The sequence below is a fragment of the Embleya sp. NPDC025285 genome (assembly GCF_055558835.1).
Genome location: NZ_JBVHLU010000025.1, coordinates 56,384 through 114,054, shown reverse-complemented (window position 1 = coordinate 114,054; position 57,671 = coordinate 56,384). Strand labels below are relative to the sequence as shown.

Below are 57,671 nucleotides of genomic sequence, written 5' to 3'. Positions count from 1 at the left end.
TGGCGGGTGCCTCGCTGCTGGACGAGGCCACCGCCGCCGCCGAGGCGATGACCCTGGCCCGCCGGGCCGGGCGGGCCAAGAGCGACGTGTTCGTGGTGGACGCGGCCACGCTGCCGCAGACGATCGCGGTGGTGCGTACCCGCGCCGAAGCGCTGGGCATCGAGGTCGTGGTCGCCGACACCGCGCGGGGGCTGCCCGAGGGCGGCTGCTTCGGCGTGCTGCTGCAGTACCCCGGTGCCGACGGCCGGGTCCGCGACCTGACCCCGGTGATCGAGGCCGCGCACGCGCAGGGCGCGCTGGTGGCGGTCGCCGCCGACCTGCTCGCGCTCACCGTGCTGCGCGCGCCCGGCGCGATGGGCGCCGACATCGCGGTGGGCACCAGCCAGCGGTTCGGCGTGCCGATGGCCTTCGGCGGCCCGCACGCGGGCTACCTGGCGGTCCGCGAGAAGCTCACCCGCAGCATGCCGGGCCGGTTGGTCGGGGTGTCCGTGGACGCCGACGGCGCGCCCGCCTACCGACTCGCGCTGCAGACCCGCGAGCAGCACATCCGCCGGGAGAAGGCGACCAGCAACATCTGCACCGCGCAGGTCCTGCTGGCCGTGATGGCGGGCATGTACGCGGTCTACCACGGGCCGGACGGGCTCACCTCGATCGCGCGCCGCACGCACCGGTATGCGGCCGTGCTCGCGGCCGGACTGCGCGCGGGCGGCGTCGAGGTCGTACACGGCGACTTCTTCGACACGATCACCGCGCGGGTGCCGGGCCGGGCGGCGGACGTGCTCGCCGCGGCCCGCGCCGCCGGGATCAACCTGCGCCCGGTGGACGCCGACCACGTCGCGATCACCTGCGACGAGACCACGCTGCGGGCGCATGTCGAGGGGGTCTGGGGCGCGTTCGGGGTCACCGGTGACGTGGCCGCGCTGGACGCGGACACCGCCGACGCGCTGCCGACGGCGCTGCTGCGCGACACCGAGTTCCTGACCCACCCGGTCTTTCACACGCACCGCTCCGAGACCGACATGCTGCGCTACCTCAAGCGGCTCGCGGACAAGGACTACGCGCTGGACCGGGGGATGATCCCGCTCGGCTCGTGCACGATGAAGCTCAACGCCACGGTCGAGATGGAGCCGATCACCTGGCCCGAGTTCGCGAACCTGCACCCGTTCGCGCCGGTCGACCAGGTCGCGGGCTACCTGGAGCTGATCGACGGGCTCGCCGACTCGCTGGCCCGGATCACCGGCTACGCCAAGGTCTCGCTCCAGCCCAACGCCGGTTCGCAGGGCGAACTCGCGGGCCTGCTCGCGGTCCGCGCCTACCACCACGCCAACGGTGACACCGCCCGCGACGTGTGTCTGATCCCCTCCTCCGCGCACGGCACCAACGCGGCCAGCGCGGTGATGGCGGGCATGCGCGTCGTGGTGGTCAAGACCGGCGAGAACGGCGACGTGGACCTGGCCGACCTGCACGACAAGATCGAGCGGCACCGGGACACGCTCGCCGTGCTGATGGTGACCTACCCGTCCACGCACGGCGTGTTCGAGGAGGGCATCGAGCAGGTGTGCGCGGCGGTGCACGAGGCCGGCGGCCAGGTGTACGTGGACGGCGCGAACCTGAACGCGCTGGTCGGGCTGGCCCAGCCGGGCGGCGCGATCGGCGCGGACGTGTCGCACCTGAACCTGCACAAGACCTTCTGCATCCCGCACGGCGGCGGCGGTCCGGGCGTGGGGCCGGTCGCGGTGCGCGCGCACCTGGCGCCGTACCTGCCCAACCACCCGCTCCAGCCCACCGCGGGCCCGGAGACCGGCGTGGGGCCGATCTCCGCCGCCCCGTGGGGCTCGGCGGCGATCCTGCCGATCCCGTGGACCTACCTGCGCCTGATGGGCCCGGAGGGCCTCAAGGAGGCCACCCAGGTCGCGGTACTGGGCGCCAACTACATCGCCAAGCGGCTCGCACCGCACTTCCCGGTGCTCTACACCGGCCCGAACGGCCTGGTAGCGCACGAGTGCATCATCGACGTGCGGGGGATCACCAAGGCCACCGGCGTCAGCGTCGACGACGTGGCGAAGCGGCTGATCGACTACGGCTTCCACGCGCCGACGATGTCCTTCCCGGTGCCCGGCACGCTGATGATCGAGCCGACCGAGAGCGAGAACCTGCGGGAGATCGACCGGTTCTGCGACGCGATGATCGCGATCAAGGGCGAGATCGACCGGGTCGCGTCCGGTGCGCTGCCCGCCGACGACAACCCGCTCGGCAACGCGCCGCACACCGCCGCGCTGCTCGCGGGCGAGTGGACGCACGCCTACACCCGCGAGGAGGCGGTCTTCCCGGCCGGTGTGGTGCCGGCCGAGAAGTACTGGCCGCCGGTGCGCCGGATCGACGGCGCCCAGGGCGACCGCAACCTGGTCTGCTCGTGCCCGCCGATCGAGGCATACGGCAACAACTGACCTCGGCCGCGCGGCCCGTTCCCGATCGAACGCGTTTCGATCAGGGGCGGGCCGCGCCGTGCGTCAGCAGATGGGCAACCGACGCGGCGAAACCGGGCTTGGCGGCCAGGTCGCTGCCCAGCACGCCGAACATCAGCGCGCCGCTGAGCGACTCGAAGAGCAGATCGGCGTCCACGTCCGGGCGGGCCTGGCCGCGCGCGATCGCGTCCGCCACGAAGGCCCGGAAGATCGCCCGGACCGGGTCCATCCTGGCCACGAGCAGTTCCTTGAGCTCGGGCTGGTCGCGGTACTCGGCGAGCAGCCCCGGCACCGCGCCCGCCGTCTCCGGGCGGCGGAAGGACTCCAGCGCGGCCTCGGCGAAGCGCAGCACACCGGTCGCGAAGTCCTCGTGCGGCAGCGGCCGGAAGCTCATTTCCCGGGCCGGATAGACCGCCTCGTGCACCAAGTGCGCCTTCGACGGCCAGCGGCGGTACACGGTCGGCCGGGTGACCCCGGCCCGGCGCGCGACCGCGTCGATGCTGACCCGGTTGTACCCCTGCTCGGCGATCAGCTCGCGGGTCGCGGACAGGATCAGTTCGTCGGTACGCGGATCACGCGGGCGACCGGGCCGAGGGGTGCCGCCAGTGCCCATGGGGATGGAACTCCGAGTCGTCGCGCCAACATCGTTTCGCTGCGTGCTGCCGCTCGGACTGTACCGGGACGGCGGCCCGACCGACCCCGGGCAGGCGAGAGCCGGAGGTCGCTCCGAGGTGACCTCCGGCTCGTCAGGGCCGTGCGAACGGATCAGGCCGCCGAAACCAACCCCACAGGGGGTCGGTGCGGGGCGATGGTGCGTCCGTCCGGCAGCAGTTCGCCCGTGTCCTCGAACAGGACGACGCCGTTGCAGAGCAGGCTCCATCCCTGTTCGAAATGGGCGGCCACAACGGCGGCGGCCTCACGATCGGGACTGTCCGCCGGCGGGCAATGCGGTCGGTGCTGGCACATCCTCGTACCTTCTCGGTGTCTCTGCGCGGAGCGCGTCGGGCAGCCTTGCCCGGCAGCTCACAGTCTCCGCCTCGAAAGCGCCTCGCGCAGGACTTCTCGCCGTTCTCACCCGACTGCGTCCAAGATGTGACCACACGTGTGAACTCCGGGGTGTGATCAGCTGTCCGGAGCCCCCACGGCGGCCGGCCGGCGGGTGCGCGCGGCCAACACCTCGGCCAGTTCGGCCGCGGTGTATCCGCGCAGCGCCTGCACGCCGCACGGCGCCGGCGCGAGCGGGATGAGCAGGTCGACCCCGCCCGCCTCGTCCGCCAACCACAGCGCCACCATGTACATCCCCGGCACGTTCAGCAGCCGTGCCTCGTCCCGGCGGAGCAGGGTCTGCGGGAGCGCGCGGGCCGCCGCGGCGGCCGGTGCGGTGGCGACCGTGAACGGGCCCTCGACGAATCGGCCCACGCCGTGGCCGGACGGACCGGGGCGGACCTCGATGCCGCCGACGACCACGTCGCCGGACCACATGAGCCAGCGCCAGCCCACGGGGCGGGCGCTGCGCACGCCACGGTCGGCGACCAGGTCGAGCAGGTCGATCTCGAAGACGCGGTGCGGGAATCCGGCCGTGAGCGCGGCGTGATCGGCGCGGCAGTCGGCGGGAAGCGAAGCGCGGGATTCGAGCACGGCTCGGGCCGCTCGTCGGGCCGACTCGGGAGCCTCGGGCACACGCAGGACCATGAGACCGCCTCATTTCGATGCAGAGTCCAAAAACCCGGATAATCCGGGGAGGGGAAAGCGGCGCTGTGCTGTGGGGAACCGGGTATCCGACCGGGGGACGACCCGGCGGCGTACAGAGGGACCCGGCAGGGCCGGTCAGCGCATTGTACCGAAACGGCTCCGAAAAGTAACGGTGTAATGCGAACTGACACCCGTTTGAAGACCTTTTGGACAGTCTCGATCAGGGGAGCGGTCTTCGATCAAGGGGGCGGTATCGAGCCGGGGAACGGTCTCGGTCAGGGGAACAGCGAGGACATCACGTCGTCGAGGGTGACCAGCCCGAGTGGGACCGCGTCCGGTTCGCCGACCAGTGCCAGGTGGGTGCGCGAGCCTCGCATCCGAGCCAACAGGGCGGTCAGCGCGGTGTCCGGGCCGACGGTCACGAGCGGGTAGACCGGTACCGAACCGTCCGGTTCGGGCGTCAGCACGTCGAGCACGTGCACGTAGCCCACCGGCCGGTCGGCCGCGTCCAGGACCGGGAAGCGGGACAGGCCGGTGCGTACCGCGACCTCCTCCAGGGCCGCCGCCGGCACCGGTCGGGGCAGGGCCACCACGTCGGTCCACGGCCGCATGACCGACGCGGCGGCACTGGAGTGCAGGGCCAGCGCGCCGGCGAGCCGATCGTGCTCGCCCACGTCCAGCAGGTCGTGCTCGCGCGACTCGGCGAGCAGCGCCGGGAGTTCCTCGACGGTGTACACGCTGCGCACCTCGTCGACCGGCCGCACCCGGAAGGCGCGCAGGAACAGGTTGGCGACGTGGTTGAGCAGCCACAGGATCGGCGCGGTCAGCCGGGCGAACAGCAGCAGCGGCGGGGTCAGCCACAACGCGCACTCCTCCGGGCCGGCCAGCGCGATGTTCTTGGGCACCATCTCGCCGAGCACCATGTGGCAGAACACCACCACCGCCAGGGCAAGCACGAACGCGATCGGGTGCACCGCGCCCTCGGGCAGCCCGATCGCCTCGATCGGGACGGCGACCGCGTGTGCGAGCGCGGGTTCGGCGACCGCGCCCAGGCCCAGCGAGGCGACGGTGATGCCCAACTGGGCGGCGGCGAGCATGGTGGACAGCCGGCTCATCGCGGTGAGCACCATCGCGGCCCGGCGCGAGCCGGCCTCCGCCTGCGGGGCGATCCGGGTACGCCGGGCCGAGATCACCGAGAACTCCGCGCCGACGAAGAAGGCGTTGGCCGCGAGCAGGACCAGCGAGAGCAGCAGGTCGCCCATCAGGAGTCGGCCTCCATCCGCAGTTCGACCTCGTCGATGCGATGCCGGTCCATGGCGGTCACGGTGAGCCGCCGGCCGTCCACGTCCACGTGGTCGCCGATCCTGGGCAGTCGCCCCAGACGGGCCAGTACCAGTCCGGCCAGCGTGCTGTAGTCGCCGTCCGGCAGCCGCCAGCCGCTGGCCTCCTCGACCTCGTCCGCGCGCAGCAGGCCGGACAGTCGCAACACGCGGGAACTGGGCACCCGTTGCGGCGGTGCGTCCGGCTCGTCCGCCGGGTCGTGCTCGTCGGCGAGGTCGCCGACCAATTCCTCGGCGAGGTCCTCGGCGGTGAGTACGCCGGCCGTGCCGCCGTACTCGTCGACCACGATCGCCAACTGGGTCCGGCCCTCGCGCAGTCGTTCGACCGCGCGTTTGAGGTCCAGCGAGGTCGGGATCAGCACCGGTGCGCGGGCGATCCGGGTGAGCGGGGTGTGCGCGCGGTCGGCGGCCGGTACGCGCAACGCGTCGCGGAGCACCGCCACGCCGACGATCTCGTCCAGGTCCTGGCCGCGGACCGGGATGCGACTGTGGCCGCACTCGCGCGCGGTGTCCATCAGTTCGCTCACCGACGCGGTCGAGGGCAGGGTGACCAGCTCGGTGCGCGGGGTCATCGCCTCGGCGGCCTGCTTCTCGGCGAAGCGCAGCGCCCGGTGCAGCACCCGGGCGGTGCCGGCCGGCAGCACTCCGGCGCGGGCGGAATGCCGGACCAGTTGGGCCAGTTCGTCGGGCGAACGGGCCGAGCCCAATTCCTCCTGCGGCTCGATGCCGAGCTTGCGAACGAAGTAGTTGGCGGAACCGTTGAGGAAGACGATCAGCGGGCGGCACAGCCGGGAGAAGCCGACCTGGAACGGGCCGGCGACGCGTGCGACGCCCAGCGGGCGGGCGATGGCGGCGTTCTTGGGCACGAGTTCGCCGAGCACCATCTGCAGGCCGGAGGCCAGCACCAGGGCGGTGAACCTGGGCAGCCGGAACGCCGCCTCGGCGAGGTAGCCGGCGATCAGCGAGGTCACGGTGATGCCCAACTGGGCGCCGGACAACTGGAAGGACAACGTGCGTACCGCGTGCAGCACCCGGCGTGCGCCTCGGTCGCCGGCCTCGGCCCGGGCCGCCACGTCGCCGCGCTCGACGGTGACCAGGGAGAACTCGGCGGCGACGAACATGCCGTTGCCGGCGATCAGCAGCACGAGCAGCACGATGGCCAGGGTGGCGTCGATCGGGCGGCCTCCCCCGGGGGCGGTTGGTGCGGGCCTGGCACACATGCCCGGTGGGCGCGGGGGCTATTCACTCGGGTGTGGCGTGTGGGGGTTGCGCCGTCGGGCGGTGTCCTCGAACGCCGGACGGGCTGGAGTCGGCCGGGACGGGCCGGGATGGCCCGCGCGGGTCGGGATGGCCCGAACAGGCCGGGGCGGCCGGGCGGGCTGTCGGGTCGGCCCGTACGGGGCGAAGTGGGCCGGGGTCAGGGGGTGACGAAGGTGTAGCCGGCGGACTTCAGTTCGGGGATGAGGCGGTCGAGCATGGCGATGGTCTGGGTGCGTTCGCCGCCGCCGTCGTGGCAGAGGATCACTCCGTGCGGGCCGAGTTGGCTGTGCACGGTCTGGAGCATCTTGTCCACGCCCGGCTTCTGCCAGTCGTTGGTGTCCACGGTCCAGTGCAGCGAGCCCATGCCCAGCGACGCCGCGGTCTGGCGTACCTCGTCGGACCAGTTGCCGCCCGGCGCGCGGTACCAGCGCACGGGGGTGCCCGGGGACGCCTTGTGGATCCACTCCAGCGCCTCCTGCATCTGGGCGTGGATCTGCTCCGGCGTCTTCTTCTTCAGGTTGATGTCGTGCGTCATGGTGTGATTGCACAACGTGTGGCCGGCGGCGACCACCTTGCGGACCAGGTCCGGGTGATCCTTGGCCTGCTGGCCCACCATGCAGAAGGTGGCCTTGACCTCGTAGCGGGCGAGCAGCGAAAGGGCCTTGTCGGTCCACTCCGGCCACGGTCCGTCGTCCAGGGTCAGCGCGACCACCTTGCCCTCGCCCTTGACCCTGGACACCAGCGTGGGATCCACCGGGAGCGGCGGCGCGGCCGGCGGGGTGGCCGGCTGCTGCGCGTTGGGGTTTCCCGGCGGCGGCAGCGGGGCCTGTATCTCCTTGGGCGCGTCGGCGGCCCGGGGCGAGGCGGCGGCCTGCGACCATCGGCCGGCATTGCCGACATTCCAGATCAGCGCCCCGCAGACGAGTATCGAGATCACCGTGATCACGGCCTGGAAACGCAGTCCGTGTATGGGCATCGCCCGAACCGACCCTCGCACGACAACCCCCATAGATCTCGCCACGCCCGCCACGGCAAGAGGACACCCTAGGTGATCTCCGAGAAGCCTTGAAGATCGACCGCCGGATGCTTCCTCGATGTGATCAGTGACGTGGTTCCCAGCCCCTTGGTTCCCCTCTGTGATTCGTCACGGTCGATCGGTAATGTTCCCAATGTCGGCCCGATGCATCGGTTTGGGAGAACGTCGGCGGGAACGATCAGGTCGTCCCGATCCGACAGGTACCGGATTGCGACCACTCGACCGGCTCCGCGGGAGCCGGGTTCATGGGGGAGGGCATTCATGGGCGAAAAGGTGGAGGTCACCGAGTTCAGCCGATCCGATCGGCAGCGCTACCGGCACAAATTGCGTCGCTGTCTGGAAACGCTGCAGCGCATGCTGGACGAGGAGCGGTTCGAGAGCGCCCGCAAGCTCATGGGCGTCGAGATCGAGCTCAACCTGGCCGACGCGGCCGGTCGACCACGGATGAGCAATGCCGAAGTCCTGCGACGGATCGCCAGCCCCGATTTCCAGACCGAGCTGGGCCTGTTCAACATCGAGGTCAACATTCCGCCGCACCGGCTGACCGGGCCGGTGTTCTCGGAATTGGTCGAGGAACTGCGGACGAGCCTGGACTACGCGGACCGCAAGGCCGCCGAACTGGAGGCGCGGATCGTGATGATCGGCATTCTGCCGACCCTGACCGACGCGCACATGGCGTTCGAGACGATATCCGACAATGCCCGCTATACCCTTCTCAACGACCAGATCCTCAACGCCAGGGGCGAGGACATACGGTTGCATATCGAGGGGGTCGAGCGGCTGGACACGACCTCGACCACGATAGTCTCCGAGGCCGCGTGTACGTCCGTGCAGTTCCACCTCCAGGTCACTCCGAGGAATTTCGGCCCGCTGTGGAACGCGGCACAGTCGATCACCGGGGTGCAATGCGGGATCGGGGCCAATTCACCGTTCCTGTTCGGGCGGGAGTTGTGGCGCGAGACCCGGCCGATCCTGTTCGAGCAGGCGTGCGACACCCGCCCCGAGGAGCTGATCGCGCAGGGTGTGCGACCGCTGACCTGGTTCGGCGAGCGGTGGATCGACTCGGTGGTCGACCTGTTCGAGGAGAACCTCAAGTACTTCCCGTCGCTGCTGCCGATCTGCGACGACGAGGACCCGATCGAGGCATTGGACCGGGGCGACATCCCGCACCTGCGCGAACTCAAGCTGCACAACGGCACCATCTACCGGTGGAATCGGCCGGTGTACGACGTGGCCCGGGGCAAGCCGCACCTGCGGGTGGAGAACCGGGTGCTGCCGGCCGGGCCGACCGTGGTGGACATCATGGCGAACGCGGCCTTCTACTACGGCGTGGTGCGATCGCTGGTGGACGACGAGCACCCGGTGTGGGAGCGGATGCCGTTCGAGGTGGCCACCGAGAACTTCCACGCCGGCGCCCGGTACGGCATCGACGCGCGGCTGAACTGGCCGGGCCACGGCACCGTTCCGGTCACCGAACTGGTACTGGAGGACCTGCTGCCGCGGGCCTACGAGGGCCTGGACCGGTGGGGGATCGATCCGCGCGAGCGGGACGAGTACCTGGGCATCATCGAGCAGCGCTGCCTGCTGCGCGCCAACGGGGCGACCTGGCAGAGCGCGCAGTACCACCACTATCGGGACACCAAGGGCATGGACCGGTTGGAGGCGCTGCGCGCGATGACGCTGCGCTACGCCGAGCACATGCGTGGCGGGGACGCGGTGCACACCTGGCCCGTGGGCTGACGGCGACCTTATCCGCACTCGATACCGTGTGCGGGTGATCACCGAGCCCGAGCCCGTCCGGACACCCACCGAGCCCCGGCGCCGCGTGCTGCGCTCCGAAGTGGTGCTGGTGCTGGCCCTGTCCCTGGGCGCCTCCGGGGTCTCCTCGCTGATCTCCTTCCTCGGGTCGCTGACCGCGCCGGGCGGCCTGGGGCACAAGGCGGCGGTGCTGAACGGCTCGCGGGCAGCGGATCGGCCCTGGCTGGATCTGGCCTGGCAATTGTTCGGGATCGCCACCGCGCTGGTGCCGGTGTTCCTGGTGGCGCACCTGCTGATGCGCGAGGGCGGTTCGCTGCGTGTGCTCGGGGTCGACCGGGCCCGGCCGTGGTGGGACCTGGGTCGGGGGGTGGCGGTCGCGGCGGCGATCGGCGGGTCCGGCCTGGCGCTGTATCTGGGCGCGCACGCCGCGGGCGCGAATCTGACCGTGGTGCCCACCACGCTGCCGGACGTGTGGTGGCGCATCCCGGTCCTGGTGTTGTCCGCGATCCAGAACGCGGCCCTGGAGGAGGTGATCGTCCTCGGCTATCTGCTGTACCGGCTCGACCAGTTGCGGGTGCCGTGGGTCAAGGCGGTGGCGATCAGCTCGGTGGTGCGCGGCTCGTATCACCTCTACCAGGGCATCGGCGGCTTCTTCGGCAACGTCGTGATGGGCGTGGTGTTCTGCCTGCTGTACAAGCGCTGGGGGCGGGTGATGCCGCTGTTGGTGGCGCACGCGCTGATCGACATCGTCGCGTTCGTGGGCTACGTACTGCTCGCGGGCAAGGTGGATTGGGTCCCGACGCCGTAGCCGTCGATCGGGACGTCCCCGGCCCGGCGCCGTGCGTGGGCGCGGCGAACATCGGGCACGGTGGTCGATTTGTGGACTCGTTGGTACGTCTCGAGTACCTCGTTGGTGTCTGATGGTCATTGTGGGCAGACCACTTCCGAGTGGGTTCGCCACGCACAGGCGCATATCGGGCGACACGGGGACGCAGGGGGTCGTATGGACAACCGGAGGCGGGTGGAGTTCTTCTCCACGCCGACGCCCATCGGCGGGCCGCCGCGTGGGCGGTTCGGATTGAACGCGCTGAGTCGGCATCCGGTGCGGATCCTGATGGTGGTCGGCGGGCTGATCCTGTTGGTGATCGTCTTCTTCGTGGCGCTGCTCACGGTGGACGGCGGCGGCTCGGACGACAAGAAGCCCAAGACGGCGGGCACCGCTTCGGGCAAGAGTTCGTCGGCCTCGCCGAGTCCGGCCAAGTCCGGCACCGGAAAGCCGACTTCCGGTCAGACCCCGAACGCCGGGCCCAAGCCCGGGTCGATCGCGGCCACCGTGCACACCGGCGGCCGGCTGGTGATGTACAAGGGCACGTCGTACCAGTCGGACAAGGTCGTGCAGATCAAGACCGGCACCGAGGTGCGGGCGAACTGCCACGCGGAGGGCTCGGTCGCCTACTACGCGGGCTCCTCCAGTCGTACGTGGGCGCAGATCGACGTCGAGGGCAAGACCGGGTTCGTCCCCGCGATATTCCTGGAGACCGGCGGCGACGTGAGCAGGCAGATCCCCGCGTGCACGAGCTGACCGATCGACCCGGGCGGCCCCGGAAGTGACCCCATCGGGTCGGTTGGATCACTAGCGTACGGCGGGCAAGGGCGGATCGACTTCGTATCCGGGGGAGCCCATGACCACGATCCTGTTCGTGCACGGAACCGGTGTGCGCGAGATCGCCGACTCGTCGACGGTACGCGAGGTCACCGCGAACGTCGCCGAGCGACTGCCGGGTGTGCGGGTGGAAGCCGTGGACTGGGGGGCCGCGTTCGGGGTCGAGGTGTCGCCGACACTACGCGCGCTGATCGGCATCGCCGATCCGGGCGAAGGCGCCGAGGCCGCCGAGGTCGACCCGGAGGAGGCCGAACTGCGGTTGTGGGCGGTGCTCGAACAGCACCCCCGGCACGAATTGCGCGAGGTGGCCGCGGGCCGGGAGGGCGTGGGCGCCGGCCGGCGGAGCGAGGCGGCGGAGGACCTGGACTGGGCGGTGCGGCACGACGTGGTGGGCATCGACGTCGCGGCCGTGCTGCCGAAGGCGCCGACCGACTGGGCGCCGGTGTTCGCCGAGGCGGCACGCGCCGTCGCCGACTCGGCCGAGTTCGCGGGCGCGGTCGACACGTTGGCCGCGAGCGCCGACTACGACGTGATCGGGCGGGCCGTGGTGGCGTCCTTCGCACACGCGCTCGCCGCCCGTCCCGCCGGTGCGACGCCGTGGGCACAGGAATGGCGCGACGCCCTGGTGGCGGCCGTTCGGGACGCGTGCGGCGGCGCCGCGGCCGGTGGCGGGCGGCTCACCGGAGTGCTCAAGGGCAGCCTGATGTACGCGAGTTGGCCGTTGCAGAACGCGCTGCGCGGCGGCACGCTCGGCGGCAGCGTGCCGCAGATCGGCGACATCCTGTACTACCAGGCGCACGGCGCGATCCTGCGCGCCTACCTGGCCGAGCGGATCTCCCGGATCCCGGGGCCGGTGCTGCTGCTGGCCCATTCCCTGGGCGGCATCGCCTGCTACGAGACGTTGGCCGAGGCCCGCTCGCAGAGCGAGCCGGATCGGCCGCGCCACGCGCTGCCGCAGGTGCGCGCGTTGATCACGGTCGGCTCCCAGGTCGGCTATCTCGCCGCGGTCGGCGCGCTCGCCACGCATCCCGCACACGGGGTGCGGCCCACGCACCTGTCCATCCCGTGGAGCAACGTGTGGAACGCCCGCGACTGGCTGTCCTTCCGCGCCGAACCGGTCTTCCCGGGCGCCGTGCGCGACGTCGAGGTCCGGGTGCGTCGGCCCTTCCCGCAGGCGCACGGCGTCTACTGGACCTGCGGCGCGCTGTACGACGAGATCGCGCGCGTGGTGGAGGCCACTCGGTGACGGCGCATGCCCTGTTGGTCTGCGTCGAGCACTACCCCGAACACGAGGGAAGCCCGGAGCATCTGCCGGGCGCGCTGGCGCAGACCCTGGAACTGGTGGAGTGGTTGTCCCGGTGCTGCGGGGCACGGCGCGGCGACATCACCGTGCTCGCGTCGGTGAGCGCGACCTCGCGGGCGACCGCCGACCGGTTGCGCGGGTCGGTGAGCGAGCGCTCGATCCTGCTCGGACCGGGCGCCGAGCCCGGGGAGTTGCGGCCCGAGCAGATCGAGTCGGCGATCGCGGCGGCCGCGGACGCCTGGCGGGACGGGGACCGCTTCCTGCTGTATTGGTCCGGTCACGGCTACCTGACCGAGCGCGGACGGCGACTGGAACTGCCCGCGTGGCACCCGGTGGACGGCCCGCCCCGGCAGCGGGTGATCTCGGTCGAGGACATGCTGACCCACTTCGGCTCGATCCCGCGTCGCGTCGACCAGTTCGTCGTCTTCGAGACCTGCGCGAACCGGCGCCACGACCCCCGGGGCATCGTGCTGAACCTGACCGCGGAGGGAACGATCGCCAAGTCGGCCAAGGCCCGGGTGTCCGCGGCCTTCGCCGCGGACGACGGTCAGTTCGCGCGCCGCCCGGGCGATCGGGCGGTCTTCACCCGGGCCCTGCTCGAACACCTGGCGGTCTGGGGGTCGAACGCGCTGACCGAGCGCGGCTTCAAGGAGGTGTTCGACGCGATCGACGCCGAACTGGCCCGTGCCGCCCCGGGAGGCCGGCCGCTGTGGCAGTCGCCGCGCTACCGCGGCCCCGGCGAGACCCGGTGGCGGACCGGCGAACGCGATCCGGAGGACCCGTTCGGCATCGACGGACGCCGACTGATCGCGTTGTTGGCCGATCTGGAGATCGCCCCCGGCGAGCAGGCCGTGCTGCGGACCTATCTGTGCGAGCAGCACGTCCCCGAGTGGGTGGTCGCCGGCGACGACCTCGTCGCCTGGGGACGGGCACTGATGTCCCTGCCGGCCGCCCCCGGTCGGCATCCCGTCCGGCACCTGCTGGAGTGGCTGCACGCGTGTTGCCGACAGGTGCAGGTCGCGGAGTGGGCCGACCGGCTGCGCGAGGCCGGGCACATCGCGGACTTCGAACCGTCCCGGGTTCGGGTGCGCCAGCCGTTGACCCTGGTGTTGTTCGTCCGCGAGGACGACCATTCGCCCGAGGACCGCGCGCTGGTCCGCTACGACACCGAACCGCAGTTCTACGTCGGCTCCGAGCGGTTCGCGCCGCCCCCGGAACCGATCCCGGGAGCGAGCCTCCCGGCCGATCGCCTCGGCGGTTCCCTGGCCGCGTTCTATCTGGCCGTGCGGGCGCACTGGACGTCCCTGGACCGGGCCGGGATCCAGGTGGTGGTACCGACCGAACTGCTCAACGAACCCTTCGAGTCGACCGTGGTCGGCTCGGCCGAGGACCACATCGTGCTCGGCGAGCACCACGAGGTGGTGCTCCGGCCGCTCGTGCGACACGGCATCGCCAGACCGATGCACTACGACACCTGGGCCGGCTCGGCACACCTGCGGACCAACCCGGCGCTGTGGCACCTGGACCGGCATCGGTGCGGCCGGGGCGGTGGCGCATGCGACAAGGAGGTGGTCGGCTTCCTCCAGGACTACGGCTGGCGGCACCGGCCGGGGGAACCCGGCACGGTCGAGCGGGCCGTCGGCCGCGGCGACTGGGCGATGGTGTGGACGGACCGGACCACGTGCACCGACGCGTGCGCCGCAGTGAACGGCTCGAACGGCTCGAACCAGGCGTGTTCGGGCTCTCTCGTGGGTGAGGACCTGTATCGCATGCTCGATCGCGAGGATCGAAAGCTGGCTCAACTGCCTTCCACGGTGGCGCGGTTGCGGGGCACCCTGGGTCGCAAGGCCGCGTCCTCCGAGCGGGTCGTGCTGCTCTTCGACGATCCGGGCTGGTGCCCGTGGCAGGGGGCCGGATTGCTGAGAAGCACTCCGAGGGCACAAGGGACGCACCGTGGTTGAGTCGAGGGCGACACCGAGCCGGGATCGGCCCGACGGACACGTCGACGTTCCCTCGCCGTGGTGGATCTATCACGGCGACACCACGGTCGGGTCGGGCGAGGGCCGCGGTCCGGTCGCCGTTCCGCCGCCACCACCGTGGCGCAGCTTCGGCACCGACGAGGTCGACGCGGCGACCTTCGCCAAGCTTCCCCACGATCGATCCGACGAGCCCTACGCGGGCGAGTTCTACGGTGACAAGCGGGTGTACGACCTCGTCAACGCCGCGATCTACCTGCGCCGCCCGCTCCTGGTCACCGGCAAGCCGGGCACCGGCAAGACCACGCTGGCCACGAGCATCGCGGCCCGACTGCGGCTGGGACCGGTGCTGCGTTGGGGGATCACCAGCCGGTCCACGCTGCGCGAGGGGCTCTACGAGTACGAGGTGCTGGGCCGGCTGCACGACATGAACCTGCGGCTGAAGGGCGCCCAGGGGATCAGCCAACACGACATCGACGACATCGGCGCCTACATCAGGCTGGGCCCGCTGGGCGACGCGCTGCTGCGCCGACCGCATCCGCGGGTGCTGCTGATCGACGAGATCGACAAGAGCGACGTCGACCTGCCCAACGACCTGCTGCACGTGTTCGAGACCGGCACCTTCGAGATCCCCGAACTGCGCCGGGCCCGCGTGGAGTCGGCACAGGTGACCCCGTACGACGGCGATTTCGGGGATCGGGTCGAGGTTCGGGACGGCACCGTGCGCTGTGCGGCGTTCCCGATCGTCATCCTCACCAGCAACGGCGAACGGGCCTTCCCGCCGGCCTTCCGGCGACGCTGCGTGCCGCTGGAGCTGGGACCGCCGAGCAAGGAAGTGCTCAAGCGGATCGTGCGAAGCCGGCTCGCGGAGTACGTGGAACTCGACGAACCGTTGCTGGACGCGTACCTGGCCGCGGCGGAGCGGGTGGACGGGCCGCTGTTGTCGCCCGACCAGCTGCTGAACGCGCTCCAGTTGCGGGCCCGGATCCGGCAGTTGCCGGGTGGCGCGGATCGGCCGCCCGAGAACGACGTGCTGGCCGAGATCCTCTTCCACGACCTCAACGGCGGGTGAGCGATGGCGGAAGCGGACCCCATCGGGGTCACCGTCGACGCGGTCCTGGACTGGGCCTGGCTGAACGCGGCGATCACCGCGGCGGGCGACCGACGCACGCAGGCCCTGACCCCGACCGCCTCGGTCGAGGCGGGAGCGCACCCCGGCCCGGGGCACGCGGACGTATCGCAGCCGCCGTCGGGGCGAAGACGGGAAGAGGCACGGGACGAGTCGGGGCTGTGCGACTGGGGCGGACCGGACCCGGGGACCGCGCAGGCGTACACGGTGGTGCCCGAAGAGGTGGAGTCGGTCGAGCAGACCGGGTCCGGCGGCGCACGGACGACCGGCCTGCCGGTGCCCGCGTGGCTCGGCAGACCCCCGCCGCCGGCCGCGTCCGTGTTGCCCGATCGCCTGGAACTGGCCCGACTGCTGCGCCGGTTGCGGCACTTCGGCCCGGCGCCGGACTCGGTCGTGCTGGACGAGGACGCCACGGCGAAGCACGCGGCGTTCACCGACCTGATCGTGCCGGTCCTGAACCCGGCCCGAGAGCGCTGGTTCGAACTCGCGCTCGTCGTGGACGGTTCGGCCTCGATCGGCCCGTGGCGCCGATTGCTGGCCGAGTTCACCCGGCTGGTCGGCGGGCACGGAACCTTTCGTTCGGTGCGCACCTGGACGCTGGACACCGAGTCGGCGGGCGCCGCCGTGTTGCGCACCCCGTTCGGCACGGTGAGCCCGAACGCCGCGCCCGTGGGTCCCGCCGGCCGGCGGATCGTGATGGTGATCAGCGATGGCGTCGGCCCGGCCTGGTCGGACCCGCGTACCTCGGCGATGCTGGCGTCCTGGGCCGGGCAATGCCCGGTGGTCTTCCTGAACCTGCTGCCCAGGCGGTGGTGGGACCGCTCGCGAATCCCGGTCACGCCGGTGGTCTTCCGCGGTCACGGCGTGGGCCCGGGACGTCGGTCGAGCTTTCGACTCCGGCACACCACGCGCTGGCTGCGTCCGTCCGAACGGATCGCCATCCCGGTGATCGGCCTGCATCCCGACGGCCTGCGACCGGGCGACGCGGCGGACGCGGCGGCCGGTCGCTGGAGCGAGTTCTCCCGCTGGACCCGGATGATCACCGACGACCGCGGGCGCGAGTTCGCCAATCCGGCGTGGGTGCTCGATCCCCGGCCGTCGGTCCGAGGCGCCGAGCCGGTCGTCGTGCCCGCCGAGGACGAACGCACCCCCCGGGCACGGCTCGCCGAGTTCCGCGCCGGCGCCTCCCCGGCCGCCGTCGAACTGCTCGGCAAACTCGCCGCCGCGCCGATCAGCCTGGCCACCATGCGGGTCGTGCAGTCTACGGTGCTCGAGGCGGAGGATCCCGCGTTCGCGGCCGAGGTGTTCCTCAGCGGCCTGTTGGTCGAGTCGGCCGAACGCGACGAGCACGAGCGCGGCGAGCACGCCGAGTACGACCTGGACGAGAGCGTGCGGGAGACGCTGCTGACCGCGATGAGTCGGCGCTCCGCCCTGGAGGTGTACTTCCGGGTCGCGGAGTTCGTGCATGATCGGCTCGGGCACGCGGAGTTCGACTTCCAGGACCTGCTCACCGCGCGCGAGCCCGCCACCGTCGGGCTGATCGGGCCGCGCAGCCGCTCGCTGGCGCGAGTCGGCGCGACGCTGCTGTATCGACTCGGCCCCGACTACCAGCACCGCGCGAGCCGGTTGGAGGCCCGGGCCGGCGGCCCGCTGTTGCGCCGACGCGACCTCGTACACCGGTGGACCCTGCGGATGGGCGACTGGATCCGCGCCCGGCCGATCGTGCTGGACGACCTGATCCTGGTGCAGGACACGGCGGGCAACCTGGTCGGGCTGGATCCGCTGACCGGCCTGGCCCGATGGCCCACCGTGGCGGGCGGCTCCACGCGGTGCGCGCCGGTGCTCACCCCCGGGACGGTGTGGACGGGCACCGAGTCCGGCATGGTGTGTCGATACGACCTGGCCCGCGGACAGGCGATGTCGCCGCCGGTCGAGGTCGGGATCGGGGCCGTGGTCGCGCTGGCGCCGATCGGCGCGCGGGACGTACTCGCGACAACCCTGGACGGCGGTGTCGCGCTGGTCGGCGGCGCGGACGGGCGGGTGCGGGCGCGGCCCGCGGACGGCCCGGGCGCGCCGGTCGGCGTCTGCGCCCGGGAGGGGTGGGGCGCGGTGCTCGACCGCACCGGGCGAGCGCGCGCGTGGCACCTCGATCGGGACCCGGAAACGCCCTCCTGGGAGGTCGAGTTGTCCGGTGCCGCGCACGGCGCGCCGATGGCGGACGACGCGCTGGTGTACGTGCCGCTCGCCACCCGGGGCATCACCGCGCTGCGCTGGGACACCGGGGATATCGCATGGTCGACCGAGCTGGCCGGCGGGGTGGTGACCGCGCCCGAGCCGGCGGCCGGACGGGTGCTGGCCGCGACGTCGGACGGGTTCGTGTACGCGCTCGACGGCGCGAGTGGGGAGGTGGTCTGGCGCAGTGTGGACGTGCCCCAGCCGGAGTTGCGGGTGACGGCGGTCGGCGCGCTCGTGCATGTCGCGGGTGCCGGTGGCGGCATTCGCACCTACGACGCGGACACCGGCCGGCGGCTGGCCGAAATTCGTTCCGATTCGGGCGTGTTCGTGGCCGGCGGCTCGTACGGGCAACTGGTCCTCGCGGGCCTCGACGGCACGGTGACCGTGCTGGAAGGGCCGCTGGTGGTCGACTGACCGCCGGTGGGATCACCCGCGAGTGAGGGTCCGATCACAACCCGACGGAAACACCTCGACTCGGCCACGCGCGGGACTACGATCGGCCACTGCGGGTAAGTCCTCGTCACTGCGAGCAGGCCTGCCCGGCGGGAGCCACCGTCGCCCACGAGCGCGTGCCACCGGCCGGCGACTCCCGGGTCGGGCCTGCCGAATGGGACGAACGGGGGGATTCGTGCCAGGAGTTCAGCCACGGACGAGCAACTCGGGGCGGGCGGTCCGACGGGCCCGGGTGCGGTGAACGAGCAGGGCGGAGCGCGCGAGGTGGTGTGCCCCGTGTGCTGGGGCGTGATGCCCCACGCCGGGCCGTGCGCGCGTTGTGACTGGCCGCCGCCGGCGCCGGGACCCACCGCGTATGAGGACGCGGCGCGGGCGTTCGACCACGCGGCCGCGATCCGGGTGGCGCACGCGCGCGGGTACGACGGCGTTCCCGACGACCTCGCCAAGCTGGTCCGGCACGGCCCGGTGCGCTCCGATACCGCGTTCCCGGCCGCCGAACCGCTCGCGCCGTCCGGACGGGCCGCGGCGCTGACCCTGCTCACCGCGCTGACCGCCGGCGAGCTGGATCTGCTGTTGTTCCTGGAGATCGGCACACGCCACCTGTCCACCCAGTGGGTGACGATCGACGAATACGGCTTCGTCCGGGTACCGGCACGGAACTGGGCCCGGCTGGAATGGCGCGGCGCGGTGCCGTGGCTGCCCGAGGACGCCGCCGCCCGCGACCTGACCCTGGCCGGCGGAGTGGGCCGCAGCCCCGCGGTGGGCACCGCGCAGAGGCCCGAGCCGCTGGGTCCGCGAGCGCGGCGCGAACTGCGCGAGACCTGGGCCGGTTCGCTGGCCGAGTTGCGCGCGTCGGCCACCGGTCGCGCACGGCAGGCATGGGCGTTCGTACTGGTCGAGCGCCGACCGGACTGGACCTGGTGCGCGCTCGCAGCGGAGCTCGTGCACGAGATCCTGCCGCCGGCCGCGGTGCTGCGGGGTGGTCCGTTCGCCGCCGAGGAGGTCGAACTGCCCCGACTGGTGGAGCGGTTGGCCCTGGACGTGCCGGTCCGGCACGCCATGCACCTGGTCGGTGTGGATCCCGGCCCGGGGGTGCCGGGCCGAGAACGTCGGGAGGTGCTGCTCGAACGCGGCGCGATCCCCGGCGCGGCGGGCGCGCCGCTGGCCGAGGTCACCCTGGGGCTGCGCGGTGGCGCGGTGGACGGGCACGAGGTGGCGGTGGTCGTCGCGGACTCGGCGAATCCGCGGCAGTGGTCCGAACTGGAACGCGTCAAGGTGGTCGCGCCGCCGGGCGAGGTCCGGTTCACCGTGGGCATGCCCACCTCCGGGCGATTGCGGTTCACTCCCGTCTCCGGCGCCGCCTGGACGGTGGCCGAGGGGCCCGCCGAGATCCGCCCGGTGGCCCCGGTGTCGCGTGGCCCGGCGCCACCGCGGCCGCACTGGCATCGCGAGCGCACGCTCTGCGACCTGCTGGTCGCGGTCGAACTCGGCGGCGAGCCGAGTTCGACCCGGGCCCGACTCGACCTGGTCCGCGCGCTGCTGACGGCGGCGGGCCGCGCGGGAGACGACATGCCGTGGGGACGCGCGTGTGTCATCGGCTACGACGACCACCCGCAACCCTGGCGCTCCGGGCACGATCCGCTCCGGTGGGTCGACTTCACCGACCCGGATGCGGCTCGGGCCGCGATCGCACACTGGACCGGCTCGGCGATCGTGGACCCCCACGCCGCGCCCCTGGAGCACGTGTTCACGCTCCTGCGGGGGAACGCGCTGGACTGGTCGCCGCACCGGCCCACCCTCGTGGTGACCGTCGGTCGACGCGGCCCGCACCCCTACATCGCGGGCGCCGACCCCGCCCGCTCGAACAATCGGCACCGCTGGGACGAGGACCTGACGGCGATTCAGGCAGCTCGGCCGGTACGGCACGTGCTGGTGACCGACGACGCGGGGCACGCGCGCTCGCCGGCGTCCCCGGCCGCCGCGCGCACCCTGAAGGCGTGGCGCCTGCTGGGCGCGAGCGGATGCTTCACGCTGGGCGGCTGCGCCCCCGCGGACCTGCTGCGGTTCGGCCACGACGCGGCCACCGACGCGGGCGGCCCGCCGCTGCTGCTCGACCTGATCGCCCGGCCCGGCGGCATCGGGACCGAGGTCGGTACGAAGGAGGAGCGCCGATGACCGAACCGATCGTGCGCGCGGCCGATCCGTTGTGCGAGGACGCGGAGCGCGGTCCCGCCGACGGCGTCGTGCGGGAGAAGCGGATCGCGCTGTGGGGTGCGCGGCGCTCGGGCCGCAGCACGTTCCTCGCGATGGTCGAGGACGCCGCCGCGGAGACCCGCCGCCGCGTCGAGGAGGGCGCCGACGCGGGACACCACGTCCCCGGCTGGAACGTCTTCGGCGCGGACGGGGCCACCCTGGCCTTCGTGGAGAAGTCCCGGGCCGTGCTTCGGGCCGGCACGCTCCTGCCCGAGTCGATCACCTCCAGTGATCCGGGCGTCTCCAGCCACCCGGAACGTTGTCGATTCCTGTTCCGTCGCCGCCCGCGCACCCCGCTGCTGCGCCGGTTCGCCGACCGCACCCGATTCGTGGCCACCGTGCACGACCTGCCGAATCTGGCCGAGACCCGAGCCCACGCGGTGCAGCCCACACTGAACGAGTGCACGGGCCTGATCCTCCTGTTCGACCCGATCGGCGAGGCCGGCCACGGTCTGGCCGACCTGAAGCAGCTGCTCCGCGAGGCCTCCGCCGTGCAGCAGCCGCGGATGCGGTCCGTGGATCTGCTGCCCCTCGAACTCGCCGTATGCGTCACGAAGATCGACGACATGCGGTTGTTCAGGGCGGCCAGATGGGGAGCGTGGACGGAACTCGACCGCCACGGTCGGATCCGGATTCGCGACCCCAAGGCGTTCTTCCACTGGCTGTGCGACCCGGCGGGGCCGTTCGGCGCGTCGGCCGCGAACAAGCTGCCGCCGCTGCTGGACCGGCACTTCGACCGCATCCGCTACTACGCGACCAGCTCCGTGGGCTTCTTCAGCCCCGACGGCGTACCGATCGACCCGGAGAGCTGCCGCAACGTCACCTCGGACCGCACGCGCCTGGAAGGCCGGCCACGACCGCAGGGGATCGTCGAGCCGATCCTGGGGATGCGAGCCACGCGCATGGCCAAGGAGGGATGACCGATGTCCCGACCCCGACGGAGCCCCGACCACCGGGCGACCCGGCTCGTACCGCCCGGCGGGTTCGGTGCGTCGACGGCATTTCTCCCGCTCCTCCTGCTGGTCCTCCTGCTGGTTCTCCTGATCTGCGCGCCCACCGCGACCGGCGCCCGGCGAGCCGACGATCCCCGGCCCGCCGACCCGGAGGCGGCCACCTCGCGACTGCTCGACGAGTTGGCCGTGGACGCCCAGCCGGCCGACTTCTACATCGTCCTCGACGTGTCGACCTCGATGCTCGACGACGGCAACTACGACGCGGCGAAGGCCGCGCTGAAGGACTTCCTGCCGGCGGTTCCCGCCGGCGACCGGATCTCGCTGATCAGGTTCGGCGCGAGGACCACGACCCACCTGCCGTTGACCAAGGCGCCGCAGGGCGACCGGGCGATCGCGGCCTTCCTGGACTCGCTGCCCACACCGAACGACACCGAGAGCGACTTCGGCGCCGCGATGGTGTCGGTGTCCGAGATCATCGCCAGGGACGACCGGGCCGCGTTCGGGTATCGGCCGCCCACCGTGATCGTGGTGCTCACCGACGCCGAGTTGTACGCGCCGGACAATCCGGAGTTCGCGAACGCCAAGGCACCCGGCTGGGCGACGCTGAAGCAGGAGTACGCGAAGGCGGTCGAGCGGCGCGGCCCGATCGACGCCTACGCGCTGCCGCTCGGCGACAACGCGCGCGGTGTCAACCTGATCGCCGAGGTGCTGCCGCAGGCACAGACCCTCAGCGGTACCGTCAGCCAACAGGCCGCGCGGCTGCGCGCCCTGGAACACGAGGCACGCAAGCGCAAGGGCGCCGAGCTGGTGCGGGCGGACGGCGCCGCGACGGTCCGGGCCACGTTCGGCCCCGGACCCGCCTCCCGGCCCGGCGTACGGCCGTCCGACGCGGACTGCGCCGACTCCACGGCCCCGATCGGGCCGGTCGACCTGTCCACGCGCACCGTGCTGTGCCTGACCCTGACGTCGAGTTCGCGCCACATCTCGACGACCGTCACCGATCTGCGCACCGGCGACCCCGAGTTGGACCGAGGACTGCCGCGCACCCCGATCGTGGTGGAACCGGGGGTGCCGCGCCGGCTCCCGGTGGAGCTACGGGCCCGGGACCGGAGCCGATCGGACCTGTTCGGCACATCGCGCGACTACTCGGCCGCCACGACGCTGAGCGGGACGGTCACGGCCACCCGGGCCACCGAGTTCGCCGCCCTGCTGCGGGTCGACGGCCCGTACACGGCCCCCCGTCTGCTCGGTGGCGAGCTCGACTACACCGGCCGGGTGCGCGGATCGGTCTCCTGGTGGGTGTGGGAGGCGCTCGCGCTGACGCTGGTGCTCACGGCGGCGGCGACGACCGCGATCTGGCGGCTGTTCCCCAGGGACGTCTACATCGAACTGAGCCTGGAGGACCGGCGGCACACGTTTCCCGACAGTGCCCCGTTCCGGGTTCGGGGGTTGCGGCACCGGTGGGTGCACGAACACCCGTCGTCGGCCGGCGCCACCACGACATTCCTCGCCAGAGGGCGTCGGCCCCGAGCCGGTCGGGGTGTGACCGTGACCGCACGGCACGAACACGGCGGCGCCGTCGACACGGCCCGGCGACGGTTGCGCATCGGTGAGAGCACGATGCTGTACGGCATCCGCGTTCGGACGCTGCCCCGACCGGCCCCGGCGGCACCGGGCACGCCGGCGGCTCCGGTGCCGCCCCGACCGTCCATCGTTCCCGCGTCGCCCGGGCCCGATCCGCAGATCGAGGGGTCCGGGGGGATGATATCGACCGATCCCGGGGAACAACCGAAACCGGTGGACGCACCGGTCACCCAGCCGCCGAACCCCCGGCCGCCCCGCTGAACCCCCGGCGGGACGACCGGCCCCGACCGCGACCGGCATCCCGCGCACAGAAAGGTTCACGTGGACGCGACCGACCGACACGACCGCCCCCGCGAGACCGCGGGCACGTTGCGGGCGCATTGGGCCTGGTACCACGACGGTGCGGTGCCGGCGTGCAGCGCGGGGCCGGAGCGGCGGACGCACTTCGAGCGGCTGGTGCGGCCCACGCTGGACGAGTACGCGCCGCCCGGGTGGGTCGGACTGACCAGCACCGGGCGCGAGGACCCCTTCGTCGCGATGACCCTGCGCGATCCGGACGGCGTCCGCTATTTCACCGCGCCGTACGCCGAGATCGCCGCCGCCGGCGCCGGCTACACCGCGCTGTGGCTGGCCTTTCGCGGCATCGACCTGCCCACCGACCGGGAGCGACCCCTGCGGGTGCGGTTGCCCGGCCCGCCCGCCGAGGTCGCCGTACGGGCAGGCGACTTCGAATGGCTCGCCGGGGTCGCGGCGGCGGTCCTGGCCGGCCCGGTGGTGATCACCGGCGCGGACCGCCTGGACACCCGGGCCCGGCTGGAACTCCTGGACCGGGTGGCCGCGCTGCTGCCCTACGGCTGCCGCGCCGGACTGCGGTTCGCGACCTCGATGGGCTCCACCGGGCGGCTGCGGCCCCGGCTCGCCTTCGGCCGAGTGCCCGCGCCCGGCACGGTGCGGGTCGCCCTGGACGGTGTGCCGGCGGTGCCCGACCAACCCGCGGCCCGGGCCTACCTGGGCGAACTGACCACGCTGCGCCGCCGGATCGGGCTCGACCCGCTGGTCGTCGCGCTCGCGACGCTGCGCGACCCCGGGACACCCGCCGCCGGGGAGCACGTGCTGGGGTTGCTCGCCGAGGCGGGCGCACGGGCCGGAGCCGGATCTTTGGCGGGGACGGGGGTCGGGACGGGGGCGGGATCCGGCGCCGACGCGCGGCGCGCGGCCGCCGCGTTCGTGGGCGCCGCCGCGGCCGGCCCCGCGGCGCGGGCGCCGGCGACCGAGAGCCGCCCGCCGTCGGCGCTCGACCGGTTGTTGAGCGGGGAGACCACGCTGTCCGGTCCGATCGCCGAGCGCTGGCGGGCGGAGGACGGCGACGAGGTGACCCGGGACATGGCCGCCGCGCTGCGCGCCCGACCGGCGGGCCTGGCGGTCGGCTGGAACACCGCGGTGGCGGCCGGGCGCGGCGATCGGCTCGTACACGTCCTGCTCGGCCCGGTCCCGCCGCTGCTGGCCGACGCCACCCCGCCCGCCGGCACCGCCGCGCGGGCGCCGCGCGGCGCGGATCCCACCGCCAACGGCGCGGGCCGGGCGGACGGCGACACGATATCGCCCGAGGCGCTGGTCGCCGACCTGTGCCGGTTGCTCGGCCCGGCGCCGACCACCGACGTGCCCGCGCTCTACGACGCGCTGTGGAACCACCCGGTGGTGCTGCGCCGGCTCCTGGACACCTCGGGAGCCGACCTGCGCGCGTGGCTGGAGGTGATCCGGCCGTGGGACGACCGCGCTCCGGAATGGCTGGCGCCGTACGCGCTGTTGGCGGGCGAGCGGCTGCGACCCGCCGAGATCCCGCCCGCCGAGGCGGTGTTCACGCTGCGCGTGGCCGGGCACACCGACCAGGCCACGATCGCCGCCGTCCTGCACGACCTGTGGCCGACCCTGGTCCCGCTCACCGACCGCCGCGCGGATCCCGCCGCGCAGGGCCTGGCCGTTCTCCTGGGCGGACCGCTCGGGCCGCAGGCGCCGGTCGCCGCCCGGGTGCGGGCCGACGTGCTGCGGCTGGCGCTGGGTGGCGCGCCGATGGACGGGCCGTATGTGGCGGCGGACCTGCTGGCGCTGCGGCACGAGCCGGTCGCCGAGGGACGCTTCGCCGGGTGGATCGCCGCGCTGTTGCGGGCGGTGCCGGTGACCGCCGAACTGCTCGGCGAACTGGTTCGCGCCGGTGATCCGGCGGTCACCGCCGCGGTCGCCGACGCGGTGCTCGCCGACGCCCGACTCGCCGAGTTGCCCGGTCTGGACAACGCGTGGTGGGCGGCGGTGGCCCGGGCCCGCCCGGAGTTGGCCGCGCGCGCCGCGAGCGGCTGGTTTCGCGACGCGTTGCGCGGAGTGAATGCCGACGCGGCGGCCCGGGTGTGGGCGGGTGAGATCGTGGACGGCCCGGCCCGCTCCCGCCGCGACCTGTACGTGCGCGAGGTCGGCCGCTGGTGGCATGGCGCGCCCGATCGTGAGCGCGACCTGCTGCTGCCGTATCTGGAGCGGGAACTGACCGCCCGTGGACCGACCCCGGCGCAAGCCCGCGAGGAACTGCGGGCGATCCGGGTGTTGATCGCGGGGCACATCTGGGGGCCGGAGGCCGCTCTGCTGATCGTCGAACGTGAACAGGACGAATTCGATGCGTTCCGTCGCCATCTCAAACAGTTGCGGACCGCGCTCAAACACGGTGACGGGCTGCGCGCGCTGGCCCTCCCGGTGATCCTCGCGCTGCTCGCGCTGTCGACCGCGGTGCCTTCGGGCGAGGCCGCGGCGGCCCGGCGACCGGCGACGGTCGTCACCGCCGAGCCGGCCGATCCGTACGGCGCCGAGCGGCTGATCGCGAGCCTGGGCGCGGATCGGGAGAGCATGAACTACGTGATCCTGGTGGACACCTCGGCGTCGATGCACCGCACCGGGCGCTACGCCTCGGTCCGCTCGGCGGTGGCCACGTTCCTGAGCCGGCTCACCCCGCGTGACCGGGTCTCGTTGATCAGCTTCGACACGACCGCGACCGAGTACGGCAACGGCCTGGAACCGGTCACCGACCCGGCCGCGATGGCCGAGCGGCTGCCCGCCGTACGTGCCGCGGACCCGCCCGAGAACGGCCCGGCGGACAGCCCGCCGCCGATCCGGGCGGAGATGCCCAGCGAGGTGAACACGGCGCTCGACCGGGCGCTCACCGTGCTGCGCACCTCCGCGCCGAACTCGGTGAACGGGGTCCTGCTGCTCACCGACGCGGCCCGCGACACGGTCGGCCCGGACCTGCGCAAGGACTTCGACCGGCTCGGCGAGGAGGGCCGCGGCATCGCGGGCTTTGCGATCCCGCTGGCGAGCGACAGCAGCGCGGGGCCGGTGCTGCAGCGGGTGTTGCCGGACACGAAGGTGCTCCGGGACGACCCGGCCGACCCGGGCACCGGCCTGACCCAGGCCCGGACCGGCCTGCAGTTGCGCGCCGCCGCCCGGATCGTGGAGGCGGACAAGGACAAGGGTGTCCGGGCGACCTGGCTGATGCCTCCCGCCGAGCAGCCGGACGCGCTGGACTGCCGGACCTTCCAGCCGGTGCCGCCGAACACCCGACTCGACCTGTCCTCGGGCCGCGAACTGTGCCTGCGCCTGGTGGCGACCACGAGCCGGGTACCGCTCCAGGTCACCCGGCTGCGGGTGGACGGTGTCGGCATGGTCGGCCTCAAGGACGGCGCGCCGCTGCTCGCGCCCGGCCAACCGGTCTACTTCTCGGTCAATCTGGCCGCGCGCACACATCGCACCGACGGCATGTGGGCGGACGCCGGCCACTACGAGGCCAGGGCGCGGGTGGTCGGCGAGGTGCGCACCCCGCTGGCCGAGTCGTTCAAGGAGCACCTGCCGAACACCCGAATCACGCTCGGGCCGGAGGTGTCCGGCGACGATCTGCTCTATCGGGGCGACGAGCGGGTGAACCTGAGCTGGTGGCCGTGGCTGCTGGTGGGCCTGGGCACGCTCGCGTTCGTCGGCGTCGTGTGGTTCGGATGGTCGTGGATCCGCCCGCGTGTTCGACGTCGTTGGGTACGGTGACGGGCATGCGGATTTTCGTCGTGGACGCGTTCACCGACCAGCCGTTCCGGGGCAATCCGGCGGGAGTGTGCCTGCCCGACCCCGCGCATGCCGAGGACGTCGCCTGGATGCAGTCCGTCGCCGCCGAACTGCGGCACTCCGAAACCGCGTTCGCGGTGGCCCACCCGGGCGCCGACGCGGACTTCGGGCTGCGCTGGTTCACCCCGCAGACCGAGGTGGACCTGTGCGGGCACGCGACGCTGGCGACCGCGCACGTGCTCTTCGGGCAGGGCCTCGCGGACACGTCGCGGATCCGCTTCGCGACCCGCAGCGGGGTGCTCAGCGCGTCGCTGGACAGCGCCGGCGTGGTCCTGGACTTCCCCGCGTTGCCGCCGCGCGAGGTGCCGATCCCGTCCGATCTGGGCCTGGCCCTGGGCGTGGAGCCGATCCGGGTGGCCGCGGGCGGTGACGACCTGCTGGTCGAGGTGGCGTCCGAGGCGGTGGTACGCGCGGTGGACCCGGATCTCGGGATGATCGCCGCGCTGCCGTATCGGGCGGTGATCGTCACCGCGGTGGGCACCGGTCGGGCCGATTTCGTCTCGCGCGCGTTCGCGCCCTCGGTCGGCGTCGACGAGGACCCGGTCACCGGGTCCGCGCACTGCGCGCTCGGCCCGTACTGGGCCCCGCGGCTGGACCTTCGCCGGATGACCGGCGCGCAGTTGTCCGCACGCGGCGGCACGGTCGGCGTGGAACTGGTCGGCGACCGGGTGCGACTGTCGGGCAGCGCGATCACGGTGCTCGAGGGCGACCTGGTCGCGGACTGAGCGGGGCGGGAGGCTCGACGCGGCCGATCGACACGTCCCGTCGACAGGGTCGATCGAAACGTGGGCCGGTCGACTCCGGTCGGGACGCGGCAGTGGATCATTGCGCCCGCCGTTGCTAGCGTGCGCACACCAGCCGACCTGACGCATCGTCAGTAAACCCGGGAGCCGCGCCATGTCCGACGCCATCAGTTACAACGCGTCCCACCTGGGTCTGTGCGTCACCGACCTGGAGCGCGCGCTGCGGTTCTATCGCGACGGTCTCGGCTTCACCCCCGTGGTGCGCTACGACGTGGGCAACGAGGTGGCACACACCCTCGAGGTCGAGGGTGACGTGCGTCTGGTCTCGCAGATGATCGCCAAGGCGGGCATGGTCGTCGAACTGCTGCACTACGCGTCGCCGGACCCGCTCGGCGAGCCGTCGCGGCGGCGCAACCAGCTCGGGCTGACCCACCTGTCCTTCACCGTCGAGGACGTGGACGCCGCCGCGGCGCGGCTGGTGGAGTACGGCGGCACCCTCCTCGCCGACACGCGCGCGAGCCTGCCGAGCGAGACCGGCTCGACCGAACTAATCTTCCTGGCCGATCCGGACGGGACCCGCATCGAGTTGATGCGCCTCGACAACTGATCCCTCGGGCGCACGACCGGGCACGGCTGGGCACGACCGGGTGCGACCGGCGCGAATTCGGACTCACCCGCCGAGTGTCTCCAGCAGCACGTCGCGCACGCACTGCCGCAGCCACGCGTGCCCCAGGTCGGCGTCGTTGCGTGGATGCCAGGCCAACCCCATCGGCAGCGCCGGCAGTTCCAACGGCACCTCGAAGGTGCGCAACCCCATGCCCTCGACCATCGACGTGATCTGGCCCGCGACCAGGCCGACCAGATCGCTCGCCCCGAGGATGAACAGCGAGGACGGGAAGGTCGGCGCGGCGCCCACCACCCGCCGCTCCAGCCCGAGTTCGGCGAGCGCCGCATCGACCGGGCCGTGCATCCTGCCCCGACGCGAGACGATCAGGTGCTCGGCGGCGGCGAACCGCTCGGGCGTGCACCGACCGCGCAGCAGCGGGTGACCGGCCCGCACGCAGGCGACCATCCGGTCCTCGAAGAGGTGCTCGGTGAGTACCTCCGGCGAAGTGGTGTCGATCACGCCCACCTCCAGATCGGCGACCCCCTCGCGCAGCGCCGGGGTGTCGACGTGGCTCTCCGCGAGGAACTTCAGTCGTACGCCCGGTGCCTCACGCGCCGCGCGCGCGAACAACTGCGCGCCCCACGCGGCGGCGAACGCGTCGTGCGACCACACGGTGAACGTGCGCGACAGCGTGCCCAGGTTCACGTCGCCGGCGGCGGCGAACAGGGTCGTGGCACGTTCCACGATGGTGCGCACCTCGGCCCGGATGGCCAGTGCGTGCGGCGTCGGCACCATCGAGCGGCCGGCCCGGACCAGCACCGGGTCGCCCAGCGCCTTGCGGATCCGGCCCAGCGTCCGGCTCATCGCCGGCTCGGACAGGTGCATGCGCTGCGCCGCACCGGAGACACTGCACTCCTCCAGGAGCGCGTCCAACGCGGTCAGCAGGTTGAGGTCCATCCCGGATTGCGTCACACGCATCCTTTCCATGCAAAACATGCACTGGAGTCAATCGGTTGCTCAGCCTACGGTGAACGGGTCCGGACACGCAGTCCCCGCAACATCCCTTCCTCCTTCGTCGGTCAGCTCCTGGGGGACCCATGTCCACGCCCGTCCTGGGCACGTCGGCGCCACGCGCCGGCGGTGCCGAATCCGAAACCGAACCCGCCGGCGCGTCGCGCGCCGTGCTCCTCGCGATGTGTGCCTGCGTGCTGGTCGCGCAGAGCATGGTCGCCGCGATCAACCTGGCCATTCCGCAACTGGCCGCGTCCCGGCTGCATCCGTCCGCCGACAACATCCTGTGGATCGTCGACGCGTACGTGATCGTCTTCGCCGGCCTGCTCATCCCCGCCGGCGCGCTCGGCGACCGCTACGGCCGCAAGGGCGCGCTGCTCGCCGGGCTCGGCGTGTTCGCCGCCGGTGCCTGCGTCAGCGCGCTCGCCACGAACTCGGCCACGCTGATCGCCGGCCGGGGCGTCTCCGGCGCGGGCGCCGCGCTGATCATGCCCGCGACCATGTCGATCCTGATGCACGTCTTCCCGGCCGAACGCCGGCCCCAGGCGATGGCGTCCTGGACACTCGCGGTCGGCCTGGGCGGCCTGCTCGGCAACGTCGGCGGCGGTCTGGTCCAGGAATACCTGCCCTGGCAGGGCCTGTTCTGGATCATGGTCCCGCTGGCCGCGGTGCTCGCCGCGATCGTCCAGTGGGTGACCCCGCGAACCGCCACCCACCCGGCCGCGCTCGACCCGATGGGTTCCGCGCTGTTGATCACCGGCCTGGTCGCGGTGTTGTACGGGATCATCGAGGGCCCGGAGTTCGGTTGGGGCTCCACCCATGTGATCGGCGGCTTCGCGCTCGGCGGCCTGCTCCTGGGCGGCTTCGTGGTGCACGCGCTCCGTGCCGAACACCCGCTGCTGGACCCGCGCGTGTTCACGTCCGCCAAGCTGCGGGCCGGCGTGCTCGGGATCGGTGCGAGCTTCTTCGGACTGTTCTCGCTGTTCTTCATCAACGCCCAGTACCTGCAATACGTGAAGGGCTTCTCGGCGCTGCGCACCGGCTTCGCGATCATCCCGCTCACGGTCGGCATGGCCCTCGCGCCGAAGATCGCGGTCAAGGCGCAACAGCGGGTCGGTACCCGGCCGTTGGTGGTGTTCGGGCTGAGCCTGATCGGGATCGGGCTGCTGTGCATGGCGACGGTGGACGCACGTACCCCGTACGCGGTGTACGCCGGGTTCCTGCTGATCCTCTCGGCGGGCATGGGACTGTGCGCGCCCGCGCTCTCCTTCGGTGTGGTCTCCGAACTGCCCAAACACCAGGCGGGGTTGGGCTCCGGCCTGAACACCGCCGCGCGGGAGGTCGGGGCGGCGCTGGGGGTCGCGGTGTTCGGCACCATCCTGGCCGGCCGGTTCTCCGGTCAACCGGCCGTGGAACTCTCCAGGACCCGGGGCGCGGAACACGCCCGGGTCGTGGACTCGTTCACCGACGCGATGTCGGTAGGCTTCCTGGTCGTCGGCGGCCTGCTGCTGGTGGCCACCGCCGCGGTCGCGATGGGCTATCGCGACCGCGCGGGCGCCTCGGCCGACTCGGGCACTTCCGGGAGGACCGCGTGAACCGCGAGACGAGTCGGCGGCGAGGCCCGATGGGCCGGTTGCTCGACCGGGTGTTCCTGTCCGCCACGGTCGTCGAGACGGAGCCGATCGCGGCTCGGATGCGACGGATCCGGATGCACGACGACGCGCTGCGCGGACTGTCCTGCCGGCCCGGACAACAGGTCCGGGTGCATGTGAACGACGTGCTCTCGATGGCGGGTTGGCGCCAGGGGGCGGGCAACCTGCTGCGTACCTACTCGGTCTGGGGCAACGACCCGCGGGCCGGGACGCTGGACCTGTGCGTGCTGGACCACGACGGCGACACGGGGCCCGGAGCCGCGTGGGGTCGCGCGGCGCGGCCCGGCGACCGGGTCCGGTTCGGCCGGCCCGAGGGCGGCTTCGTGCTGCGTCCGGACGCGCCGTATCACGTGTTCGTCGGCGAGGAGACCGCGTCGGTCGCGCTGGGCGCGATGATCGCGGCGGTGGGCCCGGCGGTGAACGTGTACGGGGTGATCGAGACCGCGACCGCGGCCGACCGGCTGCCGATACCGCACGCCGAACGGCTCACCTGGCTCGAACGCGGCGACGCGTCCGCGGCCTCCTCGGCGACCCTGGCCGACGCGGTGGGCCGGCTGGCGCTGCCCGCCACGCCGGGCGTGGCCTACGTGGCGGGCGAGGCCAAGACGGTCAAGCTGGTCCGGGACCGACTGGTCGCCGACCACGGCTGGGACCGCAGGTCGGTGATCACCAAGCCCTTCTGGTCCCCGGGCCGAACCGGCATGGACTGACGTCCGCGACGCCCGCGCTCGCGCCCGGGCGCCGGCCGGGCCGTCGTCGGCCCGGCCGGCGCCCACCCGCCACCGTGTCGGGCGCGGCCCTACAACGTGAGCAGCGCGCGGATCGGGCGGGTCGGGTCGCTCAACGGGCGCAGCGCCAGCCGGATCAGCGCGAGCGGGTTGTCGTCGCCGGCGATCCGGTTCGCGCCGAGCGCCCCACAGGACTGGCACTGATGGATCAACTGCCACTCCCCGTCCGGCCGAACGGACATGCTCAGCACGCTCATCCGGCCCCGACAGTCGGCCGCCCGATCACCGGGGACACGGCGATCGAGGTGCAGGCTGGTGAGGCAGTGCGGACAGTGGTTGCGATGCGCCGTACCGGGCGCGAGCAACGGCACGTCGAGTCGACAACCCACGCAGCGGAACGCGTCGCCGCGTCCGGTCCGCCCGTGGGTGACGTCCTTGTACCGCTGCGGGCGGCGGTTGGCCGGTCTGCGGCGGGCCACCGTCACCACTCCCCGAACACTTCGAGCGGGAACGGCGGTTGCGCCAGTGGCCGGACGGCCATCCGGACCAGGATGAGCTGGTTGTCGTCCGGGGCGATCGCATTCGACGTCAGTTCGTCGCACCGGATGCACCGGTGCACGATCATCCAGTCGCCGCCGCGCAGCACCGCGATCGAGATCGGCGACATCCGCGCCGCGCACTCGGACGGGCCGCCCTCGACGCGGTCGAGGACGTGCCGGGAGTGCAGGCAGCTCGGGCAGTGGTTGCGCCGGCCGCCGGCCGGGTCGACGGTGGTCACGGTGAGGCCGCAGCGGACACAGGTGAAGGTGTCGGTGCGTGGTGGGACGGTGTGCTGCTTACCGGAATTGTTGTTGCCGTTGGACACTCGGAAATCTCCTTGCCGAAGGCGGAAGCGAAGGCAGCAAGGAAGCGCCGAGCGGTCTCGGAGGGGTCGTCGACGCGGTCCGCCGCGATGTGCGCGTGCGGACCGGTGGGCCCACCGGGGGATCAGCGAGCGTCGGGGAAGTCCCGGAGGCCGGATCCGACCGCGGTCATACGAGGCGCGCTCGGCGCGAGGACGGGCATCAACACCTGATTTCCGAAGGGGGTGAGTCCGCGGTGAGGCGGACCGGACCCGGCGAACGTAACAGCGCGCACGGCGCCGGAGCCAACGATTTTCGCCGGACGCGGCGGCAACCGAGGCCGTGGCGGGGCCGCGTCGGGAGCCCCGCGTCCGAGACCCCTCTCGCAGGCCGAATCGGCCCTGACAGACTGGGCCGATGATCGTCAGACCCGCGCATGCGGCGGACCGGGCCGGATTCCTCGCACTGGCCGCCGAGGTCGAGCACTGGTTCGGACCGATGGTGGACGAGCCCGGATTCCACGCGGCGCTGGACGAGCACATCCGAACCGGCCTGGCGCTCGTGGTGCCCGCCGACACCGGACCCGGCCTGCTGGGCGGGCTGCTGTTCGGCGCGGAACCGCCGGTGCATCACGTGCACTGGCTGGTGGTGGCCGAGGCCGCCCGGGGGCGAGGCGTGGGCCGGGCGCTGATGGCGGAGGCGACGAGCCGGTACGTACGCGGGCCGGGAACCGTCGAGTTGATCACCTTCGGGCTCGACCACCCGGGCGCGATCGAGGGCGGCTCGCGCGCGTTCTACGCGTCGCTCGGCTTCGTGCCGGCCGAGCCCGCGGAGCCGGGGCCCGAGGGTGGTTCGCGGCAGGTGTTCCGGCGCACGGTCGACTGAGCGCCGACCGGGCGCCGCCGCCCGACCGGGGGAGACCGGTCGGACGGCGGCGACGCGTGGGGTTCAGCCGTGGATCACACCACGCCGAAGGCGTTCATCGCGTCGGCGACGCGCAGGAAGCCGGCCACGTTGGCGCCCAGCACGTAGTCGCCCTCGTGACCGTGCTCGGCGGCGGTGCTCAGGCACGTGTCGTGGATGTCGCGCATGATCGCGCCGAGCCGGGCGTCGGTGTCGGCGAAGCTCCAGGACGTGCGGGCGGCGTTCTGCGCCATCTCCAGGGCCGAGGTGGCCACACCACCCGCGTTGGCCGCCTTGCCCGGCGCGAACGACACGCCCGCGGCGCGGAAGACGTGCACGGCGTCCGGCGTGCACGGCATGTTGGCGCCCTCCGCGACCGCCGTCAGGCCGTGTTTGACCAGGTGCGCGGCGGCCGGGCCGGTCAGCTCGTTCTGCGTCGCGCACGGCAGCGCGACATCGCACGGGACCTCCCAGACCGAGCCGTCCGGCACGTAGCGCGCGTGCGCGACCCGGTCGGCGTACTCCGCGATCCGGCCGCGCCGGTCCAGCTTGATCTCCTTGAGCAGGTCCAGGTCCAAGCCCTTGTCGTCGACGATGTAGCCGGTCGAGTCGGAGGCCGCCACGACGCGGGCGCCGAGCTCGCGGGCCTTCTCGATGGCGAAGATCGACACGTTGCCCGAACCGGAGACCACCGCGCGCCGACCCACCAGGTCGTCGCCGCGCGCCGCCAGCATCTCGGCCAGGAAGTACACGCAGCCGTACCCGGTCGCCTCGGTGCGCACCTGGGACCCGCCCCAGCCCAGCCCCTTGCCGGTGAGCACGCCGGACTCGTAGCGGTTGGTGATCCGTCGGTACTGACCGAACAGGTAGCCGATCTCGCGTCCACCGACCCCGATGTCACCGGCGGGAACGTCGGTATGTTCACCCAGGTGGCGGTACAGCTCGGTCATGAACGACTGGCAAAAGCGCATTACCTCGGCGTCCGAACGGCCCTTGGGGTCGAAGTCCGAACCGCCCTTGCCGCCGCCGATGCCGAGCCCGGTCAGGGCGTTCTTGAAGATCTGTTCGAAGCCGAGGAACTTGACCACGCTCAGGTTCACCGACGGGTGAAAGCGCAACCCGCCCTTGTACGGGCCGAGCGCGCCGTTGAACTCCACCCGAAAGCCCCGGTTGACATGGACCCGACCGGCGTCGTCGGTCCACGGCACCCGGAACAGCACCTGGCGTTCGGGCTCCACCAGCCGTTCCAGGAGTGCCGCGTCGGCGAGTTCGGGCCGCCTGGTCAGGGCCGAGGCGAGGCTTTCCAGCACCTCGTGCACCGCCTGGTGGAATTCGGGCTCTCCGGGATTGCGGCGCTGCACCTCGTCGAAGGTGGCCGCTGCCGGGCCGGTCAGCTCGGCGAATGCCTGGAGACTCATGGATGGTTGTCCTTCCGTCGACGGGGCGCGTCGCGGGCGATCGCGTGCGGTTACGCTATCCGGCTTCGGGGCCTCCTCGATCCACGGCGGACGTTCGGCACGAGAAGAGGGAACGCCCTCGTTTCCCGCGGCACCCCACCTGCGATGCTGCCTTCCGTGTGGCCCAACAGAGTTGATGCAGCGTCACGTCGAGTGGCGGCCCTGGCACTGGTATTTCTGGTGACCGCGTGCGGGAGTGGCGGGGCGGACGGCGCCGACGCGCGCTCCCCGTCCCGGTACGCCCCGGTGGAGGTCGGCGTACCCGATCCGGTGCTCGCGCCCCCGGTGCCGGCGCCGCCGTGCGACCCGAGTCGGAGCCTGACCCCGATCACCCCGCCCCGGCCGGGCGGCACGATGCCGGCCGGTTCGACGATGGCGTCGATCCAGGGGCGGGGCAAGCTGGTGGTCGGCGTCGACCAGAACACCCGGATGTTCTCCGCGCGCAGTGCGGGCACCGGGGAGTTGGAGGGCTTCGACATAGAGCTGGCCCGGGAGGTGGCGAAGGCGATCTTCGGCGACCCGGACCGGATCCAGTTCCGGACCATTCCGCCCGGTCGCCGGATCGACGTGTTGGTCGAGGGCCAGGCGGACATGGTCGTGGACGCGATGACGATCACCTGCGAGCGCCGACAGCAGGTGGAGTTCTCCGGCGTCTACCTCGACGACGCGCTGCGCTTCCTGGTGCCCCGCGGCACGAAGGTGGCCAGTCTGGCGGATCTGGCCGGGAAGTACGTGTGCGTGTCCGCGAACACCACGCCCGAACGCCGGGTGGCCGAGTCCAAGGCCCGGGTGTACGCGGTGGCGGACCGGACCGACTGCCTGGTCGCGCTCCAGGAGGGCCGGGTGGCGGCGGCGTACACCAACGCCTCGCTCCTGGAGAGCCTGCGCGAGCAGGACCCGTGGTTGGACGTGGTCGGCCCGACCACCGTGGAGGAGGTCAAGGGCATCGCGGTGCCCAAGGGGCAGACCGACTTCGTGCGCTTCCTCAACGGGGTGCTGGAGCAGCTCAAGAGCAGCGGCCGTTGGCAGCAGTTGTACGACGAATGGTTGGGCAAGGCGCTCGGGCCGGCCAAGCCGCCGGCCACGACCTACGGCGGATGACGGCTGTGGCAGCGGTTACTGACGATGCGTCAGGTCGCTGCTACGTTGCCGCCATGTTCCTTTCGCTCGGACTGCCCACGCACCTGGTCGAGGCCGGCGCCGACCTGATCAGCGCCGAGGCCGTGATGGAGATGTCCCGCGCGGCCGAGTCCGCCGGGTTCGACGCGGTCTTCACCACCGACCACCCGTTCCCCGGCGACCAGTGGCTCGCCCACGGCGGCCACCACACGCTGGATCCGATGGTCACGCTGTCCTTCGCGGCGGCGGCCACCACCCGGCTGCGGCTGCACACCAACCTGTTCGTCCCGGCGTACCGCAACCCGTATCTGTCCGCGAAGATGATCTCCTCGCTGGACGCGCTCTCCGGTGGTCGGGTGATCCTGGGCGTGGGCGCGGGCTACCTGGAGCCCGAGTTCGCCGCGCTGGGCGCCGACTACGCGAACCGCAACGACGTGTTGGACGACGCGCTGCGGGCGATGCGCGCGGCGTGGACCGGGGAGAGCGTGGCGGGCAACACCATGCGCCCGCGCCCGGCGCAGCCGCGGATCCCGATCTGGGTGGGCGGCAACAGCAAGCGGGCGATCCGCCGGGTGGTGGACCTGTGCGACGGCTGGCTGCCGATGCCGGCCCCGGCGGGCGCGTCCAAGTACCTCAAGACCCCGGGCCTGGAGACGCTGGCCGACCTGGCGGCGCGGCTGGACTACGCCCGCGAGTACGCGGCCTCGGTGGGCCGCACCGACCCGATCGACATCACCTTCATGCCGCGCGGGATGAGCATGTTCGACGGCGACGGCATCGACCACGAGGCGATCGTCGCGGACCTGACCGAGCAGGCCGAGGTCGGGGTGACCGGGGTGACGCTGACCCTGCCGGCCACGTCGCGGGAACAGTACCTGGAGCAGACCGCCGCGTTCGGCGAGCTGGTCGTGCCGCACGTCAAGAAGCTCGCCGTGCGCCCGCTCCTGGCCTGAAGAGCGCCGAGGGCCCGACGCCGGTCGGCGCCGGGCCCGCGGTCGGCGTCGGATCACTGCCCGTAGGACCCGATGAACTCGCCGATCCGGGTGATCGCGTCGGTCAGGTCGTCGACCTGGGGCAGCGTCACGACGCGGAAGTGGTCCGGCTGGTGCCAGTTGAATCCCGTGCCCTGCACGACCAGGATGCGCTGGCTCTGGAGCAGGTCGAAGACGAACTTCTCGTCGTCGACGATCTTGCACACGTCCGGGTCGATCCGGGGGAACGCGTACAGCGCGCCCTTGGGCTTGACGCAGGTCACCCCCGGGATCGAGATCAGCGCCTCGTACGCGGCGTCGCGCTGGGCGTGCAGCCGGCCGCCGGGCAGGATCAGGTCGTTGATGCTCTGGTAGCCGCCGAGCGCGGTGGCGATCGCGTGCTGCGAGGGCACGTTCGCGCACAGGCGCATGTTGGCCAGGATGTTCAGGCCCTCGATGTAGCTGGTCGCGTGCCGCTTGGGGCCGGACAGCAGCAACCACCCGGAGCGGAATCCGGCCACCCGGTAGGCCTTGGACAGGCCGTTGAAGGTCAGGCACAGCAGGTCCGGCGCGAGTGAGGCGAGCGGGACGTGCACGGCGTCGTCGTAGAGGATCTTGTCGTAGATCTCGTCGGCGAGGAGGAGGAGTCCGTGCCGGCGGGCGAGCTCGACGATGCCTTCGAGGATCCGCTGCGGGTAGACCGAACCGGTCGGGTTGTTCGGATTGATCACCACGATCGCCCGGGTGCGGTCGGTGATCTTGGCCGCGATGTCGTCGAGGTCGGGATACCACTCGGCGCTCTCGTCGCACAGGTAGTGCACCGGGGTGCCGCCGGACAGGCTGACCGCCGCCGTCCACAGCGGGTAGTCCGGCATCGGCACGAGCACCTCGTCGCCGTTGTTCAACAGCGCCTGCAGGGCCATCACGATCAGCTCGGAGACGCCGTTGCCCAGGTAGACGTCGTCGACGTCGACACCCTCGATACCGCGCGTCTGATAGTGCTGGACCACCGCCCGGCGGGCGGACAACACACCCTTGGAGTCCGAGTAGCCCTGCGCGGACGGCAGGTTGCGGATCATGTCGTGCAGGATCTCGTCGGGGGCCTCGAAGCCGAACGGCGCGGGGTTGCCGATGTTCAGCTTGAGGATCCGGTGTCCCTCGTCCTCCAGGCGTTTCGCCTCGTCGAGAACCGGACCCCGGATGTCGTAACAGACGTCCGCGAGCTTGCCCGACTGACGTACCTCGGGCAACGGACGATGTTGTGGTTGCGACAACTCTTCGACGCTCACCTGGATATCTCCTCCTCGCAGGGCAGTCGCCCGCGAGATCCTCGTGTGCACGGTGGAGGCGGGCGAGGTTGCGAGTCTTCCACGCCCGAGGTCCGGCACGCAGTGGGATATTTGACACGTGGATCGGCCGGTACCCGCCCGAGACCCGGCCTGCACCTGCTCGTGACGCCGCCTGCCGGCCCACAAGAGTTCATCCGAGCGTTGCCCGCGTGGCAGATCGGGGTCGCCCGACGGCGCCCTCGCGGTGCCACCCTGCGGCATATGGACGTGTCGTACTTCTACGGAACAGCGGGCGAAATCGACGCCGCGAGTCTGTACCGGCTGCTGTCGCTGCGCAGCCGGGTCTTCGTGGTCGCACGCCGGCAGCCCTGGCTCGATCCCGACGGCCGCGACATCGAGCCGGGAACCGCGCACCTGTGGGCGGAACAGGACGGCGAGGCGGTGTCCACGCTGCGGCTGACCGAGGAGGGGGACGGCCTACTGCGGATGGGCCGCGTCTGTACGTTGTTGTCGCATCGTCGACAGGGGCATGCCACCGTGCTGGTCCGGCACGCGCTGGTGCTGGCGGGTCCGCGCCCGGTGATCTCCGACGTGTACGCGCGCAGCGCCGACTGGTTCACCCGTCGAGGCTTCGAGCCGCGCGGCGGGCGCACCGTCGTGGACGGCGAACCGCACACCTCGATCCGGCACGTGCCCGCCGCCCGACGCGCGGCACCGGTGCCGTCCGGGGGAACGGGGTCGGGGCATCGGGGCGGCGGGTACGTACCGGCCTGGGCGTCGACCTGACCGCGATCGCGCGCGGGGCGGGCCCGGGACGCGTGCGGTAGCGCGGTCCGGCGGCGGTACGTCCGCTCGGCGACGTGTGCGTCGGAGCGAGCCCCACCGGGCCCGACGGGCGCGGCGGACCCGTGCCGCGCCCGAGCCCGGGCGGATCCGGCGCCCACCCGGCGCGCTCGCGGCGGTCGTGCCGTGGCGTCCGGCAGACCGGAAAACCGGTGGCCTCGCGGACCCCACGGCGGTGCCCTGACGTGTTTGGATGGGCTCTCGCGTCGGGGAGGGATCGGCCATGCGATTTGTAGTCCTGGGGGCCGGGGCAGTCGGCGGCGTCCTCGGCGCTCGCCTCGCGCAGTCGGGGCACGACGTACACCTGGTCGGCCGGCGCGCGCACGTCGACGCGATCGGCGCCCACGGACTGCGGGTCCTGACCCCCGACGGCGAGGACGTGGTGCGCCTCGCCGCGGTGACCGACATCGCGACGCTGGATTCCCTCGTGGACTGGGCCGAGGTGGACGCGGTGGTGCTGTGCGTCAAGTCCCACGACACCGCCGGCGCGCTGCGCGAGTTGGCCCGCTACGCCGACTCGCGGGTGCCGATCCTGTGCGCGCAGAACGGCGTGGCCAACGAGGACGCGGCGCTGCGCCTGTTCGCGAACGTGTACGGCGTCCTGGTCGCGTGCCCGTCCGCCTACCTCGAACCCGGCGTCGTGCGCGCGTACTCGTCGCCGGTGACCGGAGTTCTGGACATCGGCCGGTACCCGCACGGCCGGGACGCCTTCGCGGCCCAGGTGTCACGTGTCCTGTCGGGCGCCGGCTACGGCTCCGAGGTGTACCCGGACATCACCGCGTACAAGTACGGCAAGCTGGTGACCAACCTGGGCAACGCGGTCGAGGCACTGTGCGGCCCGAACGCGCGCGGCGGAAATCTGGACCGACTCGCGATGGACGAGGCGCGCACGGTGCTCTTCTCGGCCGGGATCCACGCCGAGTTCGCGCCGGTCAGCCCCCTCGTGCAGGTACGCCCGGTGGGTGGTGAACGGCGGCCCGGCGGCTCGTCCTGGCAGAGCCTGTACCGGCACACCGGCGGCATCGAGACCGACTACCTCAACGGCGAGATCGTCCGGATCGGCCGCCTGCACGGCGTGCCGACCCCGGTCAACGCCGAACTGCAACGCGCGGCGAACCGATTGGCCGCCATCGGCGGCGAGCCCGGCTCGGTATCCGAACTCGACCTGCTGCGCGCGGTGGTGGACGGACGCGGTTAGGCCCTGTCCGGGCGCCGCCTCCACGTGGCGCGGCCCGGCCAGGCCCCTGGGACAGGCCCGGGAGAGAGCGAAAAGCCGGTGACCGGTCCGGTGACGCCTCGCTAATGTGACGGTCCGTCGGTGAACCGCCGACGCGTCGATCCGCCGCTTCGGCGACATCGGCCCGGGATCCGTCCGCGAAGGGAGCGAGCCCATGGGAGAGTCGCCGACGCCCCCGAGCGACGCCCGCTTCGCGGATCCCGCGGAGCCATAGGGCCGGTCGCCGGATCCGCCGCAAGTCCCTCGGGGGGACCCCATGACCGACTCGGACACACTTCCCGTCCCACCGTCCCTCGAGGACTGTCTCGCCGTGCTCGGCGCGATGTCCGACCTCCCGCCGGACGCACCCGAGCGACGCCGGATCGAGCAGGTGCTCGCGTCCTTCATTCGCTCGGGGCGTCATCGCCGCCGGGCCGAGCAGCGCGCGCTGCGGCGCGCGGAGCGCACCGAGGTGACCGAGCGCACCGCGCTGGGCGCCGCCGACCGGGTCGAGGATCTCCCGCTGGAGGACACCGGGCTGCCCACGTGCGTCGGCGTGGTGGAGATGGGCCTGCGCTGCTACATCTGCAAGCGGCCGTATCGGCAGGTGGACGGCTTCTATCACCGGCTGTGCCCACCGTGCGCGGCGGAGAACCGGCAGCGGCGCCACGCCCGCGCCGACCTCACCGGCCGGCTGGCCCTGGTCACCGGCGGCCGGGTGAAGATCGGTTACGAGCTGGTGCTCAAACTCCTGCGCGACGGCGCGGAGGTGATCGTGACGTCGCGCTTCCCGCACGACACACACGAGCGGTTCGCCGCCGCGCCCGACCACGACGTGTGGGCGCATCGGCTGCACGTGCACGCGATCGACCTGCGCGACCTCGGTGGGCTGGTCGCGTGGTGCGATCGACTGGTCGCCGAGGGACGCCCGCTGGACATCCTGGTCAACAACGCGGCCCAGACCATCCGTCGACCCGCGTCGGCCTACGGACCGCTGCTCGCCGCCGAGCGGGCCGCGCTCGGGGCGGGTGCGTTCGAGTTCGCGCTCGACCGGTCGCCCGCCGACGAGTGGGACGCGACCTCGACGGCGCCCGGATCGGCGCCGGCCCGGCTCGCGCCGGACGCGGCGGGGCTGCTCCCGGACCGGGCGCCGGTCAACTCCTGGTCCAAGCGGGTCGACGAGGTGGATCCGGTGGAGCTGCTCGAGGTGCAGCTCGTCAACGTGACCGCGCCGTTCGTGCTGGTGAGCCGGTTGTTGCCGCTGCTGCGCCGGGCCGCGTGCGAGCGGCGCTACATCGTCAACGTGTCGGCGGTGGAGGGTCAGTTCGGGCGCGCGTACAAGGCGCCCGGGCATCCGCACACCAATATGGCCAAGGCCGCGTTGAACATGCTCACCCGGACCAGCGCCGAGGATCTGGCCGGTCACGGGGTGTACCTGACCAGCGTCGACACCGGCTGGATCACCGACGAGAAGCCGCATCCCGACAAGACGCGGGTGGCCGCGACCGGGTTCCGCACGCCGTTGGACATCGTCGACGGCGCGGCCCGGGTGTACGACCCCATAGTGCGCGGGGAGCGGGGGGAGCCGGTGTTCGGGTGCTTCCTCAAGGACTATCGGGTCGCGCCCTGGTGATCCGCGGGTGCGACCGGTGACGCGGGTGACCGCAGGGCGTCCCGGCAGTCGGGTTCGACTACCGGGACGCCCTGCGGGGGACCTGCCTGCGGGGCGGAACGGGCGCTCCGAGCCGCAAGCGGTGATCGGCGATCCGGGCGACCCACATCAGTCGGCTTCGGCCAGGATCAGGTAGAGCCGCTTGCGGGTGTCCGTGACGACCTCCAGGGCCTTGGCCCGCTGCGCCTCGGTGCCGTTCATCATGAGCTGGCGCAGTGCGTCGCCGATGCCGTGCATCGCCGAGCGCAGGTCGTGGACCGCCTCGAAGTCGACGCCCTGGCTGGCCTCGTCCCAGGGCTTGGTGCCCTCGGGAAGCGCGGCGGCTTCCTCGCGCCCGGCGTCGGTGAGGGTGAACAGCTTGCGGCCGCTGCCCTCGACGCCCTCGATCACGCCCTCGTCCTCCAGCAGTTGGAGGGTGGGGTAGACCGAACCGGGGCTGGGCTTCCACACGCCGCCGGTGCGCTCGCCGATTTCCTGGATCATCTCGTAGCCGTGCATGGGCCGTTCGGTGAGCAGGGCCAGGATCGAGGCCCGTACGTCACCGCGCCGGGCGCGACCGCGCCCACGGCCTCGGCCGCGCCCTTCCGGTCCGCCACGTCCACCGTGGCCGTGCCCGCGTCCCCACGGGCCGGGGCCGGGCGGGCCCCACGGTCCGAAGGCCGGGCGGTTCTGTCCTTCTGCGCCCCACTGGAGGCGTCCTTTGCTGCGGTGCATGGGTTTCTCCCTGTGATGAGGCGACTCGTCGAGCCGCCGTTCGATCTACTGTGTGTATCGCGATCGTTCGCGATGTTTCAACGATATATCGGTAGCGAGTCTTTCGCAAGCGTCCGGTGTGCGGTTGTCCCGACGGGGCAGGATCCGGCTCGCTCGAAAGGCGTGCCGAGGGCGGATTCGGGCGGGTCGAGGCGGGGAACTCGGCGCAGGCCCCGGACGTCCTTCCGGGGCATGGGGTTTCGTCGGGCGCTCGGCGGGTCGGTTTGCCGGCGTATCGGCCGATGCGGTCGGCGGGCCTTCGCAGGTTCTCCACGGAACCCGCACGAGGCGGACGCACCAGACGCGTTGGGTGAGCCTCGCTTACGGGTAGATTTCGGTTGATAGCTCTTGGTGATCGACTGGCGTGGGGAGAGGGCTGTGTGGACCTGGCTGGTGGTGGGGGTGGCCGCATACCTGGTGTTCCTCGCGTGCGTGATCGTGGTGCTTCGAGCCGCCAAGGCGCGGGCGCGCGTGGAGCGGAACGCCGACGCGTGGGCGGCCGGCCCGCCGGCGGGGGCGGCGATCGGGCCGGTACCGGTGGGTGATCGCCCGGTGCCGGAGCAGCCGGCCGACACCGATACGGCGCGTGCGCACCCGGTGCCCGACGAAGACCCGCAGCCGTCGCGAGCGTGCGACCCGGGGTCGTCCGAGCCGCCCGTTCCGCCCGCGTCGCGGATGCGCGGTTGAACCCGGCCGGCGTTTTCGGCCTCCGGCGCGGGGTAGGCGCGGCCCATGGTTGATCCGACTGTCACCACCACCCGCGAAGGGGACGATCAACGCCCGCTCGGCGAATTGGTCCCGGCCCCCGATCGCGTGATGCGCGTCGCCGAGATGATTCGCCACCTGTTGGAAGAGCTGCGCGACGCACCGCTCGACGAGCCCGGCCGAGGGCGGGTGCGCGCCGTCTACGAGCGCTCGCTGCCCGAGCTGCGCCGTTCGCTCGCGCCCGATCTGTACGAGGAGCTGGAGCGCCTCACCGGGCCGTTCGCCGGGGTGGGTGCGCCCAGCGGCGCGGAACTGCGGATAGTGCAGGCGCAGTTGATCGGCTGGCTGGAAGGGCTGTGGGGTGGCATCCGGTTGACCCTGATGCTGCGGCAGAACGCCGAGGTGGGTCCGCCGCACGTTCTTCTGGGCGGGGACGCGGAGGAGGACGGCTCGTACCTGTGAGGGTGCGCCGGTGACTTGGCCGGCCTCGGTGAGGTGGGGCGGCGGTCGGGATATGTGACTGTGCCAAGCTGTTTGCCCGTCAGTCGCTTCCCGTCAGCCGCCCCTGGAGTCGCCGCCATGACCGAACAGGCATCCGCCGAGACCGGGCCGTCCGGCGCCGCGCCCGACTACGAACTCGACCGGGACACCACGTGCGTCGCGCGCCCGGACGCGCCGGGCGTGTACGACACCACGCTCTCGCCGGACTGGGCGTTCGGGATGGGCCTCAACGGCGGATACCTGCTCGCCCTCGCCGGCCGCGCGCTCGGTGCGACACTGCCGCACCCCGATCCGTTCACGATCACCGCGCACTACCTGACCACGTCACACCCGGGGCCGGCCGAGGTGCGCACGGAGGTCCTGCGTACCGGGCGCACCCTGAGCACCGGCACCGCGCGGATCGTGCAGGACGGCGAGATTCGGGTGCACGTGGCCGCCTCCTACGGCGACCTGGCCGCGCTGGACCCGGAGGTGCGTACGAGTGCCCGGCCGCCGGCGCTGCCCTCGCCCGAGGAGTGCACGGCGAGCGCCGCCGGCGCGGCGCCCTTTCGGCGCACCACGTTCATGGACCGCAGCGAGCAACTGCTCGACCCGGCGACCGCCGGCTGGTCGACCGGGCGGCCGTCCGGGCGTGGGGAGATTCGGGCCTGGTGGCGGCTCGCGGACGGTCGTGCCCCGGATGCACTGGCGCTGCTGCTCGCGGTCGACTCGCTCGTGCCGACCGCGTTCGACCTCGGCGTGCGCGGGTGGGTGCCCACGGTGGAGTTGACCGTGCATGTCCGGGCCAGGCCGGCGCCGGGGTGGCTGCGGGTGGCGCTGGCCACCCGCAATCCGGCGGGCGGCTACCTCGAGGAGGACGGCGAGGTCTGGGACTCGACGGGCCGACTGGTCGCCCAGTCCCGGCAGTTGGCACGCCTACCGCGCAAACGGCAGCCGTAGGTCCGGCAGGCTCACGGACCCGTGGTGGGCGCGGGGGTCAGCGTGGCGGTCCGTACGGTCCGGGGGGACCGTAGGGGCCGGGCGGGGGAGGACCGTACGGACCCTGGGGGCCGGGCGGGCCGTACGGGCCCGGCTGTGGGGGCGGCGGGGCGCCGTGTGGGCCGCCGGGGCCGGCCCAGGTGTTGTTCTGGAAGCCGTCCCGACCCATGCCGAAGTGGCGGTTGTTCTCGGTCGCGGTCAGGTTCGCGGGCAGGATCTCGCTGGGCTGGACCACCACGTAGCCCTCTCCGATGAAGGCCATCGTCCAGCCCTCGCCGGTCTGTCGGCGGCGGCGCCAGATGCGCTGCGACGTGGTCTGCGCCTGCAGGCTGGTCTGGAGGCCGGCGGTCCAGGCGATCACCGCGTCGGCGTCCGCGAACACCTCGCGGTCGTTGGACGCGCGCAGTACCAGCGGCGCGCCGGACGTGGTGATGACGATCTTGCCGGTGCCGCCGATCTGCATCGAATAGGCGCCCATGCCGCCCACGTTGTAGCCGGCGTCGATCTGTACGACGCTCCAGTTCAGCGTGCCGTCCAGGGCCAGGACGTTCTCGTCCTCGACGATCAGCGCCTCGTTGTGCAGATTCAGGATGTGGATGCTCTGCGCCTGATTGGCGAGGTAGACCGTGCCGTGTCCGTGGCAGCGCATCAGGTCCAACATGTCGCCGGTCAGCGCGCCGGTGCGGATCTCGGCGGCGGTCTGGAACGCCCCCTCGAACTGCACGTTGCCCTGATAGGCCACCATCGCGCCCTTGCGGGCCAGTACCTCGGTGCCCACCTCGGGGCTCAGCAGCACCCGCAACATGTGCGCGTTCTGCAGGCTGTAACGCTCGGCGGACTGGCTCACCGTGTGGTTGAACAGTGGACTCTGCACGAGGTCTCCGACGGATCCGGCAACGGCGTGGGCGCGGTTGGCAAGTGGTTCGTGTGACCAGACCATGATTCCGCGTCGATGGTTCCCTCGGAACCAAGGGTGACCCATGTCGACCGGTATGGTGCGGGAGACAGCTTCTGTTACGGCGTTACAGAGAACTCGGGAGCGTGCCATGACCACACCGACACCGCCGGCGACACCCCAACCGACATCGGCCGCGGCGCGGTCCGTTCCCGACCTGGGCCGGATCGGGCTGTGGACCGCCGCGCTCGACTTCATGCCCGTGTCCCGGCTGCGGGAGACCGTGGCCGAACTCGACGAACTCGGCTACGGCGCGCTGTGGTGGGGCGAGACGGTGGGCCGTGAGGCGTTCACCCAGGCGATGCTCGTCCTGGGCGCCGCGCCGCGCATCGCCGCCGCGACCGGCATCGCCAACGTGTGGGCCCGGGACGCGATGGCCGCCAACGCGGCGGCGCGTACCGTGCACGAGGCGTACCCCGAGCGGTTCCTGACCGGCCTCGGGATCAGCCACAGCGGGCTGGTCGAGGGGCTGCGGCCGGGTGGGCACAGGTACGAGAAGCCGCTCGCGCACATGCGCGAGTACCTGGACGCGATGGACTCCTCCCTGTACCTCGCACCCGGCGGCGACGGCCCGCGCCCGGCCCGCGTGCTCGCGGCGCTCGGCCCGAGAATGCTGGACCTCGCGCGCGAGCGGTCCGAGGGAGCGCACACGTATCTGGTCACGCCCGAGCACACCGCCGAGGCACGCGCGGCACTGGGCCCGGATCGGCTGCTCGCGGTGGAGCAGGCGGTCGTGCCGACCACGGACCGGGAGACCGCGCTGCGCCGGGGCCGCGAGCATCTGCGGACGTACGCGACGCTGCCCAACTACCGCCGCAACTGGCTGCGACTGGGCCTGACCGAGGAGGACTTCGCCGACGGCGGCAGCGAGCGCATGGTGGATCGGCTCGTGGCGTCGGGCGACGAGTCGGCGATCCGCGCGGCGGTCGACGCGCACTTCGCCGCCGGCGCCGACCACGTCTGCGTGCAGGTCCTGGGCGAGACGTTCGACGCGGCCCCGGCGGCGGATTGGCGGTCGCTGGCGGCGGTGCTGCTGTAAAGGCGCGGGGGCCGGTCGGTTCGGTCGGGCACCGGGCGGTGTCCCGGTGCCCGCTGCCGCGTCCGCCCGTTGGTTGGGTGGGTCGGTGGCTCGGTGCCGTCGGTGACGGGCGGGTGGGTGCCGCCGGGGCGGCATCGGGTCGGTATCGGGTGGCTCAGGAGGTGAGCGCGGTGACGGCGGCGTCGACGTCGGCGTCGGTGTTGTACACGTGGAAGGCCAGTCGGGTGCGGCCGGCGCGGGCCGAGAACCGGATGTCGGCGGCCTCCAGGCGCTCCTTGGCGTCGGGGATGTCGATCGCGACGATCGCGCTGTCGCCGGGAGGCAGGCCCAGGCCGGCCAGGAAGCGGTTGGCGAGGGCCACGTCGTGGGCGTGGATGTGCTCGACGCCGATCCGCTCGACCAGGTCGAGCGCGGGGTCGGCGCCCACCTGGCAGAACCAGGCCGGCGAGGTGTCGAATCGGCGCGCGGTGTCGGTCAGGCGCAACGGCGGGCCGTAGTAGGGGTCGCCGTCGGCGGCGCCGGCGTACCAGTTCGCGGCGTGCGGGAGGGTACGCGCGGCCAACTCCGGTGCGACGTAGCCGTAGGCCGTGCCGCGCGGTGCCATCAGCCACTTGTAGGCGCTGACCACGAACAGGTCGTAGCGGGTCGCGTCCAACGGCAGCCAACCACAGGCCTGTGTGCCGTCCACGTACACGCTCGCGCCGTACGCGCGGGCCGCCGCGACGATGTCCGCCTCGGCGGCGATCGAGCCGTCGGCGGACTGGACCAGGCTGAACGCGACGGCCGTGGTGCGCTCGTCGATCGCGTCGACGAGTTTGGCCGGCGGCACCGTGACCACCTCGACGCCCCGGGCCTCCTGGACCAGCCACGGGAACAGGTTCGAGGTGAATTCGACCTCGGGCACCACGAGCCGCCCGCCGACCGGAAGCCCGGCGGCGAACGGGGCGAGCAGGCCGGAGGTGGTGTTGCCCGCCATGATCGTCTCGGCCGGCGCGCCGACGATCCGTGCGAACGTGGCCCGGGCCCGCTCGCCGGCCGCGTGGAACCCGTCCATGTCGGTGCGCCCGCGCCGCCAGGTCTCCTGGGCCCGGGTCAGCGCCTCGTAGGCGACGTTCGGCGGCAGGCCACTGCTCGCGGTGTTCAGCCAACCGGGGTCGGTGCTCCAGTTCGAGAGCGCGCGACCGGGGTCCGCGTCGGGATTCGGATTCGCCATGGGGTGGTCCGGTTTCGAGTCCATGGGCCGAGGCTAGGCAACCGGTGGATCCCGGGAATAGGGCCACCTGGTCGCCGGTGGCCTGCTTTCGGTGCGGACGGGTCGCGGTTCGGCGCCGTTGTGGCTCGCGCGCGTCTGCGGCCCGGCCCGGCGGGACGGCTTCGGCCCGGGCGCGGGCCGTGCCGTCCCCGGTCCGTGCCCGCCGGCCTCTGTGCCGTGCCCGCCGGGTCTTGTGGCGTGCCGGCCGGGCCGGCGTGTCGTGCCGGCCTCGGCCTCGGCCTCGTCGTCTCCGCCTACCGGCTCGTACCGTCCCCGACGTCGCTGTCGGTGCGTGCGGACAACCAATCCGGCCAGGGGACCGGCGGGTTGGGGAGCGGGGTGATGTCGCGCTCGGCACACAGGCGTTCGAAGCCCGCGCGGTCGGCGGGGACGGCCCGGGGGTCGCCGCACATGATCTCGTACAGGGTCGCGCCCTCGGGGCCGGCGATCAGGGGGCCGAACGCGGCGCCCTGTTCGAGGGTGATGTGAGTGCCGGTGGGGCACGGGCGGTCGCCGATCAGGACCTCGCCGGCCACGACGAAGACGTAGTGCTCGGACATGTGGCCGTGCCGTTCGACCACGACACCCGCGTCGTAGCGGGCGTAGATGACCAACCGCTCGGGGGACCACTCCAGGAACTTCTCCCAGACCGACGTGCGCCGGCCGCCGTGCGACTGGGCCTTGACCTCGTGCCACGGGGCCTCGGAGATGTGGGTGATGCGCAGTTCGGGTTCTCGATCCGCCACGGGGTTGCCCTCCCAAGAAGTGACGATGCGTCAGATCGATCTTGACACAGAATCGCAGCTTGGGATTTGCCCGATATTTGGCGTATTTCTGGCTCTTGCGCACCAAATACTTACAGGGAATTTACCCCCGGTGCTCCGCCCGGCGGTGATCACGTGTTCCGGGGGCGCATAAAGTCGGTTGATACACCCAACCAAAAACCCTGTCGCGGCCCACCGTGTGTCTCCGTCGGTGGCCCGTATATGTAAGGAACCAGTCTTGAAGAGCGCGCAGCAGGCGCCGTCCGCCACTGTCCCGCCCGCCGCACCCGGAACCCCGATCACGACCGCGCCCGCAGGCATGAGCCGGACCGGGTTCGTCCTGCTCGTCCTGATCATGGGTGCGCTGACCTACTCGTTGCTCCAGTCGATGCTGGCGCCGGCCCTCCCGCAGATCCAGACCGAGATCGGCGCGAGCGCCGACGCGACCTCGTGGCTGATGACCGGCTACCTGCTGTGCGCCTCGGTGACCACGCCCATCCTCGGGCGGCTGGGCGACATGTACGGCAAGAAGCGCCTGTTCGTGTTCACCATCGGCATGCTCGCGGTCGGTTCGCTGGTCTGCGCGCTGGCCGACTCGGTCGGCCTGATGATCATCGGCCGGGTGATCCAGGGCTTCGGCGGCGCGGTCTTCCCGCTCTCCTTCGGCATCGTGCGCGACGAGTTCCCGCCGGAGCGCCGGGCCGGTGCGATCGGCCTGATGTCCGCGATCATGGGCATCGGCGGCGGCATAGGCATCGTGGTCACCGGCCCGATCATGGACCACCTGTCCTACCACTGGCTGTTCTGGATCCCGATGGTGACCTGCCTGGTCACCGCGATCGCGTCGTGGTTCCTGATCCCCGAATCGCCGGTCCGGGTCAAGGCACGGATCCACTGGCTCGGCGGCGCGCTGATGTCGCTCGGCCTGGTCGGCGTACTGCTCGCGCTGAGCAAGGGCGAGTCCTGGGGCTGGGGCTCGGTGAACACCGTCGGCCTGTTCGCGGTCGGCATCGTCTTCCTCGGCCTTTGGGTGCTCGCCGAATCGCGCGCGGACGAACCGCTCGTGGACATGCGGGTGATGCGGCTGCGCGGGGTGTGGGCGACCAACCTCGGCGGCCTGCTCGTCGGTTTCTCGATGATGGCGGGCATGCTGCTCGTGCCGCGCTTCCTCCAGATGCCGGAGAGCACCGGCTACGGCTTCGGCACCACGGTGACCGTGTCCGGTCTGTACGTGCTCCCGCAGGCCTTCGCGATGTTGCTGATCGGCCCGATGGCGGGCGTGATCGACAAGCGCTTCGGCTCGAAGATGGCGATGGTCGCCGGCTGCGTGCTGATGGCCGCCGGGTTCGCGTTCCTGGCCGTCCTGCACACCAGCGGCCGGCACATCCTGCTCGCGATGTTCGTCTTCGGCATCGGCATCGGGCTCGCCATGTCGGCGATGGCCAACCTCATCGTCGGCGCGGTCCCGGTCGAGCAGACCGGCATCGCCACCGGCATCAACACGATCGCCCGCACCGTCGGCATGTCCTGTGCGAGCGCGATCTCCACGACGCTGCTCACCGCCAACCCCGGCCCCGGCGGACTGCCCGCCGAACGCGGCTTCGTGCTGACCTTCATCTGCGCCGCCGCGGCCGCGCTCGTCGCACTCGGGGTCACCTTCGTGGTGCCCAGCCGGGCCAAGCCGGGCGCCCGCCCCGTCGCCTGAGCATGTCGGTGGTGGGGCGGGCCGCACCACCCGCGTCCCGACCCCCCGCCCGGGGGTGGGGTTGTCCCCACCCCCGATCCGCGTGGTCGCACCCTCGTGCCGAAGGGGCGCCGATCCGTAGCGTCGAACCTGTTGGTTTCGACAGGCGTTACGGGTCACAGGAGGCACCATGTTCGGGCGAGGCGGCCGCGGTACACGACAGGCGAAGCGGGATGCCGCGAACTCGCCGCGGTACGTGGCGCCCGCGTCGGTCGACTGCGCGGTCCGGCTGGACGCGGTGACCAAGGCGTACGGCAAGGGCGAGTCGGCCGTGCACGCGCTGCGCGGCATCGACATGGCGATTCCCCGGGGTACCTTCACCGCCGTGATGGGCCCGTCCGGGTCCGGCAAGAGCACCTTCCTGCACTGCGCCGCCGGTCTGGACCGGCCGGACGGCGGCCGGGTGCTCCTGGGCACCGACGACCTGACCGCGATGAAGGAGAACGAGCTCACCCGGCTGCGCCGGACCCGACTCGGCTTCGTCTTCCAGGCGTTCAACCTGCTGCCCTCGCTCACGGTCGAGAAGAACGTGCTGCTGCCGCTGCGGTTGGCGGGCGTACGCGCCGACCGGCGGCGGGCCGCCGAGGTGCTCGCCATGGTCGGCCTCGACCGGCACTCCGGCCGTCGGCCGGCGCAACTGTCCGGCGGCCAACAGCAGCGCGTGGCGATCGCCCGGGCCCTGGTCACCCGACCCGACGTGCTTTTCGCGGACGAGCCCACCGGCGCGCTGGACACCACCACCGCCGCCGAGGTGCTCTCGCTGCTGCGCCGGGCCGTGGACGAGACCGGCGCCACCATCGTGATGGTCACCCACGACCCGGTCGCCGCCTCCTACGCGGACCGGGTGGTCTTCCTGGCCGAGGGCAACCTCGCGGGCGAGCTGTACCGGCCCACCCCGGAGGCGATCGCCGCCCGGATGGTCGACCTGTCCCAGGTGAACGCACGGCAGGGATGGGCCGCCTGATGTCGTTGTTTCGACCCAACGGTCTCGCACGCACCTCGGTGCGCTTTCGGCCCGCGTCCTTCGCGGGCTCGTTCGTGGCGCTGCTGTTCGCCGCGATGCTGGTCACGATGTGCGGCGTGTTCATGGAGAGCGGGATCCGCGCGCACGCCACCACCGAGCGCTATGCCGACACGCCGGTCCTGGTCAGCGGGCCCAACGACGTGAGCAAGCGGTTGGGCAAGGGGGAGGGTACATACACCGAGTCGGCCCCGCTGCCCGAGCGGACCCGGCTCGACGCCGGGCTCGCCGGGCGGATCGCGGCCGTGCCGGGGGTGGGCTCGGTGATCCCCGACCTGACCTTCCCGGCGCAGACCGAGCGGGCCGTGGTGGACGGGCACGGGTGGTCCTCGGCGCCGTTGGCCGGTACCCGCGAGGGCACCGCGCCGCGTGCCGGTGAGGTCGTGTTGACCACCGACGCCGCCGGTTCGGCCAAGGTCGGCGACAGCGTGCGGTTGACCACGCCCGGCGGTGAGGTCGCGCTGCGGGTGAGCGGCGTGCTGCCGGGTCGGGGTGCGCACCTGTACGTGCCCGACGCGGACGCGCAGCGGTTGGCCGGGCATCCCGGCACGGTCACCGCGATCGGCGTGCTTCCGGCGGCCGGCGCGGACACCGGCAAGGTCGCCCAGGACGTGCGGGCCGCACTGACGGGCACCGGTGCCAAGGTGTCCACCGGGGACGACCGCGGGGCGGCCGAGTACACCGACTTCGGGAACACCAAGGAGATGTTCACCGCGATCGGCGGCACCCTGGGCGGCATCGTGCTCATGGTGGCGATCTTCGTGGTCGCGGGCGCCACCGCGCTGTCGGTGGGGCAGCGCCGGCGCGACATCGCGCTGCTGCGCGCGGTGGGCGCCACGCCGTGGCAGATCCGCCGGATGATCGCCACCGAGACCGGTCTGGTGTCCCTGGTGGCGGGCGTCGTCGGGGTGCTGCCCGGCACGCTGCTGGCCCGCTGGTGGTTCTCCGCCATGGACGACCGGGGCCTGGTCGCGCACGGCGTCACGCTGTCGGTGGGCTGGATCCCGATGGTCGTGGCCGTCGGGGCGGGGACGCTGACCGCGCTGGGCGCGGGACTGCTCGCGGCGCGGCGCAGTGCGAAGATCAAGCCGACCGAGGCCCTGGGCGACGCCGCTGTCGAGCGGGTCTTCGTCGGCTGGATCCGACTGGTGCTCGGTCTCGGTGCGCTCGGCGGCGGAATCGCGGTGACCCGGATCGCGCTGAACGCGACCGGTGACGACGCGATCGCCGCGGCCGGCGGCGTGATCATGCTGTTCATGCTCGCGATCGGACTGCTCGGCCCGATCCTGGCGCACGTGTGCGTCTCGGTGTTCGGGTGGGTCGGGAGCCTGTTCGGCACCACCGGACAACTCGCGTTCGACAACGCCCGGGCCAACTCGCGGCGACTCGCGTCGGCGATCACCCCGATCGCGCTGGCGGTCGCCTTCGCGGCCACGCTGAGCTTCATGTTCGCGGCCGAGGATCACCACGCGAGTGTGCAGTCCCGGGACGCGATCACCGCCGATCGGGTGCTGGCCGGGCCGGGCTTCATTCCGCAGACCACCGCCAAGGTGGCCGGCACACCCGGTGTCGCTTCGGTGACGTCGGTGCTGAACACCGCGGTCGTGGTGGTCCGGGACGGCGGCCTGCAGAAGCAGAGCGCGCAGGGCATCGGGGGCACCGCGCAGGATCTGGCGAGCACGCTGGATCTGGGTGTGCGCGAGGGCAGCACCGACGCGCTGCGACCCGGTGCGCCGCAACCGGCGGGCGGAGCGGTCGCGTTGGACCGCGAGGTGGCATCGGCGCTGCACGGCAAGGTCGGCGAGCCGGTCTCGATGTGGCTCGGGGACGGTACCGCGATCGACCCGATCGTGGTGGCGATCTACGATCGCGGCCTGGGCACCGCCGGCGTGACGCTGCCGCGGGCCGCGGTCGAGACACACGTGGAGACGGCGCTGGACAGCCGGCTGCTGGTGCGGTTCGCCCCCGGCGCGGACACGCGGGCCGCGGACGCGGCGCTGACCGGTCTGACGCAGCGTCACCCGGGAGCGTCGGTACAGGACCGCGCCGCCTACGCGACCCAGGTCGACAAGGACCGCGAGACCAACAAGTGGCTGAACTACATCATGCTGGTCATCCTCGCGGGCTTCGCGACGATCGCCGCGATCAACACGATGGCGGTCACCACGGCGGCCCGGAACCGGGAGTTGGGCCTGATGCGGATGATCGGCAGCACCCACGGCCAGGTTCGGGCGGTGCTGCGGCGCGAGGCGATCATGGTCGGTGCGATCGGACTGGGGCTGGGCATGTCGGTGGCGATGGCCACCCTGGTGCCGTTCAACAAGGGCTCGTTCGACACCTCGACCCCGTACGTCCCGCTGCCGCTGTGCCTGGCGATCAGTGCGGCCGCCCTCCTACTGGCCCCGCTGACGGTGGCCCCGGTGGCCCGCCGGCTGCTGCGGTTGGCTCCGATCGACGCGGTCGGCGCCAAGGAATAGCGCGGTCCGTGCACCGACGCGAGCGGCGGACGGGCCGGCCCGCCCGGCGCTCGCGTCGGTGCGGCGTCGATGCCCGTGTCGGGTGCCGGGGTTGGGGTCGGCGACTCGCGTCGGCCGGTCACGGGGAGGTGCGGCCCGGGGTGACCAGGCCGGTCTCGTAGGCGAAGACCACCAGTTGGGCCCGGTCGCGCACGGACAGCTTGGTCATCGCGCGGCTGACGTGGGTCTTCGCGGTGAGCGGACTGAGCACCAGGTGCTCGGCGATCTCGTCGTTGGACAGGCCGCGACCGACCAGCCCGACGATCTCCCGCTCGCGCTCGGTGAGCAGCGCCAGTTCGGCGGCCGGCGCGGCGGTCGGGCGCGAGGCGCCGGCCGCGTACTCCTCGATCAACCGGCGAGTCACGTTCGGCGACAACAAAGCGTCGCCCGCCGCGACCACCCTTACCCCGCGCAGGAGTTCGGCCGGTTCGGTGTCCTTGACCAGGAAGCCGCTCGCGCCGTTGCGCAGCGCCTCGAAGACGTACTCGTCCAGGTCGAACGTGGTCAGGATGATCACCCGGACGTCGGTCAGCGCCGGATCCGCCGCGATCACCCGGGCCGCCTCCAGACCGTCCATGCCCGGCATCCGGATGTCCATCAGCACGACGTCGGGGCGCAGTTCGCCGGTGAGTCGGACCGCCTCGCCGCCCTCGCCCGCCTCGCCCACGACCTCCATGTCCGGCTGCGCGGCCAGCAGGGCCCGAAAGCCCGCGCGCACCAGCGCCTGGTCGTCGGCCAGCACCAACCTGATCATGCGTCCCCCTCGATGGACTGCGCCGGACCGCCCGCGTTCGCCGCCGATCCGGTCGGCGGATGTCCACCGCCATCATGCCCGTCGGCGCGATCACCGTAGGGGAGGTGCGCCTGAACGCGGAAGCCGCGCCCGGGAACCGGCACCGCGACACAACGGCCACCGAGCGCGGCGGCCCGCCGGCGCATGCCGTGCAGCCCGTTGCCGCCGGAGACCAGCGCATCGGCGGGAGCCGACCTCGACTCGGGCCGCACGCCTCGACCGTTGTCGCGGACCGACAGCTCCAACCCGCTCTCCCCATAGGTCACGCCCACCACGGCGTCGCTCGCCGCGGCGTGCCGCAGGGTGTTGGTCAACGCCTCCTGCACGATCCGATACGCCGCCAGGTCCACCGCCGAAGTCAACGGGCGCGCGGTGCCCGAGCGCTCGACCCGGACGGTCAGCCCGCCGGCGGACGTACGCGCGACCAGCTCGTCCAGCCGGTCCAGGCCCGCGGTGGGCGCGCGTGGGGCGCCGTCCGGACCCGAGCGGTCCACCGAGTCGCCCTTGAGGATGTCCAGCACCGAGCGCAGTTCGCCCAGCGCCTCGCGGCTCGCGTACTTGACCGCGGTCAGTGCCTCCCGGGCCTGCTCGGGCGACGAGTCCATCAACTCCAGGCCCACCGACGCCTGCACGTTCATCAGCGAGATGTGATGGGCGAGCACGTCGTGCAACTCGCGGGCGATCCGCAACCGTTCGTCGCCCGCCCGGCGCCGCTCGGCCTCGGCCAGGCCGAGCGACTGCACGCGGGCCCGCTGCGCCTCGGCGGCGTTGAAGGCGCGGCGCAGCCGAACCATCTCGCCGATGCCCGCGAGCACCAGCAGCCACGCGGCGATGCCCAGCGCGGGCGCGACGTCGGGCGTGGCCTCCGAGGTCAACAGCGGCGAGATCCACACGAAACCGGTGTAGCCCAGCACGAGGACCACATACGACAGGAGGCGTAGACCGGCGGCGAACGCGCTCCACAGCGCGATGATCATCGCCAGGAAGATCGGCCCGCGCGGATAGTCGAGCGACGTATAGAGCAGTGCCGAGCCGACCGCCACCAGGAGCACGCCCGCCGGGTGGCGGCGGCGCACGGCCAGGGCCAGCGGGCCGAGCGCGATCAGCAGCACGCCCCACACGTCAAGATCCCGCGGGGCGTCCGGCTGGCGGTGGGCCGCGAAGGCCGTCGCGGCCACTTGCACCACACACACCAGCAGCGCGAGCGCGACGTCGCGCACCACGCGGGGCACCGGACCGAGGAGGTGCTCGAGCCAGCGCGCGCCGGGGCGGGAAACCCGCGACCACGGTGATCCGGGCCGCGAGCCCGGGCGCCGGGTCGGGGGATTCGAGGGGCTCGTCATGTGATCAACGGTAGGGGGAGTGGGCGGCGTCGCGCGTCGGCTGCGCGTGGGCTTGTCGGCTGCTCCCGGGGGAGCAGACGAAGCGCTGTCGGCTGCTCCCCCGGGAGCAGGAAGACGCTGGTCGACCGGCCCTTCGACCTGCCCGGGCAGCAGGCCCGGTGCATCCCCGGGCCGGACGCCGGCCGGGGCGCGAATCGCGAGAGTTGACCTTGTCGACGAGGCCCCGGAACGAACCCGGTTTCCGCACCTCGCCGCCGCGGCCCGGGCCCTTCGCCCGACCCCGCGTCCGCGTCCCGCACCACTTCCAGGAGGTCACTGTGAACGCGTCCCCGACGACCGGGAACCGGCGCTTCCCGAGGTCCGTCCGCAGGGCGGTCAACTCCGGGCACGTCGTGTTCGCGGTCGGTCTCCTGGGTGTCGAGTGGGTCATGCTGCTGATCGGCATCGTGGCCCGGTCGACCGACGACCCGGCCCTGCGCCACGGCGTGTATCAACTCATGCGGATCTTCGCTTTGGCGGGCGGCATCCCGTTCGCCGTGTTGTCCCTGATCACCGGTGTGCTGCTGTGCCTGTACACGCCGTGGGGGCTGTGGCAACACCTGTGGATCAAGGTCAAGATCGTGCTGCTGATCGCGGTGATCGTGACCGGCGCCGCCGTGGTGAGCCAGTTCGCGCACCGGCTGATCGCCGCCTCCGCGTCCGATGGGAACGCGGACGCGCTGCCGCCGCTGCAGACCTGGCACCTGGTCGTGGTGATCTTCCAGCTGGTCGCGCTGATCGTCTCGACGGCGCTGTCCGTGTTCAAGCCCTCGGGCGACCGCGGCCGAGGCCGGCCCCGGGCGCGCCGCCGCGCCGAGAACGCCCCGAGGGACCGCTCGACCGCGTCCGACCCGACCGGGGAGGTGGCCGGCGCTCGCGAATCCGTCGGCGTGGGCCGATCCACGCCTGGGCTCCGGTCCTCGGCGCCGGTTCGCAATCCGGTCGCATAGCACCGATCCGTAC

Annotated in this window: 47 protein-coding genes (1 of these 47 cut by a window edge); 30 read left to right on the top strand and 17 right to left on the bottom strand. The window is 72.4% G+C overall.

Translation table 11 applies throughout. The features are described from left to right. Positions 1-2,447 carry the 3' portion of an aminomethyl-transferring glycine dehydrogenase gene (gcvP, locus tag ACZ4FV_RS19205; protein WP_395872216.1) on the top strand. It extends 472 nt beyond the left edge of the window, so the window shows 2,447 of its 2,919 coding nt (coding positions 473-2,919); its start codon lies off the left edge, out of view; it ends in the stop codon at positions 2,445-2,447. Positions 2,448-2,487: 40 nt separating this feature from the next. Here the strand turns inward: gcvP and ACZ4FV_RS19200 are convergent, their stop codons facing one another. The 6 genes from ACZ4FV_RS19200 to ACZ4FV_RS19175 all read right to left on the bottom strand — a co-directional run bounded on the left by ACZ4FV_RS19200 (position 2,488) and on the right by ACZ4FV_RS19175 (position 7,733). After that, positions 2,488-3,078, bottom strand: a complete 591-nt coding sequence (locus ACZ4FV_RS19200; RefSeq protein ID WP_395872218.1) for a TetR/AcrR family transcriptional regulator — start codon at positions 3,076-3,078, stop codon at positions 2,488-2,490. Between the two features lie 152 nt (positions 3,079-3,230). Beyond that, positions 3,231-3,431, bottom strand: coding sequence for a DUF5999 family protein (locus ACZ4FV_RS19195; RefSeq protein WP_026217855.1), 201 nt, complete (start codon positions 3,429-3,431; stop codon positions 3,231-3,233). Between the two features lie 156 nt (positions 3,432-3,587). Further along, positions 3,588-4,157, bottom strand: coding sequence for a hypothetical protein (locus ACZ4FV_RS19190; RefSeq protein WP_395872220.1), 570 nt, complete (start codon positions 4,155-4,157; stop codon positions 3,588-3,590). A 275-nt stretch (positions 4,158-4,432) separates the two neighbouring features. Beyond that, positions 4,433-5,419 carry a hemolysin family protein gene (locus ACZ4FV_RS19185; RefSeq protein WP_395872222.1) on the bottom strand — a complete coding sequence of 329 codons (987 nt, stop codon included), beginning with the start codon at positions 5,417-5,419 and terminating at the stop codon, positions 4,433-4,435. Next, a complete protein-coding gene (locus ACZ4FV_RS19180) occupies positions 5,419-6,651 on the bottom strand; it encodes a hemolysin family protein (protein WP_395872224.1) in 1,233 nt (410 codons plus the stop codon). The genes ACZ4FV_RS19185 and ACZ4FV_RS19180 overlap by 1 nt, the downstream gene beginning before the upstream one ends. Positions 6,652-6,914: 263 nt before the next feature. Further along, positions 6,915-7,733 (bottom strand): polysaccharide deacetylase family protein, encoded by an 819-nt coding sequence (locus ACZ4FV_RS19175; protein ID WP_395872226.1) that lies wholly within the window; start codon positions 7,731-7,733, stop codon positions 6,915-6,917. 321 nt (positions 7,734-8,054) lie between these two features. Here ACZ4FV_RS19175 and ACZ4FV_RS19170 point away from each other — a divergent pair, with 321 nt between their 5' ends. From ACZ4FV_RS19170 to ACZ4FV_RS19110, 13 genes are all read left to right on the top strand, one after another. Continuing rightward, entirely contained in the window at positions 8,055-9,533 is a 1,479-nt protein-coding gene (locus ACZ4FV_RS19170) for a glutamate-cysteine ligase family protein (RefSeq protein ID WP_395872228.1), read from the top strand. A 28-nt stretch (positions 9,534-9,561) separates the two neighbouring features. Then, complete coding sequence (locus ACZ4FV_RS19165; RefSeq protein WP_402229908.1) at positions 9,562-10,359, top strand: CPBP family intramembrane glutamic endopeptidase; 798 nt, start codon at positions 9,562-9,564, stop codon at positions 10,357-10,359. Positions 10,360-10,554: 195 nt separating this feature from the next. Continuing rightward, positions 10,555-11,133, top strand: coding sequence for a hypothetical protein (locus ACZ4FV_RS19160; RefSeq protein WP_395872232.1), 579 nt, complete (start codon positions 10,555-10,557; stop codon positions 11,131-11,133). 100 nt (positions 11,134-11,233) lie between these two features. Beyond that, complete coding sequence (locus ACZ4FV_RS19155) at positions 11,234-12,460, top strand: hypothetical protein (RefSeq protein ID WP_465322950.1); 1,227 nt, start codon at positions 11,234-11,236, stop codon at positions 12,458-12,460. After that, positions 12,457-14,478: a caspase family protein gene (locus ACZ4FV_RS19150; protein WP_465322949.1), complete on the top strand. Its 2,022-nt coding sequence runs from the start codon at positions 12,457-12,459 to the stop codon at positions 14,476-14,478. Before ACZ4FV_RS19155 ends, ACZ4FV_RS19150 begins: the two co-directional genes overlap by 4 nt. Beyond that, on the top strand, positions 14,471-15,565 hold the full coding sequence (locus tag ACZ4FV_RS19145; RefSeq protein ID WP_395872237.1) for an AAA family ATPase: 1,095 nt from the start codon (positions 14,471-14,473) through the stop codon (positions 15,563-15,565). The genes ACZ4FV_RS19150 and ACZ4FV_RS19145 overlap by 8 nt, the downstream gene beginning before the upstream one ends. Before the next feature lie 3 nt (positions 15,566-15,568). Continuing rightward, on the top strand, positions 15,569-18,271 hold the full coding sequence (locus ACZ4FV_RS19140; RefSeq protein ID WP_395872239.1) for an SAV_2336 N-terminal domain-related protein: 2,703 nt from the start codon (positions 15,569-15,571) through the stop codon (positions 18,269-18,271). Positions 18,272-18,547: 276 nt separating this feature from the next. After that, on the top strand, positions 18,548-20,485 hold the full coding sequence (locus ACZ4FV_RS19135; RefSeq protein ID WP_465322948.1) for a hypothetical protein: 1,938 nt from the start codon (positions 18,548-18,550) through the stop codon (positions 20,483-20,485). Then, positions 20,482-21,483 (top strand): hypothetical protein, encoded by a 1,002-nt coding sequence (locus tag ACZ4FV_RS19130; RefSeq protein WP_465322947.1) that lies wholly within the window; start codon positions 20,482-20,484, stop codon positions 21,481-21,483. The genes ACZ4FV_RS19135 and ACZ4FV_RS19130 overlap by 4 nt, the downstream gene beginning before the upstream one ends. A 3-nt stretch (positions 21,484-21,486) precedes the next feature. Next, positions 21,487-23,361 carry a VWA domain-containing protein gene (locus ACZ4FV_RS19125; RefSeq protein WP_465322946.1) on the top strand — a complete coding sequence of 625 codons (1,875 nt, stop codon included), beginning with the start codon at positions 21,487-21,489 and terminating at the stop codon, positions 23,359-23,361. A 60-nt stretch (positions 23,362-23,421) separates the two neighbouring features. Beyond that, positions 23,422-27,174: a VWA domain-containing protein gene (locus ACZ4FV_RS19120; RefSeq protein ID WP_465322945.1), complete on the top strand. Its 3,753-nt coding sequence runs from the start codon at positions 23,422-23,424 to the stop codon at positions 27,172-27,174. A gap of 5 nt (positions 27,175-27,179) precedes the next feature. Then, positions 27,180-27,977, top strand: coding sequence for a PhzF family phenazine biosynthesis protein (locus ACZ4FV_RS19115; protein ID WP_402229929.1), 798 nt, complete (start codon positions 27,180-27,182; stop codon positions 27,975-27,977). Positions 27,978-28,149: 172 nt separating this feature from the next. Beyond that, a complete protein-coding gene (locus ACZ4FV_RS19110) occupies positions 28,150-28,602 on the top strand; it encodes a VOC family protein (RefSeq protein ID WP_402229931.1) in 453 nt (150 codons plus the stop codon). A gap of 63 nt (positions 28,603-28,665) precedes the next feature. Here ACZ4FV_RS19110 and ACZ4FV_RS19105 read toward each other — a convergent pair whose 3' ends face one another. Beyond that, positions 28,666-29,580 carry a LysR family transcriptional regulator gene (locus ACZ4FV_RS19105; RefSeq protein WP_465322944.1) on the bottom strand — a complete coding sequence of 305 codons (915 nt, stop codon included), beginning with the start codon at positions 29,578-29,580 and terminating at the stop codon, positions 28,666-28,668. Positions 29,581-29,699: 119 nt separating this feature from the next. On the opposite strand from ACZ4FV_RS19105, the gene ACZ4FV_RS19100 reads away from it, so the two are divergent. Both ACZ4FV_RS19100 and ACZ4FV_RS19095 read left to right on the top strand, forming a co-directional pair. Beyond that, on the top strand, positions 29,700-31,208 hold the full coding sequence (locus ACZ4FV_RS19100; protein ID WP_465322943.1) for an MFS transporter: 1,509 nt from the start codon (positions 29,700-29,702) through the stop codon (positions 31,206-31,208). After that, the gene (locus ACZ4FV_RS19095; protein WP_395872256.1) at positions 31,205-31,975 is read left to right on the top strand and encodes a siderophore-interacting protein; all 771 of its coding nucleotides are present in this window, start codon (positions 31,205-31,207) and stop codon (positions 31,973-31,975) included. The genes ACZ4FV_RS19100 and ACZ4FV_RS19095 overlap by 4 nt, the downstream gene beginning before the upstream one ends. An 89-nt stretch (positions 31,976-32,064) precedes the next feature. Here the strand turns inward: ACZ4FV_RS19095 and ACZ4FV_RS19090 are convergent, their stop codons facing one another. After that, the gene (locus ACZ4FV_RS19090) at positions 32,065-32,481 is read right to left on the bottom strand and encodes an RNHCP domain-containing protein (protein ID WP_395872258.1); all 417 of its coding nucleotides are present in this window, start codon (positions 32,479-32,481) and stop codon (positions 32,065-32,067) included. Beyond that, positions 32,475-32,858 (bottom strand): RNHCP domain-containing protein, encoded by a 384-nt coding sequence (locus ACZ4FV_RS19085; protein WP_395872261.1) that lies wholly within the window; start codon positions 32,856-32,858, stop codon positions 32,475-32,477. The genes ACZ4FV_RS19090 and ACZ4FV_RS19085 overlap by 7 nt, the downstream gene beginning before the upstream one ends. 394 nt (positions 32,859-33,252) lie before the next feature. Here ACZ4FV_RS19085 and ACZ4FV_RS19080 point away from each other — a divergent pair, with 394 nt between their 5' ends. Continuing rightward, on the top strand, positions 33,253-33,720 hold the full coding sequence (locus ACZ4FV_RS19080; RefSeq protein ID WP_395872263.1) for a GNAT family N-acetyltransferase: 468 nt from the start codon (positions 33,253-33,255) through the stop codon (positions 33,718-33,720). Between the two features lie 74 nt (positions 33,721-33,794). On the opposite strand, the gene gdhA is transcribed toward ACZ4FV_RS19080, so the two are convergent. Next, positions 33,795-35,156: an NADP-specific glutamate dehydrogenase gene (gene gdhA / locus ACZ4FV_RS19075; RefSeq protein WP_395872264.1), complete on the bottom strand. Its 1,362-nt coding sequence runs from the start codon at positions 35,154-35,156 to the stop codon at positions 33,795-33,797. A 192-nt stretch (positions 35,157-35,348) separates the two neighbouring features. On the opposite strand from gdhA, the gene ACZ4FV_RS19070 reads away from it, so the two are divergent. Then, positions 35,349-36,296, top strand: a complete 948-nt coding sequence (locus ACZ4FV_RS19070; protein WP_395872266.1) for a glutamate ABC transporter substrate-binding protein — start codon at positions 35,349-35,351, stop codon at positions 36,294-36,296. Between the two features lie 53 nt (positions 36,297-36,349). Further along, positions 36,350-37,267, top strand: coding sequence for an LLM class F420-dependent oxidoreductase (locus tag ACZ4FV_RS19065; protein ID WP_465322942.1), 918 nt, complete (start codon positions 36,350-36,352; stop codon positions 37,265-37,267). 53 nt (positions 37,268-37,320) lie between these two features. On the opposite strand, the gene ACZ4FV_RS19060 is transcribed toward ACZ4FV_RS19065, so the two are convergent. Beyond that, positions 37,321-38,535, bottom strand: coding sequence for a pyridoxal phosphate-dependent aminotransferase (locus ACZ4FV_RS19060; RefSeq protein ID WP_395872311.1), 1,215 nt, complete (start codon positions 38,533-38,535; stop codon positions 37,321-37,323). 300 nt (positions 38,536-38,835) lie between these two features. Here ACZ4FV_RS19060 and ACZ4FV_RS19055 point away from each other — a divergent pair, with 300 nt between their 5' ends. The 3 genes from ACZ4FV_RS19055 to ACZ4FV_RS19045 all read left to right on the top strand — a co-directional run bounded on the left by ACZ4FV_RS19055 (position 38,836) and on the right by ACZ4FV_RS19045 (position 42,266). After that, on the top strand, positions 38,836-39,360 hold the full coding sequence (locus tag ACZ4FV_RS19055) for a GNAT family N-acetyltransferase (RefSeq protein ID WP_395872269.1): 525 nt from the start codon (positions 38,836-38,838) through the stop codon (positions 39,358-39,360). A gap of 280 nt (positions 39,361-39,640) precedes the next feature. After that, positions 39,641-40,615, top strand: a complete 975-nt coding sequence (locus ACZ4FV_RS19050) for a ketopantoate reductase family protein (protein WP_402229942.1) — start codon at positions 39,641-39,643, stop codon at positions 40,613-40,615. A gap of 295 nt (positions 40,616-40,910) precedes the next feature. Then, positions 40,911-42,266: an SDR family NAD(P)-dependent oxidoreductase gene (locus ACZ4FV_RS19045; RefSeq protein ID WP_402229944.1), complete on the top strand. Its 1,356-nt coding sequence runs from the start codon at positions 40,911-40,913 to the stop codon at positions 42,264-42,266. Positions 42,267-42,413: 147 nt separating this feature from the next. Here the strand turns inward: ACZ4FV_RS19045 and ACZ4FV_RS19040 are convergent, their stop codons facing one another. Further along, positions 42,414-43,019 carry a PadR family transcriptional regulator gene (locus tag ACZ4FV_RS19040; RefSeq protein WP_395872274.1) on the bottom strand — a complete coding sequence of 202 codons (606 nt, stop codon included), beginning with the start codon at positions 43,017-43,019 and terminating at the stop codon, positions 42,414-42,416. A gap of 417 nt (positions 43,020-43,436) precedes the next feature. Between ACZ4FV_RS19040 and ACZ4FV_RS19035 the strand changes: the two genes are divergently transcribed. The 3 genes from ACZ4FV_RS19035 to ACZ4FV_RS19025 all read left to right on the top strand — a co-directional run bounded on the left by ACZ4FV_RS19035 (position 43,437) and on the right by ACZ4FV_RS19025 (position 45,203). Next, positions 43,437-43,745 carry a hypothetical protein gene (locus ACZ4FV_RS19035; protein ID WP_402229946.1) on the top strand — a complete coding sequence of 103 codons (309 nt, stop codon included), beginning with the start codon at positions 43,437-43,439 and terminating at the stop codon, positions 43,743-43,745. 45 nt (positions 43,746-43,790) lie between these two features. Next, positions 43,791-44,225 (top strand): proteasome activator, encoded by a 435-nt coding sequence (locus tag ACZ4FV_RS19030; protein ID WP_395872278.1) that lies wholly within the window; start codon positions 43,791-43,793, stop codon positions 44,223-44,225. A 117-nt stretch (positions 44,226-44,342) separates the two neighbouring features. Further along, a complete protein-coding gene (locus tag ACZ4FV_RS19025; protein ID WP_465322941.1) occupies positions 44,343-45,203 on the top strand; it encodes a thioesterase family protein in 861 nt (286 codons plus the stop codon). A gap of 37 nt (positions 45,204-45,240) precedes the next feature. Here the strand turns inward: ACZ4FV_RS19025 and ACZ4FV_RS19020 are convergent, their stop codons facing one another. Continuing rightward, positions 45,241-46,116 (bottom strand): AIM24 family protein, encoded by an 876-nt coding sequence (locus ACZ4FV_RS19020; RefSeq protein ID WP_395872282.1) that lies wholly within the window; start codon positions 46,114-46,116, stop codon positions 45,241-45,243. 172 nt (positions 46,117-46,288) lie between these two features. Between ACZ4FV_RS19020 and ACZ4FV_RS19015 the strand changes: the two genes are divergently transcribed. Then, positions 46,289-47,236, top strand: coding sequence for a TIGR03620 family F420-dependent LLM class oxidoreductase (locus tag ACZ4FV_RS19015; protein WP_395872284.1), 948 nt, complete (start codon positions 46,289-46,291; stop codon positions 47,234-47,236). Positions 47,237-47,390: 154 nt separating this feature from the next. Here ACZ4FV_RS19015 and ACZ4FV_RS19010 read toward each other — a convergent pair whose 3' ends face one another. Both ACZ4FV_RS19010 and ACZ4FV_RS19005 read right to left on the bottom strand, forming a co-directional pair. Then, complete coding sequence (locus ACZ4FV_RS19010; protein WP_465322940.1) at positions 47,391-48,473, bottom strand: aminotransferase class V-fold PLP-dependent enzyme; 1,083 nt, start codon at positions 48,471-48,473, stop codon at positions 47,391-47,393. A 269-nt stretch (positions 48,474-48,742) separates the two neighbouring features. Then, positions 48,743-49,234, bottom strand: a complete 492-nt coding sequence (locus ACZ4FV_RS19005) for a hypothetical protein (protein ID WP_395872288.1) — start codon at positions 49,232-49,234, stop codon at positions 48,743-48,745. Between the two features lie 256 nt (positions 49,235-49,490). On the opposite strand from ACZ4FV_RS19005, the gene ACZ4FV_RS19000 reads away from it, so the two are divergent. The 3 genes from ACZ4FV_RS19000 (at position 49,491) to ACZ4FV_RS18990 (ending at position 54,494) form a co-directional block, all read left to right on the top strand. Continuing rightward, a complete protein-coding gene (locus ACZ4FV_RS19000) occupies positions 49,491-50,957 on the top strand; it encodes an MFS transporter (protein WP_465322939.1) in 1,467 nt (488 codons plus the stop codon). 169 nt (positions 50,958-51,126) lie between these two features. After that, the gene (locus ACZ4FV_RS18995; RefSeq protein WP_402229953.1) at positions 51,127-51,960 is read left to right on the top strand and encodes an ABC transporter ATP-binding protein; all 834 of its coding nucleotides are present in this window, start codon (positions 51,127-51,129) and stop codon (positions 51,958-51,960) included. Continuing rightward, entirely contained in the window at positions 51,960-54,494 is a 2,535-nt protein-coding gene (locus ACZ4FV_RS18990) for an ABC transporter permease (RefSeq protein ID WP_402229955.1), read from the top strand. Before ACZ4FV_RS18995 ends, ACZ4FV_RS18990 begins: the two co-directional genes overlap by 1 nt. Before the next feature lie 118 nt (positions 54,495-54,612). Here the strand turns inward: ACZ4FV_RS18990 and ACZ4FV_RS18985 are convergent, their stop codons facing one another. After that, entirely contained in the window at positions 54,613-55,287 is a 675-nt protein-coding gene (locus tag ACZ4FV_RS18985) for a response regulator transcription factor (RefSeq protein ID WP_395872295.1), read from the bottom strand. Further along, a complete protein-coding gene (locus ACZ4FV_RS18980; protein WP_465322938.1) occupies positions 55,284-56,549 on the bottom strand; it encodes a sensor histidine kinase in 1,266 nt (421 codons plus the stop codon). Before ACZ4FV_RS18980 ends, ACZ4FV_RS18985 begins: the two co-directional genes overlap by 4 nt. A 437-nt stretch (positions 56,550-56,986) precedes the next feature. On the opposite strand from ACZ4FV_RS18980, the gene ACZ4FV_RS18975 reads away from it, so the two are divergent. After that, the gene (locus ACZ4FV_RS18975) at positions 56,987-57,658 is read left to right on the top strand and encodes a DUF2269 family protein (protein WP_465322937.1); all 672 of its coding nucleotides are present in this window, start codon (positions 56,987-56,989) and stop codon (positions 57,656-57,658) included. The last annotated feature ends 13 nt before the right edge of the window (positions 57,659-57,671 follow it).

Coding starts and splice junctions, on each gene's coding strand:
- ACZ4FV_RS19200 (WP_395872218.1), bottom strand. CDS start 3,078: ATGGGCACTGGCGGCACCCCTCGGCCCGGTCGCCCGCGTGATCCGCGT.
- ACZ4FV_RS19195 (WP_026217855.1), bottom strand. CDS start 3,431: ATGTGCCAGCACCGACCGCATTGCCCGCCGGCGGACAGTCCCGATCGT.
- ACZ4FV_RS19190 (WP_395872220.1), bottom strand. CDS start 4,157: ATGGTCCTGCGTGTGCCCGAGGCTCCCGAGTCGGCCCGACGAGCGGCC.
- ACZ4FV_RS19185 (WP_395872222.1), bottom strand. CDS start 5,419: ATGGGCGACCTGCTGCTCTCGCTGGTCCTGCTCGCGGCCAACGCCTTC.
- ACZ4FV_RS19175 (WP_395872226.1), bottom strand. CDS start 7,733: ATGCCCATACACGGACTGCGTTTCCAGGCCGTGATCACGGTGATCTCG.
- ACZ4FV_RS19170 (WP_395872228.1), top strand. CDS start 8,055: ATGGGCGAAAAGGTGGAGGTCACCGAGTTCAGCCGATCCGATCGGCAG.
- ACZ4FV_RS19160 (WP_395872232.1), top strand. CDS start 10,555: ATGGACAACCGGAGGCGGGTGGAGTTCTTCTCCACGCCGACGCCCATC.
- ACZ4FV_RS19155 (WP_465322950.1), top strand. CDS start 11,234: ATGACCACGATCCTGTTCGTGCACGGAACCGGTGTGCGCGAGATCGCC.
- ACZ4FV_RS19140 (WP_395872239.1), top strand. CDS start 15,569: ATGGCGGAAGCGGACCCCATCGGGGTCACCGTCGACGCGGTCCTGGAC.
- ACZ4FV_RS19130 (WP_465322947.1), top strand. CDS start 20,482: ATGACCGAACCGATCGTGCGCGCGGCCGATCCGTTGTGCGAGGACGCG.
- ACZ4FV_RS19125 (WP_465322946.1), top strand. CDS start 21,487: ATGTCCCGACCCCGACGGAGCCCCGACCACCGGGCGACCCGGCTCGTA.
- ACZ4FV_RS19115 (WP_402229929.1), top strand. CDS start 27,180: ATGCGGATTTTCGTCGTGGACGCGTTCACCGACCAGCCGTTCCGGGGC.
- ACZ4FV_RS19110 (WP_402229931.1), top strand. CDS start 28,150: ATGTCCGACGCCATCAGTTACAACGCGTCCCACCTGGGTCTGTGCGTC.
- ACZ4FV_RS19105 (WP_465322944.1), bottom strand. CDS start 29,580: ATGCGTGTGACGCAATCCGGGATGGACCTCAACCTGCTGACCGCGTTG.
- ACZ4FV_RS19100 (WP_465322943.1), top strand. CDS start 29,700: ATGTCCACGCCCGTCCTGGGCACGTCGGCGCCACGCGCCGGCGGTGCC.
- ACZ4FV_RS19080 (WP_395872263.1), top strand. CDS start 33,253: ATGATCGTCAGACCCGCGCATGCGGCGGACCGGGCCGGATTCCTCGCA.
- gdhA (WP_395872264.1), bottom strand. CDS start 35,156: ATGAGTCTCCAGGCATTCGCCGAGCTGACCGGCCCGGCAGCGGCCACC.
- ACZ4FV_RS19065 (WP_465322942.1), top strand. CDS start 36,350: ATGTTCCTTTCGCTCGGACTGCCCACGCACCTGGTCGAGGCCGGCGCC.
- ACZ4FV_RS19055 (WP_395872269.1), top strand. CDS start 38,836: ATGGACGTGTCGTACTTCTACGGAACAGCGGGCGAAATCGACGCCGCG.
- ACZ4FV_RS19050 (WP_402229942.1), top strand. CDS start 39,641: ATGCGATTTGTAGTCCTGGGGGCCGGGGCAGTCGGCGGCGTCCTCGGC.
- ACZ4FV_RS19045 (WP_402229944.1), top strand. CDS start 40,911: ATGACCGACTCGGACACACTTCCCGTCCCACCGTCCCTCGAGGACTGT.
- ACZ4FV_RS19040 (WP_395872274.1), bottom strand. CDS start 43,019: ATGCACCGCAGCAAAGGACGCCTCCAGTGGGGCGCAGAAGGACAGAAC.
- ACZ4FV_RS19030 (WP_395872278.1), top strand. CDS start 43,791: ATGGTTGATCCGACTGTCACCACCACCCGCGAAGGGGACGATCAACGC.
- ACZ4FV_RS19025 (WP_465322941.1), top strand. CDS start 44,343: ATGACCGAACAGGCATCCGCCGAGACCGGGCCGTCCGGCGCCGCGCCC.
- ACZ4FV_RS19015 (WP_395872284.1), top strand. CDS start 46,289: ATGACCACACCGACACCGCCGGCGACACCCCAACCGACATCGGCCGCG.
- ACZ4FV_RS19010 (WP_465322940.1), bottom strand. CDS start 48,473: ATGGACTCGAAACCGGACCACCCCATGGCGAATCCGAATCCCGACGCG.
- ACZ4FV_RS18995 (WP_402229953.1), top strand. CDS start 51,127: ATGTTCGGGCGAGGCGGCCGCGGTACACGACAGGCGAAGCGGGATGCC.
- ACZ4FV_RS18990 (WP_402229955.1), top strand. CDS start 51,960: ATGTCGTTGTTTCGACCCAACGGTCTCGCACGCACCTCGGTGCGCTTT.
- ACZ4FV_RS18985 (WP_395872295.1), bottom strand. CDS start 55,287: ATGATCAGGTTGGTGCTGGCCGACGACCAGGCGCTGGTGCGCGCGGGC.